We start from the raw sequence: 55748 nt of genomic DNA, 5'->3' as shown, positions 1-55748 counted from the left end.
GGCAAACTGTGTACGTCGCATACAATTGTGTATGACCATAACACACTGTTTATTCAATACACAGAATTAGGATGGTCGACATGAGTGACGTGGAACCTCCTGAGCTGCCCAGGGGCATCGCGCTCGCCTGGGGCGTCGCGGCGAACCCGCAGCGCGGGCCCAAGCGCGAGATGAGCGTGGAGAAGATCGTCGAGGCCGCGATCGAGCTCGCGGATGCCGAGGGGCTCGGTGCCGTGTCGATGGCGGCGGTCGCCGCCCGTCTCGGATTCACGCCGATGTCTCTGTACCGGTACGTCAGTGCCAAGGACGATCTGCTGCTGCTCATGCAGGAAGAGGCGACCGGGTTGCCGCCGGAGGAGCATGCAGAGCAGGAAGGGTGGCGCGCCAAGCTGAGCGCGCTGTTCGAGGCGCAGGCGACGGGCTACCTCGCCCATCCCTGGATCCTGTCGATCCCGATCACGGGCTCACCGATCACGCCGAACAGCTCGGCCTGGCTGGACGCCGGGCTAGCGAGCCTGAACGGCACACCGCTGAGCGACGTCGAACGTCTTGCCGTGGTGCTCGCGGTCACGGGGTCGGCGCGCTGGTACGGCATCATCATCGCCGGGTACGCGGAGCAGGCCCGTTCGACGGGCATGACCCCGGAGGAGATCACCGTCCTCGAGGCCGGTCTGTTCGATCGGGTGATCTCGGCCGAGGAGTATCCGGCGCTGCGCACCGCGATCGACGCGGGCGTCTTTCTCTCGGAGGACGACCCCTTCCACTTCGGCATCGAGCGGGTGTTCGACGGCGTCGAGGCGTACATCGCCGGCCTCGAGCGGGGAGAACCGCACGTCTCCGTCGCCGATTGGGTCGGGACCGAGCCGTCGGGGATCACGGAGGACAAGCGTGTGCGCGAGGCGCGCAAGAGCGTACGCGCCGCCGAGAAGGCGCTGCGCGACGCGCGCAAATTCGAACGCCAAGCGGTGAAGGACGCGCGTGGGCGCCTGGATCGCTGACAGGAACTCCACAGCAGTCACATAGATCACATTCGTCCCATAGGTTTACACGGGCCCCGTCTTCCCCATAGAGTGATGCATCAGCAAGAAAGGGGTACGGGGGATGCCCGACGTTCCAGAAGTACGATTCCTGACGGTCGCAGAGGTCGCAGAGATCATGCGCGTGTCCAAGATGACCGTGTATCGGCTCGTGCACTCCGGCGAGCTGCCGGCGATCCGCTTCGGCCGCAGTTACCGTGTGCCGGAGACCGCAGTAACGGACGCGCTGCAACGTCCGATCAGCGACGTCGGCTGACGACGTCGCTGCGCGCTCGGCTCGTGTGCATCACGCCGCCGCGTGTTTGCTAAACTGATCCGAGGCATTTTCCGTGCCCGTACCCGGGTGTCCGATTTTCGAGACGCCCAGCCCCTGACTTAGTGAGGTTTCCGTGGGTTCAGTCATCAAGAAGCGCCGCAAGCGCATGGCGAAGAAGAAGCACCGCAAGCTGCTTCGCAAGACTCGCCACCAGCGCCGCAACAAGAAGTAAGCGGCCAGAACACCGAGCGCCCCAGGCCGGCTTTCGAGCCAGTCGACGGGGCGCTTCGTGTCTCTGCTGCGCACTCGTTCCAGTTGATTGAGGGAGCCATGAAGTCCATCACCATCGCCGATCTCGATGCTCGTGAGAACACGCCGCTCATCGATGTGCGCGAACGCGACGAGTTCGCCGCCGGGCACGTGCCAGGGGCGGTCAACATCCCGATGTCCGAGATCGGCAATCGTCTGGACGAGCTCCCAGCAGAGGCGTTCGACGTCATCTGCCAGGCCGGTGGACGATCGGCTCGCGTCGTGCAGGCGCTCGAGGAGCGCGGCTACGACGCCACCAACGTCGAAGGCGGCACCGGAGAATGGATCTCCGCGGGCAAGCCGGTCGAGAAGCCTGCCCCGTGACGACGACGATCACCGTCATCGGCAGAGACGGCTGCCATCTGTGCCCGACAGCTCTCGGCATCGTCGAGCAGGTCGTCGCCGATCTTCCCGATGAGATCGGAGACGACATCGAGATCGTCGAACGGTCGATCGAGGACGATCCTGCGCTGCACGAGCTGTGGTGGGAGAAGATCCCTGTCGTGCTGATCGACGATGAGGTGCACGCCTACTGGCGCGTGTCGGCCGACAAGCTGAGGCAGAGACTGGAGGAGTCGAAGTGATCCGTCACGTCGTCACGTGGAAGCTCGCAAGCGAGGATGCCGAGGAGCGTGCAGTGCAGGCCGCAGAAGTCGCGCGGCGGCTGAACAGCCTGGACGGCGTCGTGCCGCAGCTGCGATCGATCTCCGCCGGTGCGAACACGCTGTACGCCGATGTGAACTGGGATGTCACGCTCGTCGCCGACGTCGACTCGGTCGAGGCCCTCGAGCAGTACCAGGTGCACCCGGCGCACGAGGAGGCCGCCGGCTACATCCGCACCGTCGTCGCGTCCCGCGTCGCCGTCGACTTCGAAGTCTGACCTAGCGGTACAGCAGGTCGTCGGCGACCAGCTCGCTCCACTGCGGAACCGCGAACCTCTCCGGATCGTCCCAGTCTCCGGCGACGATCTGCGAGAACGCGCCCTCGACGCCGAACAGTTTCTCGAGCGGCGTCCACTGGGATTCGCCGGGCATCGGCATCAGTGACCGTTCTTCGAGTGCTCCGGGGTGGATCTGCTCGAGCAGCGACAGCAGGCGGACCCCGGTGTGCACAGGGCGCAGTGCTTCGGGATCGGTGACGTGCAGGATGACGCCTTCGCACGCTTCGCCGCTGTGGTCGCGGACGAGCGGCGTGAAGCCGTACGGAACCGCGGCGAGGCCGGGCAGCTCGGCGGCTGCGATGGCGGCGGCGTAGCGCTCGCCGTCGATGAACGGGGCCGCGATGACGCGGAACGGCACCGCGGTGCTGCGGCCCTCTGACACGTTCACGCCTTCGGCCAGACACGTGCCCGGGTACAGCAGCGTCGTCGCTGCCGACGGGAGGTTCGGCGACGGCGGCATCCAGGTGAGCTCCTGTCGGCCGATGGCCGTCTCATCCCGGCGCCACCCCGCTGCCTCGATGACGTGCAGGTCCACATCGATGCCGCGCGTTCGAACCCAGTGCCTCGCCAGCTCTCCGATCGTCAGCCCGTGGCGGATCGGCATCGCCCAGCGTCCGACGAGGGACTGCGCCCGCTCATCGAGCATGGGTCCCTCCGCCCGGTCCAGGCGTCCGCCGAGCGGATTGGGCCTGTCGAGGACGATGACCGTGACGCCCGCGTCGGCGCAGGCCTCGATCAGATGACTCATCGTCCAGATGTACGTGTAGAAGCGCGCCCCGACATCGGGCAGATCGACGAGCACGGCGTCCAGGTCGGCGAGGTCGGCGGCGGTCGGGCGGACGTCGGCCCCGTACAGGCTGCGAACCGGCACTCCCGTCACGGGGTCGGCATCGTCGCCCACGAGCTCGCCCTCGCGTGCCCGACCGCTGAGGCCGTGTTCGGGGCCGAAGAACAGCGAGAACGCCCAGCCCCCGGCAGCCAACGGCTCGCGGCCGCGCTTCAGGTCGGAGGTGAGGGCGAGGTCGTTCGTCAGCATCCCGAGCCGTGCGCTCCGCAACCGGGAGAGCAGAGCGTCGTCGAAGTCATGGCGGATGAGGCGGTCGATTCCGAGGAGCATGGATCAGTCGATTCTGTGTGCGGTGACGGCGTCGTAGGTGCGTTGCAGGTTGTCGGCGATGGTGTCGTAGTCCGCCTGCGCGATGCGGGTGTACAGGAAATCGAGCACGGCGAGCTGTGCGATCCGGCTGGACATGGCGCCCGAGCGGAACGTCGACTCGGAGACGGCCGTCACGAGTACGAGACCGCACACCCGGGCGAGCGGGGAACGCGGATTGTTCGTCAGGGCGATCGTCGTGGCGCCGGCCGCAGCCGCGACCTCGGCGGACTGCACGATCTCGAGTGTCCGGCCCGAATGCGAGATGGCGATCGCGACGTCGTGCTCGGTCAGCAGAGCGGCGCCGGTGAGGGCGAGGTGCTGATCCGTGCGCGCCTGCGCGACGAGTCCTGCGCGGTGCAGCTTCTGCTCCAGGTCGTGCGCGGCCAGGCCGCTGGACGCCGTGCCGTAGATGTCGATGCGTCTGGCCGTCCTGATCGCGCGGACGCAGCGTTCGAGGTCCTCCACGTCGATCTGCCTGGCCGTGCGCTCGATCGCGGATGCCTCGGCGAAAGCGATCTTGCGGATGGTGGTGACGGCGTCATCGTCTCGGCTGACATCGCCCGCGGACACCTGGAAGCGTTCGCGATCCGACTCCGTCCTGTCGAGCTCCGTGGCCAGGGCGAGACGGAAGTCCGGGTACCCGGCGAAGCCGAGGCTCTGAGCGAACCGCGCGATGCTCGCAACGGACGTGCCGCTGGCCGAAGCCAGCTGAGTGATGGACTTCTCGACCACGCGGTGGGGCTCGGCGAGCACATGCGTGGCGATCCGCTGCTCGGTCGGCGTGAGCGCGGACCGCCGCTGATGGATCGCGGTCATGGCACTGGTGGGCACGCGCCCATCATGTCAGAAATTGTTTCCAGTCTGTAACTAATTTTCGGAAAGGCTTGATATCTTGGAAGTCATTGCCCAAGGTGGGGGAATGCACGACAGCGTTGTCGCCGCCGAGCTCCAGGCGGTGCTTCATTACCGAGAGGAACCTCATGCGTAATCGCCCGATTCGCCTCGCGTTCACCGCAGGCCTGGTCGTCACGGGTCTCGCCGTGGCCGGCTGTGCACCGGCATCCGATGCCGGCGAGGATGACATCACGCTGAAGATCTGGTCATGGCAGGCCTCGTCGTCGCCCAAGTGGGAGGCGGTGTTCGACGTCTACGAAGAGGCCCACCCCGGTGTGACCATCGAGTTCGAGGGGTTCCAGCCCACCGAGTACAACCAGATCCTCGCCACAGGGCTCGAGGGCAGCGACGGACCGGATCTCGCCATGCTCCGCGCCTACGGCGGCGTGCAGGCGGCGATCCAGTCGGAGCAGCTGGTGCCGATCGATGACATCGTCGATGGACTCGACCAGTTCGACCCCACCGTGCTCCGCGCGGCCCAGGGACGTGAGGACGGCGCCACGTACGGCGTTCCGTTCGCGTACCAGACGATGCAGATGTTCTACAACAAGACCATGTTCGATGAGATGGGTCTTGCGGAGCCGACCGACTGGGACGAGTTCATCGACCTGCAGGAGACTCTGCTCGACGAGGGCGTGACGCCGATGGCGCTCGGCGCTCGCGAGGACTGGGTGCTTCCGATGTTCCACGACATCGTCGGCTCGGCGCGCTACGGCGGCGCCGACTTCGAGGAGAAGGTGCTCAGCGGAGACGTCGATTTCACCGACGCCGACTACGTCGCCTCGCTGCAGATCGTCAAGGACATGCAGAAGTACCTCGACAAGAACGTGAACGCCATCGCCGTCGCAGACGCCGTGCTGCAGTTCACCTCAGGCCAGGCCGCTCAGTGGCCTGGTGGATCGTTCGACCTGCCGACCTTCCAGGATTCCGCTCCCGACACCGAGTGGGGCGTCTACGAGGTGCCGCCGGCGCCCGGCAGCGTCCTCGACCACGCCGTCACCCCCGGCTACGCCGACGGCAGCTTCGGCATCAATGCATCCAGCGACCAGCAGGATGCCGCGGCCGAGCTGCTGAACTGGATGACCACGGCGGAGTTCGGACAGCTCGTGGCCGACGAGGTCGACCAGTTCTCCGCACTGCCCGGCGTCAAGTACTCCGACCCGCTGATGCAGGAGATGAACGAGCAGTACACCGCCAACCCGGCTCCGTACCTGCTGCTCGTCGACTTCCGCTACGGCGACCCGACGGGTACCGCCGTGCTCGGCCCTGACGTCCAGGCGATGTTCCTCGGCGACAAGACACCCGAGCAGCTCGGCACCGACCTGCAGTCCGGTGTGTCCACCTGGTTCACTCCAGGATCCTGATCGACTCCGCATCCTGACCGTTCCCGGTGGCGCCGCTCGCGGCGCCACCGGGAACCGAAAGACATCCCATGGCTCTGACACTCCCTGTGCGCCGGCGTGAGAAGGCAGGGCGAACCCGCACGGGCATCGCTCTGACGACTCCGACGGCGCTGCTGTTCGTCCTCCCGGCCGCTGCACTGTTCGCGGTGCTCATCCTGTACCCGATGCTTGCCGCGCTGAGCTACTCGTTCTTCGACTGGCAGGGGACGAAGCAGGGCGGGTTCGCCGGCATCGGCAACTACATCACGCTCCTCACGAAGGAGCCGTACGCGTCGGAACTCTGGAACGCGTTCGGACACAACCTGCTGCTGTTCGCCGGCGCCATCGTGTTCCAGAACTCGCTGGGGCTGGGCATCGCGACGCTCCTCCACCGACGCGGCCGCTCGAAGCGGTTCTTCCAGACGATCTTCGCGTTGCCGTACCTGGTCAGCCCGATGGTCATCGGCTACCTGTGGTCGCTGATGCTGTCTCCGCTGTTCGGACCCGTCAACGCGATCCTCCGCGGCGTCGGGCTCGAAGGCTTGGCGCTGCCGTGGCTGGGGGATCCGAACCTCGCCATCTGGGTGATCGTGCTCGTGAGCGCCTGGCAGTGGATCGGCTTCCCGATCCTCCTGTACGGGGCGGCTCTGGGAGGGATCCCGGAGGAGATCGAGGAGGCTGCTTCGTTGGACGGCGCGACGGCCGCTAAGCGATTCCGCTACATCACGCTGCCGATGCTCACACCGACGATCGGCATCATCACCGTGCTGACCTTCATCGGCAGCATGGAGTCCATGGCGATCCCGTTCGCGCTCGCCGGATCCAACGGAGCACCCGCCGGTTCGACCGACGTCATGATGCTGCTGTTCTACCGGACCGCGTTCGAATCGGGGAACCCGAACTCGATCGGCGTCTCCTCCGCTCTCGCGACCGTGCTGTTCATCTTCATCATGGTGATCTCGGTCGTGATCACCTCCTCCATGCGCCGAGCCGAACGGAAGCTGTTCTGATGAGCACCGTCACCGCCACCGCCGTCGACGACGCGACGACCGAAGCCATCGTCTCCGGACGCCCGCCCGCACCGCGTCGACGCCGCCGCGTCCGTTCGGACACGCCGCTCATCGGCCGTGTCTTCGCCAACGTGTTCCTGTGGGCCTACGCGCTCGTCGCGATCGGGCCGCTCCTGCTCATGGTGAACAACTCTCTGCGCAGCCAGCAGCAGATCGCCTCCGAACCGCTGGGACTGCCGTTCCCCGCCACCTTCACGAGCTTCCAGAAGGCCTGGGTCACCGCATCCTTCGACACCTACTTCATCAACTCGATCACCGTCACAGTCGGATCGGTCATCGTCACGACCGTCGTCTCGGTGCTCGCGGCGTACGCATTCGCCCGCGCGAGGGCGAAGTTCTTCCGCGGGATCGAGGCGGTATTCCTGTCCGGGCTCATGCTGCCCGTCCACCTGGCGATCCTGCCGCTGTTCTACTTGCTGGACTCGCTCAAGATGACCAGCAACGTGTTCAGCCTGGTCCTCGTCTACGGCGCTCTCGGCATCCCGTTCACGACCTTCGTGCTGACAGTGTTCTTCCGTGCGCTGCCTATCGAGCTCGAAGAAGCGGCCCGCATCGACGGAGCAGGGCCCCTGCGCACCTTCATCATGATCCTGCTGCCGCTGATCCGCCCGGCGCTGGCGACGGTGATCGTGTTCCGCTTCGTCCCGGTGTGGAACGACTTCTTCTATCCGCTCATCCTGCTTCGCGATCGCGACTCGTACACGCTGCCGGTGGGTCTCACCCGCTTCTTCGGCGAGTACTCGACCGACTGGCCGCAGCTGTTCGCCGGGCTCACGATCGCGACCATCCCGCTGGTGGTGCTGTTCCTGCTCGCGACAAAGCAGATCATCAACGGGCTGACCTCAGGCATGAGCAAGTGACCACGGAGCGTCGGTCATGGTGAACGGCGCGCCGGGGTCGGCATGGGCATCGGTGCGCGTCGTCCGCGCCGGCGCCGAGGAGCAGCGGATGCTCGCCGGTGCGCCGTCTGCGCATGACGCCGGTCCGCTGCGACCGGACCACCTGTTCGACCTGGCGTCGCTGACCAAGGTCTTCACGACCGTGGCCGCGCTGCGGTTCGTGGAACAGGGGCTCATCGATCTCGACGCACCGGTATCCGAGATCGCCGCCGTGGGTTCGGGATCGGATGCCGCTCGCGTCACGCTGCGGCACCTCCTCACGCACTCTTCCGGCCTCCCGCCCGAGTGCTGGCTCTGGCGCGACGGTCTCCTCGGAGACGAGCTCAGGGCGGCAGCGCTGCGCACGGAACTGCGCGCCGTGCCGGGGGAGGAGCACTGCTATTCGGATGTCGGATTCATCGCCGTCGGCGAGATCCTCGAGCGTGCGTCCGGTCGGTCGCTGGAGGAGATCGTCGCCGAGGTCGCCGTCGCGCTCGGCGCCGACTCGCTCACGTGGCGACCGGAGAGGGAAAGGGCGGTCGCCACGGAGGAGCAGCCGCATCGCGGACTGATCCGCGGCGAGGTCCACGACGAGCTCGCGCACGCGCTCGCCCGCCCGTCAGGACACGCAGGGCTGTTCGGCAGCGCGGATGACGTCGCAGCCCTGGCCAGGATGGTCCGCGACGACGGCGATGGTCCGCGCTCGCGCGTGCTGACCTCGGCGAGCGTCAGGCTGATGTCGGCACCGGTCATCCGGGCCGAGGCGGGGTACGGACAGGCGATCGGACTCCGAGTGCGAGACCGTTCGTGGATGGGCGAGGTGGATGCCGTCGGCCACACCGGATTCACCGGGACCTGCTTCGCGGTCGATCGCGACTCGGGCGGTTTCGGCGTGCTTCTGCTCAACCGGGTGCACCCCACCCGGGAGGGAACCGACGTCAGCCTCATTCGCAGAGATTTCCTGCGACCGATCGGCTCCGATGGCGGTGAGAGCATCCGCACCACGGCGGGGAGCGAAACGGAAACGTAACCCGCAAGGTGGGAATTCTGGTCTGCTCCGTGTCAGGATGATCTGCATACCCGTAAGCGGGCCCCACGGCCCCGTCAGTCTGGAGCGGTCATGACCCGTCGCCGTCACCTCGTCCTCGGCCTCGCCCTCGCGGCGACGGCCGCCCTCACCCTGTCGGGCTGCGCCGGCGCGGGCAACGATGCGGGAGGCGACGACGCCCCGGCATCCGGTGGTGACGACTACGGACTCGTCGAGGCGGGCACGCTCACCATCTGCTCCGACATCCCTTACGCGCCGTTCGAGTTCGAGGGCGGCGACAACGGCACCGGATACACCGGCTTCGACATCGATCTGCTCGATGCGATCTCGAAGAAGCTCGACCTGAAGCTGGCTGTGCAGGACGTCGGCTTCGACGCGCTGCAGTCGGGCACCACGCTCGCATCCGGCACGTGCGACCTCGGCGCATCCGCGATGACCATCACCGATGAGCGCAAGGCGAACCTCGACTTCTCCGACCCCTACTACGACTCGCTGCAGTCGCTGCTGGTCCCCGCCGACTCGGACATCAAGACCATCGACGACCTCGATGGCAAGATCGTCGGCGTCCAGCAGGGCACGACCGGTGAGGCGTACGCGACCGAGAACGCGCCGGGCGCGGAGCTTCTGCAGCTCCCCTCCGACGGCGAGCTGTGGCCGGCGATCCAGGCCGGCACCATCGACGCGATCCTGCAGGACCAGCCGGTAAACATCGAGCACGAGAAGGCCGACCCGAACTACAAGATCGTCGAGGAGTACGACACCGGCGAGTCCTACGGCTTCGCCTTCGCCAAGGGCGAGAAGACCGCCCTGCTCGACGCCGTCAACACTGCGCTGCAGGAGCTCCGTGACAGCGGCGACTACGACACGATCTACGACACGTACTTCTCCGCCAACTGAGTTTCGCGCAGGACGGTAGATCGGGAGGACCTTGCCGATGGCGTTGAGGCGCACTCAGAAACAGAAGCTGTACCGCTACACGGTGTACGCGATCCTCATCGCGCTTGCGGTGTGGGCGCTGGCGACAGCCAACTGGGCGCGGCTCGGTCCGCTCTTCTTCAACCCCGAAGTCGCGCTCAAGATGCTTCCGGGCATCATCACCACCGGGCTGGTGAACACGCTGTGGTTCACCGCTATCGCGTTCCTCGGCGGGTTGCTGCTCGGCGTCGTGCTGGCGCTGATGAAGCTCTCCGTGATCGCGCCTTTCCGGTGGATCGCGACGGTGTGGATCGAGCTGTTCCGCGGCCTTCCAGCACTGTTGACGATCTTCGCGATCGCGTACATCCTGCCCATCGCCGTCGGCGTGCGCAATCAGGATCTCGGCGGTCCGGTGGTGCTCGGGCTCGTCGGCCTGATCCTCGTCGCCTCGGCGTACATGGCCGAGACGATTCGCGCCGGGCTCCAGGCCGTGCCGAAGGGGCAGACCGAGGCCGCGCGGTCGCTCGGCATGTCGCCGATGAAGACCACGTTCTGGATCGTCATCCCGCAGGGCTTCCGCATCATCATCCCGCCGCTGACGAACGAGTTCGTGCTGCTGCTCAAGGACACCTCGCTGCTGTTCATCGCCGGAAGCTTCATCTGGTCGAAGGAGCTCACGACCTTCGCCCGTGACGCTACGACGCAGAACGGCAATGGCACCCCGCTGATCATGGCAGCGCTGCTGTACCTGATCGTGACCATCCCCCTCACGCGATTCAGCGCGTGGCTCGAGCGACGAATGGCGAGGCAGCGATGAGCACGGATCTGATCGACGTCCACGCCCCGGCCATCGAGGTCCGCGGGCTGGTCAAGAGCTTCGGCGACAATGAGGTGCTCAAGGGCATCGACCTCACGGTCACCGGCGGCGAGGTCGTCTGCGTGATCGGGCCGTCGGGTTCTGGCAAGTCGACGCTGCTGCGTTCGGTGAACATGCTTGAAGAGCCCACCGGCGGCAGCATCCTCGTCGAGGGCATCGACATCACCGACGAGGACATCGACATCGACCGCGTGCGCACCCGCATCGGCATGGTGTTCCAGAGCTTCAACCTGTTCCCGCACCTCGACGTGATGGGCAACCTCACGCTCGCGCAGCGGCGGGTGAAGAAGCGCTCGAAGGCCGAAGCCGAGCGGGTCGCGCACGAGATGCTCGCGCGCGTGGGGCTCAGCGAGAAGGCCGACGCGTACCCCGGCCACCTCTCCGGTGGTCAGCAGCAGCGTGTCGCGATCGCGCGTGCGCTGTGCATGAACCCCGACATGATGCTGTTCGACGAGCCGACGTCTGCGCTCGACCCCGAGCTCGTCGGCGAAGTGCTGCAGGTCATGCGCTCGCTCGCGGATGACGGGATGACGATGCTCGTCGTCACGCACGAGATGGGCTTCGCCCGCGAGGTCGGATCCCGCCTGATCTTCATGGACGGCGGACACATCGTCGAGCAGGGCGACCCGCGCGAGGTGCTCGCGAACCCGCAGCATCCGCGCACGCAGGACTTCCTCTCGCGCGTGCTCTAGCGCCGTCTCGCGGTCAGGCGCGCGGGCGGACGGCGACGGGGACCGGCTCGATTCCGAGCCAGACCCGGTCGCCGAAGGCTGGATGCTGGTGCGCGTCGTGCTGCACGCGGACCAGTTCGCCGGTGTCGGTCTTGACGAGCGTGCGGCGGATGCTGCCGAGGAACGTGCTCTCCTCGACGACGCCTCCGGTCGCGGCATCCGCCTCGCCGGTGAACCGCAGGTTCTCGGGGCGCAGGTGCACCTCGACCTCACCGATCGCGGGAGTGTTGACGGGGAGTGCGCGTCCCCACACCGTCACCGTGTCGCCGGATGCTGTGCCCGAGACGACGCTCGACAGCCCGACGAACGCGGCGACGTGGGCGGTCGCAGGGCGCAGGTACAGCTCCTCCGGGGAGTCGATCTGGTCGATGCGCCCGGCATCCATCACCGCGATCCGGTCGGAGACGGCCAGGGCCTCCTCCTGGTCGTGCGTGACGAACACGGTCGTGATGCCCAGGCGCAGCTGGATGCGGCGGATCTCGTCGCGCAGTTGGACGCGCACCTTGGCGTCGAGCGCCGAGAGCGGCTCGTCGAGGAGCAGCACCCGCGGCTCGGTGACGAGGGCGCGGGCGAGAGCGACGCGCTGCTGCTGCCCGCCCGAGAGCTGGTGCGGGAACCGGTCGGCGAAGCCGTCGAGGCCGACGAGAGCAAGCGCGTCCAGCGCTCGGCGGCCCGCCGCGGCCTTGCCGACACCCCGGCGACGCAGGCCGAACGCCGTGTTGTCGGCGACGCTGAGGTGCGGGAACAGCGAATACGCCTGGAAGACCATGCCGATGTCGCGCTTGTTGGTGGGGACGCGCGAGACGTTCTGGCCGCCGAGCAGTACGGCGCCGGCATCCGCGTTCTCGAGACCGGCGAGCACGCGCAGCGCGGTGGTCTTGCCGCATCCCGACGGTCCCAGCAACGACACGAACTCGCCGGGTGCGATGTCGAGATCGACGCCGTGCAGCACGCGGTTCGAGCCGTAGCTCTTCTCGATGCCCTCGAACTGCACGCGGGTCCCCTCGCCGGCCTCGGCGAGCAGCTGGTTGTCCTTGGTCGCGGGGAGCGCGGTGGTCATTGCGTGGCCTTTCGGTTGCCGCGTGCGGCGCGGCCGATGATGAGCAGCAGGAGGAAGCAGAACAGCAGCGCGAGCAGCGTGAAGATCGCGGGTGCGTAGGCGTCCTGCTTGCCGACGACGACCATCGCCGTCTGGAACACCTGCCGGTTCAGGAGGGATGCGATCGTGAACTCGCCGAGCACGACGGCGATCGAGATGAGGGATGCCGACAGCAGCCCTTGGCGCAGGTTCGGTGCGAGCACCCTCAGGACGACGGTCGGCCAGCTCGATCCGAGCGAACGCGCGGCCTCGGAGAGCGTGCGCAGGTCGGCGGCGTCGATGGATGCCTGGATCGAGCGGTACGCGAACGGCAGCACGGTGATGCCGTAGGCGAAGGCGAGCGTCCACGTGCCTGTGCCGAACGCGCGACCGATCTGCAGGTAGATCGGCGAGAGCCCGACGACGAGCACGATCGCGGGGATCGAGATCGGCAGGAGAGCTGCGAACTCGAAGACCGGCTTGAGCGTCGGGAACCGCAGGTTCACCAGGATCATCGTCGGCGCGAGCAGAAGCAGGACGATGACGACCGTGACGAGGGCGAGGATCAGCGAGTTGCCGAGGCCCGTCCAGATCGGCTTGATCGCCGCGGATGCCGCCGGGTCGATCAGTGCGGCCCAGCGTTCGAACGACAGACCGCCGTCCTTCCCGCGCAGTGTGTACAGGAACGTCGAGACCAGGGGGATCGCGAAGAAGGCGCCGATCACGATGCCGATGACCCAGCGCGTCACGCGAGAGGGGGCGAGCTTGTTCATGACTGCCACCTTGCAGCCCGCCGCTGGATCAGCGAGTACAGCGCCATCACGACGCCGACGATCCCGATCATGCCGAGCGCAAGGGCGCCGGCGAGATTCTCGCGGCCGAGCACGGTCTCGCTGGTGAGCGCGGCGCGGATCTGCAGCGGAACGATCTGCGAACCCTGACTGGCGAGGGCGGCCGCGGTCGCGTACGACGAGAACGCGTTGGCGAACAGCAGCAGGAGGCTCGCGAGGAACGACGGGGCGAGCACGGGGATGCCGATGCGGGTCCAGAAACCCAGACGCGTGCCGCCGAGAGTCAGATTCGCCTCGGACCACTGCGGCTTCAGCGCCGCGAGCGCCGGCATGAACGTGATCACCATGAGCGGCACCTGGAAGTAGATGTAGGGGAAGATGAGCCCTGGCACCTCGTAGAGCCACATGCCGTTCTCGAAGATGTTGAACCCGAACGAGTCGCGCAGCAGCACCGTGATGACACCCTGGGCGCCGATCGTCGCGATGAACGCGAAGGCGAGCATGACGCCACCGAACTGTGCGAGGACGCCGGCTGTGGCGTCCACGCTCTGGCGCACAGCGCCCTGCGGGTTCATGCCGAGCATGGCGTAGCAGACGAGGGCACCGGCGACCGCGCCGATCACGGCCGTGAGCAGCGAGACCCAAGCGGAGTTCGCGAAGGTGGTCAGCACGACGGGGTCGACGAGGGCTGCGACGTTGGTCCACGTGAAGGCGCCGTCTCCGCCTGCGAATCCGGAGCCGATCGCGAGGATCGTCGGTACGGCCAGGAACAGCAGGACGTACGCGCCGAACGGCACCAGTCCCAGCCATGCCCAGGAAAGGCCGGACCGCCGGACCGGTTGATCCGGCCCGGCGGTGATGGGGGCGGATGCCGCAGCATCCACCCCCTGGATCAGAGTGGTCACTGGACGGCCGCGGCCCACTTCTCGCCGAGCAGGGTGCCGGCTGCCGTGGACTGCGCCTCGGTCGGGACGACCGTCTCGGCTGGGACCTCGGGGAGGGCCGCTGCGAGGTCGGCGTCGATCGTGCCTGCCTCGGTCATGGCCTCCATGCGAGCCGGACGAGCGCCGCCCTTCAGCCACAGGTTCTGCACGTCGTCGCTGTAGAGGAACTCCTGCCACAGGCGGGCCGCCGCCGGGTTGGGGGCATCCTTGTTGATGGCCTGGTTGTAGTACGAGGCGTAGCCCGTGCCGTCCAGGACGACGACCTTCCAGTTCTCGTTGTCAGCGCCGGCAGCGGCGTTCAGGTAGTCCCAGTCGAAGACGACAGGGGTCTCGCCGCTGGTGATGGTGGCGGGCGTGACGTCGACCTTCAGGAAGTTGCCGGCCTTCTGCAGCTCCCCGAAGTACTCGATGCCGGGGGTGAAGTCGTCGAGGTCGCCGCCGGACTGAACCGCCGCGAGGCCCACAGCACCGAAGGCGGAGCCGGCCTGCGTCGGGTCGCCGTTGATCGCGACGGCGCCCTTGAAGTCGGCACCCTTGAGATCGTCGAGCGAGGTGGGCTCGTCGAACTTCGAAGCGTCGTAGCCGATGGACATGTACCCGCCGTAGTCGCCGACGAACAGGCCGGTGGGCTCCTTGAGCGCGTCGGGGATCTCGTCGAAATTCTCGACCGTGTAGGGCGCGAACATGTCGGTGTTCGCCAGCGCGACCGCGAGGCCGAGGTCGAACACGTCGGGCGCGGTGTCCAGGCCCTGGTTCGTCTCGGCGGCCGTGATCTCCTCCTGGCTGGAGACATCAGGGGAGGCCTCGTTGATGGTGATCTCGGGGTAGCGCTCGGCGAACAGGTCGAGGATCTCGCCGTAGTTCGCCCAGTCGCGGGGCAGGGCGATCACGTTCAGCGCGCCCTCGGCCTTGGCTGCGGCCTCGAGGTCTTCGAACGTGCCGAAGTCGGCGAGTGAGGTGGCGGATGCGGCGTCGACGGCGTCGCCGCCGTCCGTGCCGTCTCCTGCGCTGCTGTCTGCCGCGCAGGAGGTCAGTGCCAGGGCGGCGGTGGCTGCCAGGGCGATGCCGGCGACGAGACGCGAGCGGCGGGTAATGGTTGCCATCAGGTGGGTTCCTCTCGGTGTCCGGCGCGGGCGCGCCGGAATTCGGGTTGCGTCAGGACGCTACGGTGCGAGAGTTACCGGATCGTCCGGCGACGGTGAACGAGAGGTGACGCGGGCGCGAACGCGACGCCAGCGGTCAGTCTCGCGGGACGTTGTATTTGAAGCCCACGTGCGAGCCGACGTATCCGAGGCGCTCGTAGAACCGGTGCGCCTCGGTGCGTGCGGCGTCCGAGGTGAGCTGCACGAGTACCGCGCCGAGAGCGGGAGCCGCGGCATCCGCTACCCAGTGCATGACGGCCGAGCCGATGCCGGATGAGCGCAGGTCGCTGCGCACTCGCACCGCCTCGACGAGCAGGCGGCGCGAGCCGCGTCGCGCCATCCCGGGAATCGAGGTGAGCTGCAGTGTGCCCACGACCGCGACGTCGATCTCGACGACGAGCAGATCATTCGACGGATCGGCGAGGATCTCCTCCAGCGCGGTTTCGTAGGCATCGCGGTCGGTGTCGGATGCGACGTCGCCACGTGCCGCGCTGATCGGGTCATCCGCGAGCAACGTGATCAGTGCGTCGATATCACCGCTCGTCGCGCGGCGCAGGGTCGCGGCGCCGGCGCGGCGATCGAACGGATGCGGCAGCGGAAGAGCGTCGAGCATGATTCCAGTCTGTCATCGCCGATCGCACGTGCGAGGGATACTGGAGGGATGGAGATCGGTGAGCTGCTCGGGCTCGAACAGCTCACCTGGGGGATGCTGATCTTCGTCGTCCTCGCGGCGTTCGGCGCCGGCTGGATAGACGCCGTCGTCGGGGGCGGCGGGCTGCTGCAGCTGCCGGCCCTGCTGCTCATCCCCGGCATCGCGCCGGTGCAGGCGCTCGCGACGAACAAGCTCGCCTCGGTGTTCGGCACCGCGACCAGCAGCGTCACGTACTACCGCCGCGCGAAACCCGACATCCGCACGGCCCTGCCGATGGCAGGAATCGCACTTGCCGGGTCCTTCGGCGGAGCAGCGGTGGCTACCGTTCTGCCGCCGGCAGCCTTCAAACCGATCATCGTCGTGGCGCTGCTGGCAGTGGCGATCTTCACGGTGTTCAAGCCCGAGATGGGGGCGGCGACCAAGCTGCGCTTCGCCGGGCACAAGCACCACATCATGGCTGGTGCTGCCGGCCTCGTGATCGGGTTCTACGACGGGATGATCGGGCCGGGCACCGGAACGTTCCTCGTCATCACGCTCGTGGCGCTGATGGGCTATGACTTCCTGCAGGCGAGCGCCAAGGCGAAGATCGTCAACCTCGCCACCAACGCCGGCGCGCTGCTGCTGTTCATCCCGCACGGATCCGTGCTGTGGCTGCTGGGCGGCATCCTCGCCGTCGCGAACGTCGCGGGCAGCTACCTGGGCTCTCGGATGGCGATCGCGCGCGGCGCGACGTTCATCCGCGTCGTGTTCTTGATCGTCGTCGTGGCGCTCATCGCGAAGCTCGGTTTCGACGTATGGAACGAGAACATCGTGCCGGGGCTCGCCCTGCTCGCGGAGCACTGACCCACCTGCTGAGCCCCCGTCTTATCGCCGAGACCCCGTCGTAGATGCGCGAATACGACGGGGTCTCGACAGCAAGACGGGGGCTCGGCGTGAGAGCTCGGGGAACGAGGCTCAGGCCTCGGCATCCTCCGGTACGAAGTCGACGCCGGCCTCGGCGCGCTGCGCATCCGTGATGGGCGCGGGCGCGCTGGTCAGCGGGTCGAAGCCGTTGCCGGTCTTCGGGAACGCGATGACCTCGCGGATCGACTCGGTCTTCGTCAGGTGCTGCAGCACGCGGTCCATGCCGAGCGCGATTCCACCGTGCGGCGGTGCGCCGAACTTGAACGCGTCCAGCAGGAATCCGAACTGCTCGTTCGCGACCTCGTCCGAGATGCCCATGACCTCGAACACGCGCTTCTGCACATCCTCGCGGTGGATGCGGATCGAGCCGCCGCCGAGCTCGGAGCCGTTGCAGACGATGTCGTACGCGTAGGCGAGCGCCGACCCGGGGTCGGTGTCGAAGGTGTCCGCGAACTCCGGCTTCGGGCCGGTGAAGGCGTGGTGCACGGCCGTCCAGGCGCCGGCGCCGACAGCGACGTCACCGGATGCCACGGCATCCGCCGCAGGCTCGAACATCGGAGCATCCACGACCCACGTGAACGCGAACGTGTCGGGGTCGAGCAGACCCTGGCGACGGCCGATCTCGACGCGCGCCGCACCCAGCAGTGCACGCGAGTCCTTGGCGGAGCCGGCCGCGAAGAAAACGCAGTCACCCGGCTCGGCGCCGGTGAGTTCGGCCAGACCCGCCTGCTCCTTCTCGGACAGGTTCTTGGCGACGGGGCCGCCCAGAGTTCCGTCCTCGTTGAACAGGACGTAGGCGAGGCCGCGGGCACCGCGCTGCTTCGCCCAGTCCTGCCAGGCGTCCAGCTGCTTCCGCGGCTGCGAGGCGCCGCCCGGCATCCGTACAGAGCCGACGTACTCGGCCTGGAACACGCGGAACGTCGTCTCGGAGAAGTAGTCGGTGGCTTCGACGAGCTCGAGTCCGAAGCGCAGGTCGGGCTTGTCGGAGCCGTACTTCGCCATCGCGTCGGCGTAGGTGATGCGCGGCAGCGGGGTCTGCACCTCTACGCCGATCGTCTTCCACATCGCGGTGATGACGTCTTCCATCATCTCGATGACGTCTTCCTGGTCGACGAAGCTCATCTCGATGTCGAGCTGCGTGAACTCCGGCTGACGGTCGGCGCGGAAGTCCTCGTCGCGGTACGAGCGAGCCATCTGGTAATACTTCTCGATGCCGCCGACCATGAGCAGCTGCTTGAACAGCTGCGGGCTCTGCGGCAGGGCGTACCAGCTGCCGGGGTGCAGGCGAGCCGGCACGACGAAGTCGCGCGCGCCCTCCGGCGTGGATCGGGTGAGCGTGGGCGTCTCGACCTCGACGAACTCGCGGGCGTCGAGAACCTCGCGGACGGCCCTGTAGACCTTCGAGCGCAGGCGAAGAGCGGATGCCGCTGACGGGCGTCGCAGGTCGAGGTAGCGGTACTTGAACCGAACGTCCTCGCCGATCGTCTCGCTGTCGCCGAGGCCGGTGGAGACCTGGAACGGCAGGGGAGCGGACTCGTTGAGCACCTCGACCTCGGTCGCGATGACCTCGATGTCGCCGGTGGGCAGGTTCGGGTTCGCGTTGCCCTCGGGGCGGCGAGAGACCGAGCCGGTGACCTTCAGCACGAATTCGCTGCGCAGCGGGTGGGCCACCTCTTCGTCGCGGATGACGACCTGGGCGATCCCAGAGGCGTCACGAAGATCGATGAAGGCGACTCCTCCGTGATCACGACGACGATCGACCCAACCCGTGAGGGTGACGGTCTGACCGATGTGGTCGGCTCGCAGCGAGCCGGTCGTGTGAGTGCGAAGCACGGAGATTCCTCCAGTTCAGAAAAGGGAACTCCGCCATTCTACGGGGGCGCGGCCGGGGATCCGCGGGGCGCTGGATGCCGATGGATAGACTCGGCCGCGATGGGCCGTGCCGGACGGCCGCGCGAACAGGGAGTGCGCCGTGGACTGGAATCTGATCAGCGACCAGATCGCCACGACGACGTCCATGTGGCTGTCTCTCGCCCTGTACGTGCTCTACGCCATCACCATGTGGCGGGTCTTCGTGAAGGCCGGGTATGCCGGCATCCTGGCGCTGATCCCGATCGTGAACTGGATCTTCCTCGTGAAGATCGCCGGTATGTCCGCCTGGCTCGGGCTGCTCTACCTCATCCCGATCGTGAACATCGTGTTCGCGATCATCGTCGCCGTGAAGGAGGGCGCGAACTTCGGCAAGGGCGTCGTGTTCTCGTTCTTCCTGCTGTGGATCTTCCCCTTCATCGGGCACCTCATCATCGGCTTCGGGTCGGCGACCTACCGGAAGGTCTGAATGCCTGCCGAACGACTGCACCTCGTCCGCCACGGAGAGGTCCACAACCCTCGCCGCGTTCTCTACGGGCGGCTGCCGCACTATCGACTGAGCGAGGACGGCCGGCGGATGGCGCGTGCCGCAGCCGAGTACGTCCAGGGGCTCGAGCGACCCGTGACGACATTGCGCAGCTCGCCCCTCCAGCGCACGCAGGAGTCCGCCGAGCCGTTCAGCGAGATCTTCGGGCTCGTCCCAGCACTCGACGAACGCGTCATCGAGCCGACGAACGTGTTCGAGGGCACGCGGATGAGCCGGTCGCTGCGCGATCCGCGCAACTGGTGGCACCTGCGCAATCCTTCGGTGCCGACCTGGGGTGAGCCGTACCAGTCCATCGCCGTGAGGATGGAGGAGGCGATGAACAGCGCGTGGAACGAGACGGAGCGCGGGGATGCCGTGATCGTTTCGCACCAGGCGCCGATCTGGATCACGCACCTCCACGTCGCGGGCCTCCGCCTTCGCCACGATCCGCGCACCCGGCGCTGCGCGCTCTCGAGCGTCACGTCCTTCGAGCGGGTCGGCGACGTGTGGCGCGAGGTCGGCTACGCCGAGCCTGCGGCCGCCGGCATCGACCTCGGCGCCGTGTAGCAGCGGTTCACGACGACGCGAACTCCTGCACGATTCGCGCCGCGGCCATCTGCCCTGCCGCCGCGGCCTGGATGACGGAGGCCACAGGCCCCGGCAGCGAGGCGCGGTGGGCCAGGTCGCCGGCCGCGAGGATCCCCGGCTCAGAGGTCTGACCGAAGTCATCGATCTCGATGGCGCCGGAGGGCAGCATCCGCAGTCCGCGATCGGCGGCGAAGGAGGCCCGCTGCCGCACGGTTCCTGCTGCGACGAACAGGCCGGCGACGGCGACGTGCGCAGCGGTCGTCGTGACACGCGCACCGTCAGCCTCTGCGGCGACGGACCGCACGAGGCCAGAGTGGATGTCGGCACCCGCCGCCTCCAGCGCCGCGCGGTCCTCATCCGTCGGCTGCTCGTCGAGCGCGAACACGGTGATGCTCCGGACGATGGGGGAGAGCATCGCGACCAGGTGGACCGTGCGCGCGGCCGCCCCGAGGATTCCGATGTCTCGTCCGGCGAACTCGTGGCCGTCGCAGAACGGGCAGGTGAACGCGCGCAGACCCCACAGACCCGCGAGGCCGGGAACGCCTGGGAGGTCGTCCGCGACGCCGCTCGCGAGCACGATGCGGCGCCCGCGCACCGTCGACCCGCCCTCCAGTTCGAGGGTGAAGTCGTCGACGACGCCCTCGATGCGCTCGACTCTGGCGTCACGGGCCTCGACGGTGGAGTACTCCGCGAGCTGAGCACGGGCCGTCGCCCGGAACTCCGCCGGCGGGGTGCCGTCGGAGGCGATGATGTTGTGCATGTGCTCAACGGTTCCATTGCGGTACTCCCCGGAGTCGAGCAGCAGCGCTGTGCGGTGCATCCGGCCGAGAGTGAGGGCGGCTTGCAGGCCGGCGGGGCCGGCTCCGATCACGATCGCGTCGTACATGGTGGATCCTCCTGATCTTGCGTTCTCGACCAGTGTGTGACTTCATGTCAACATGAAGTCAAGCGCTACGCATCCCTGGTCCGTCGGCGATGTCGCCGAGCGGTTCGATCTGCCCACGAACGTGCTCCGGCATTGGGAGACAGTCGGGCTGCTGCATCCGGAGCGCGACTCCGCTGGACGTCGCCGGTACGGCGAGGATGAGGTCGTCCGCATCGCGATCATCCAGCGGAGCAAGCGCGCAGGCATGACGCTCGAGCAGATCGGCGTGCTCCTCGACGACGGACGCTCGGGCAGGCACGAGGTTCTGCACGCGCACCTGGACGATCTCGACAAGCGGATGCTGGAGATGCAGCGCTCCCGTGAGATGACCGAGCATGCACTGCGCTGTCGTGCCCACGACATCACGATGTGCCCGCGATTCCGTGCCGGCGTAGATGACGTGCTCGCCCGTTTCTGACGGTGCGCGGGCGCCGGGTTCCTTCCAGATCACCCATAGAAACCCCTGCGTAGACTGGGAATGTGCCCGCTTTCTCGCCGAACCGACGCGCCCGTCGGATGCTCGGAACCGCGCTCGCCGCGACGATCGCCTTCTCTCTGACGGCGTGCGGAACCGACCCCGTCGCCGAGCAGTATCTTTCCGGCGACGGAAAGGGCTACATCTCGGCGGACGGCGCGGTCGAGGAGATCCCCGTCGCGGAGCGCGGTGAACCGGTCGTCTTCAGCGGCGTGACCGAGAACGGCGACGACTTCGACAGCGCCGACATCGCCGGCGATGTCACCGTCGTGAACTTCTGGTACGCCGGCTGCGCCCCGTGCCGCGTCGAGGCCGGTGACCTCGAGACGGTCTGGCAGCAGTACGAGGCCGATGACGTCTCGTTCGTCGGCATCAACATCTACGACCAGGCCGACACCGCGAAGTCGTTCGCCAAGACCTACGGCGTGACCTACCCCAGCATCATGGACGTCGACAGCGGCGCCGCGAAGCTCGCCTTCGCCAACGCCACGCCGATCCAGGCCACGCCGACCACGCTCGTGCTCGACAAGCAGGGGCGCGTCGCTGCTCGCATCATCGGGCCGGTCGACGGCGCCAGCATCCTCTCGACGCTCGTCAAGGATGCTCTCGCGGAGACGGCGTGAACACGAACGAGCTGATCGGCTCCGGCGCTCTCTGGCTCGCGATCCCGGTCGCGATGCTCGCCGGTCTCGTCTCGTTCCTCTCGCCGTGCGTGCTGCCGCTCGTTCCCGGATACCTCGGCTTCATCGGCGGGGCCGTGGCGCCGAAGACGACGACGGACGCCGCGGCACCGGCGCGCGGCCGTCTCGTGTTCGGCGTGCTGCTGTTCATCCTCGGCTTCAGCGTCGTGTTCATCGCGTTCACCGCGATCGGCGGAGCAGCCGCGGTGTTCTTCCTGCAGTGGGGCGATCTGATCACCCGCATCCTGGGTGTCGTGATCATCGCGATGGGGCTGGTGTTCCTCGGGCTCTTCGGCTTCGCGCAGCGCGAATGGCGCATGCACGTCACCTCCAAGACCGGTCTCATCGGCGCACCCCTGCTGGGCTTCGCTCTCGGCATCGGGTGGGCGCCGTGCATCGGCCCGACGCTCGCCGCGATCACGGCGGTGTCGTGGACGCTCGGCGATCCGTGGCGCGCAGGATTCCTCGGCCTGGCGTACAGCCTCGGCCTCGGCATCCCGTTCCTCCTGGTCGCTCTCGGCTTCGGCTGGGCGACGAAGGCGATCGGCTTCCTGCGTCGCCACATCCGCATCGTGAACATCATCGGCGGCGCGCTGCTCATCGCACTCGGCATCCTCATGGTCACCGGGTTGTGGACCGACATCATGTCTCGACTGACGGCGGTGATGGGCAGTGTCATCCTCCCACTCTGATCCCCGCCCCGATCCTGATACCTCCCAGAAGGATGCCGTGACGAGTTCCGATCCGCTCCGTCCCTCCGACCACATCGACGGCGACGGTGGCTCGATCGCCCAGCCCCGCCTGGACTTCGTCGGCTGGCTGCGCTGGGGCTGGCGTCAACTGACGTCGATGCGCACCGCGATCATCCTGCTCCTCGTGCTCGCGATCGCGGCGATCCCCGGCTCGATCTTCCCGCAGCGGATGGCCGACCCCAACGGCGTGACGCAGTGGCAGACCGACAATCCCGACCTGTTCCCCGTGCTCGACGCGATGGACCTGTTCGACGTGTACCTGTCGCCGTGGTTCTCGGCGATCTACCTGCTGCTGTTCATCTCGCTGGTCGGCTGCGTCGTTCCGCGCATCAAGCACCACATCAAGGCGCTGCAGTCGCGCCCGCCGCGGACGCCCGCGCGTCTGAAGCGGCTCGAGGACTTCCGGGAAACCGTTCGAGAGACGACCGACGCGGATGCCGACGCCGAGGCATCCCGCTCGATCGACATCGCCCAGAAGCAGCTGAAGGCGCTCGGCTACCGCGTCGAGCGCTACGACACCGCAGCCACGTCCGGCCGAACGTACTCGGTGTCGGCCGAGCGCGGCTACTGGCGCGAGACAGGAAACCTGATCTTCCATCTCGCGCTCGTCGGCGTCCTGATCAGCGTCGGGCTCGGCGGCAGCTTCGCCTACACAGGGCAGCGCGTGGTCGTCGAGGGCCAGACGTTCGTGAACACGCTGCTGGACTACGAGTCGATGAACCGCGGACGCTTCGTCGGCGACGACGCGCTCAGCCCGTATTCGATGACCCTCGACTCGTTCGATGTGACCTACCAGGAGTACGGCTCCGCGGCATCAGGGCAAGCGGGCGACTTCTCGGCGAACGTGACCGTTCGCGAGAACGGCGAGTCCCGCGAGGATGCCGTCCGGGTCAACCACCCGCTGGACATCGCCGGCGACAAGATCTACCTGCTCGGCAACGGCTACGCCCCGACGATCACCGTGCGCAACTCCGACGGCGATGTCGTCTACAGCAACTCGGTGCCGTTCCTGCCGCAGGACAACGCGCTCACCTCCCTCGGCGTCATCAAGGTCACCGACGGAATGCCGGAGCAGCTCGGCATCGCCGCTTTCTTCTATCCGAGCGCGGCGAAGCTCGAGAACGGCGCCTACGCATCCGCCCACGGCGATCTGCTCGCACCGCTGCTGACGCTCCGGGTGTACGAAGGCGACCTCGGCATCGACGAGGGCACGCCGAAGTCGGTGTACGTACTCGACACCGAGGAGCTCACGCCCATCGTCGGCGACGGCAGTGACGCCCCGTCGATCGAGCTCCAGCCCGGGGAGTCCGCCGATCTGCCCGACGGCCGAGGATCGATCACCTTCGAGGACGAGTCCCCGGCCGGAGCCGTGGACTTCACGCAGTCGGTCAAGCGGTTCGCCTCGCTGCAGGTGCACCACGATCAGTCGGCCGTGTGGGTGCTCGTCTTCGCGTTGAGCGCGCTGGGCGGTCTCATGCTCGCCCTGTTCATCCCGCGTCGTCGCATGTGGGTCAAGGCGACCGCCGCGGACGGCGAGGTGCGCCTGGAGTACGCCGGTCTCGCTCGCGGCGAGGATCCGACGCTGAAGGCCGCCGTCAACGATCTGGCCGACGGTCACGCCCGGCTGCTGGATGCCCCTTCCTCCCGAACCACCCGAAAGTAGACTGGGACAATGCCCGACCTCGACTCCCTCTCGATCCTGTTCATCTGGACGGCGATCGCGATCTACGCGGCAGCCTTCGTGGCATACGCGTTCGACCTCGCCCGTCGCTCCGAGGTGAGCGCGGACGCGCGACTGGTCCGCGAGCGCGACGCGATGCTGGTCGGGGCAGGTGCGCCCGCCGCCGGATCCGGCGCCCCATCCGGTGCGGATGCTGCGGACGCCGCATCCGATCCGGCGGCATCCGATCTTCAGAAGCGGCCCCGTTACGTCATGGCGCGCATCGGCACGGCGCTGACCGTGCTGGGCTTCCTGTTCCAGCTCGCCGCGACCATCACGCGCGGCATCGCGGCAGAGCGCGTGCCGTGGGCGAACCTGTACGAGTTCGCGATGACGGGCACGCTCCTGGTCGTCTTCGTCTACCTGCTGGTGAACACCCGGATCGACTTGCGGTTCCTCGGCACGTTCATCACCGGTCTCGTCGTGATCCTCATGGGCGCCGCGGCGATCAGCTTCTACGTCGGCATCGTGCCGCTGATGGACCCGCTCAAGAGCGTCTGGCTCGTCATCCACGTCTTCGTCGCATCGCTCGGCACGGCGTTCTTCGCCCTCGCATGCGCGCTGTCGGTGCTGCAGCTGATGCAGTCCCGTCGCGAGCGCAAGATCGTCGAGGCCGCCGAGAAGCAGGGCCCCCGGTTCCTCGCCACCCTTCCGGACGCCGACCGGCTGGAGGGCATGGCCTTCCGCTTCGCGATCGTCGGCTTCATCTTCTGGACGTTCACGCTCATCGCCGGTGCGATCTGGGCTCAGGACGCCTGGGGCCGCTACTGGGGCTTCGACGTCAAGGAGACCTGGACGTTCATCATCTGGGTGCTCTACGCCGGATACCTCCACGCGCGCGCGACCCGCGGTTGGCGCGGCAACCCGTCGGCGTGGCTGTCGATCGTGGGGTTCACCGCGGTGATCTTCAACTTCACGATCGTGAACGTGTTCTTCAAGGGGCTGCACGCGTACAGCGGCCTGAGCTGAGCCGCTCTACCCGAGGGGAATGACCTCGGCGTGCTCGACGCCGTCTTCGTACCAGACCAGTTCGGCTTCGGCCACGGTGCAGCGCGGCTGGTCAGCGAGGTCACGTCGTGACGCTCGCTCGAGATCGGCCCAAGCCTCCGGAGCGAGGGTCTTGCCGTAGACGACGGACAGATGGAAGATCCAGTCGTCGAGGGAGAGTTCACCGAGACGGCGGAAGTCGGTTCGGTCGAGCGCGGCCGTGAGAGACGCGTAAGCATCGATGAGGGACGCCGTCCGCGCCAATCGCATGATCACGATCTGCCACGGCGCGGGGAAGGTGTCGATCGCGTCGGCGACGATGTCGATCGGATGCTGCGCCGCAGCCCAGTCGCGAACGAGCGCGGCGACCTCGTCGCGTCGCTCCGGCTCGTAGAATCCCCGCAGCGTGACGTGCTCGGTGTGCGGATGCTTCGTCCCCGACGGAAGAAGCTTCAGCAGTTCGCGTTGCGTCGCCCGGTACTCGCCGGCAACCGGACCCGTAGGCCGCAGCACCAGGTACTGCTGGCCGTCGAGTGAGGCCAGCTGATCGGGGTGGGTCATGAACGGTCGTCGCATCCTCCGACGGTAGCGCGCGCGGGGAGGTGTCGCGTTGTGTCGCGTCATGCGCCCCCACGCGGCGCGAAGGGACACCTCCCGACGGCGAGCGGATGCTACGCCGCGGCGAGCACCGCCTTGGCCGAGGTCGTCCGGCGCAGCGCCACCACGATCGTCGTGACGATCAGCGACAGTACGCCCCACACGATGAGACCTGCGACCGCCGAACCGTTCGCTGCGATCAGCCCGGTGAACGCCGGCGCCGTGGGGAGCGCCGCCCCGATCGAGGCCAGCCAGCCCGGCACCGTCGAGATGAGTCCTGTCGCGATCGCGACGACGCCGACGAGCGCGCTCACCCAGCGCCCTGCGCCTCCGAACACCGCGACGAGTGCCTGGTTGACCGCTGCGAACGCGACGCCGGCGACGATCGCGGTTCCCGCGAACGCCCACCAGGTCGATGCGTCGTAGGAGGCCACGATCTGCACGATCAGCGCGACGAGGACACCCTGTCCTGCTCCGATCGCCGCGGCGGGCCAGAAGCCGCCGAGCGTCAGCCAGGCGGACGAGCGGCGCGACGTCAGCGTGCGGGCAGTGTGTGCGCGCATCACGAGGAATGACGCCAGTCCGCCGAACCACAGCACCACAGCCGCGAGCAGCGGGATCGCCGTCGGGCCGAAGATCGTGTTCGCCTGTGCGTTCGAGGTCACCGGGTCGGCGATCACGGATGCCAAGGACGTCGACTCCTGATCGCTGAACGACGGCAGCTGATCGGTGGCCTGGTGCAGGCCGCCGGCGAGCTCCGTGTTCCCATCGGCCAGGTCGCCGAGGCCGGAGGCGAGTTCGCCTGCGCCATCGGCCAATGCCGTGGCGCCCTCGCTCAGCCCGGTCGCCCCAGTGCTGAGCTGCGCTGCTCCGGCCGCCGATTGGTCGACACCGCCGGCGAGCTGGTTCAGGCCGCCCGCGAGATCGCTGGCACCCTGGCCTGCGGTGCGCAGTTGACCGGCCATCGTCTTCGTCGCCTGCGTGTCGAATGCGGAGAGTCCGGTCGCGGTTCCGGCAGCAGCCTGCGAGGCCATGCCGGCCGCGCCCTGCAGCTCGGGCATCCCGTCGGCCATCTCCTGCAATCCGACGCACACGGGGTCGGTGGTCTCTCGACCGACGCAGGCCGCGAGCAGACCGTTCATGCCGGCTGCGAGCTCGTCGACACCCGTCTTGACCCCTGCGGTCGCCTGCTGTGAGCCGTTCGCGGCGGTGAACAGCTGATCGGGCACCAGTCCGGACCGCTCGAGCGCTGCAGCCCCGCTGGTCAGCCCGCCGCCGAGCTCGGCCGCGCCGTTCGCGGCATCCCGCGTCCCCGAGGCGATCGTTCCGAGTCCGGATGCGAGGTCGGAGGCACCGGAGCCCAGCTGAGCTGCGCCGTTCGCGAGCTGCGTCGCGCCGTCCGGGAGCTCGGCGGCCCCGTCGGCCGCCGAGCGGGCGCCGTTCGCGAGCTCGTCCGCGCCGTTCGCCGCCTCACCGATTTGGTCGCCGATGGTCGTGAACCCGACGAGCACGTTCTCCATGGTCGCCTCTGACAGCATCGTGCCCATGGTGTCGGCTGCGACCGAGGCGATCTGCGACGTGATGAGGTCGTCGGCGACGAGACCGTCATCGGGCGTGGTCACCTGGATCGTCGCCTGCTCGGGTGTGCCGCTGCCGCTCGAGATCCGCTGACCGGCGGATGTCGCCGCGGCGGAGAACTGCGACGGGATGGTCACCACGGCCTGATAACTGCCGTCGGCAAGCCCTTCTGCGGCGTCATCCTCGTTGGAGATGACCCAGGTCAGGTTCGAGTCCATGTCATCCGATCCGTCGACCAGGCCGGCGGCGAGCTGACGACCCAGCGGCGTGTACTGGTCGTCGATCGTGACCGGTTCATCGTTGTTCACGATCGCGGCGGTCATGGTGTCGAGTCGCTCGGTCGGGTTCTGCAGTGCCGCGACGAGGATGCCGCCGATGATGGCCGGCAGCAGCAGCACGCCGAGAACGGTCAGCAGGGTGATGGGCTTGCGGGCGCGCGCCCGCTCGATGGAGAGGTTCATGCGTTCACCTCGCGGTTGGAATCGGACGCGGTGGAGGGGTGTGCGGGGGAGAGATCGATGGTGCCGGTGTCGGGCCAGGCGGCCTCGGCGAGGATCGCGCGGGCCACACTCGCATCGGATGCCGTCGCGAACACCGCGAGCGGGCGGGATGCAGCGGCGTGCTGCAGCATGGTCGTCGCCTGATCGCGCTGGCCGCCGGTGAAGCGGTCGATCCCGTCGATCACGATGAGTGCGGATACTCCGCGCAGAGCCTCGTGCAGGTCGAGGAGCGCGGCATCCGCGTCATCCACCAGCACGGTGCCGACGTGGCGACGAACCCAGGCTGCACGTCCCGGCAGCAGGTGGCCGGCGACGCGGAGCTTTCCGGCATCCGGAGTCAGGCGGCCGGCGATCGCCAGCGCGACCGCGCGGCGCACACGGGCGTCCTGACCGGTCGCGATGACCGCCTCGCCTGGTGCGAGACGCAACGACAGACCCTCGACGATCGGCGCATCCGCGCTGAGCACGATCTCATCCGCGGCCACCACCGAGTCATCGCCCGGCCATGCGGCGAGGTGGCGTTCGCGCTCGACGGCCTCACCCTCGATGTCGACACTGGGCAGGATCTTCTCCAGCCACCTCGGGATCTCCCACGCGCGCTCGCCGAGGATCGCCATGAGGGCGGGAATCAGGGTCATGCGGACCAGGAAGGCGTCGATCGCGATGCCGGCGGCGAGCCCCAGGGCGATCGGCTTGAGCGATGAGTCGCCCTCGGGCACGAAGGCCACGAACACGGCGAACATGATGAGGCCGGCGGCCGTGACGACCTTGGCCGAGCCGGTGAATCCCGAGCGCACCGCGCGCAGCGCCGCTGCTCGCCGTTCTGCACGTGTCGTCGACTTCGACTGGGGGTCGTGCACGAAGTCTTCGCGCATTCGCGAGACGAGGAACACCTGATAGTCCATCGCGAGGCCGAAAAGCACGCCCATGAGGATGATCGGCATGAAGCTGATGATCGGGCCGACCTTCGCCACATGCAGGGCGTCGGCGAGCCATCCCCACTCGAACACGGCGGCGACGACGCCGAACGCGGCGATGATCGACAGCAGATAGCCGAGGGCGGCGGTGATCGGCACCCAGATCGAGCGGAACACGATCGTCAGCAGGATCAGCGACAACCCGATCACGAAGACGCCGAACGGCAGCAGCGCGCCGCCGAGCTGGTCGGAGATGTCGATGGCGACGGCGGTGAAGCCGGTGACCTTGATGTCGATGCCGAACTCGTCGAGCCATTCATCGTGGTGCGAACGCAGCTCGCGGACGAGGTCGCTCGTGGCAGGGTCGTCGGGTGCGGTCTCGGGGATCACCTGCACGATGCCCGTGTCTGCTGTCTCGTTAGGGACGGCCAGAGCGACTTCTTTCACCCCGGGGACGTCTGCGACGGCATCCCCGAGGTCTTCCATCAGCGTGAGCGGGTCGGTCGACGTGACGATCGTTCCGGTCAGTACGAGGGGGCCGTTGAATCCGGGGCCGAACTGCTCGGCCGTGAGGTCGTAGCTCTGGCGCGCCTCGTCATCCGGTGCGAGCACGCCGGCATTCGGGAGCGCGAGATCCAGGCTGAGCGCCGGCACGGCGACGACGCCGAGCCCGACGATGACGGCGAGGGACGTGACGATCGGATGCTTCGTCACCCCGCCGACCCAACGGGAGCTGAAGCCGCGGCGGGGCGCCTTGCCCTTGCGGCCCTTCGACAAGCTCAGGGACCGAGCCGGTCGCCCGACGATGCGGCCCTTCAGGAACCCGAGCACCGCGGGGGTCAGCGTCACGGCGATCGCGACGGCGACGGCGACCGCGACGGACGCCGCGATGCCCATGGTCGTCAGGAACGGGATGCCGGCGAAGCCGAGCCCGATGAGCGCGATGAGCACCGTGATACCGGCGAACACCACGGCCGAGCCGGCTGTGCCGACGGCTCGTGCGGCGGATTCCTCCGGATCCACGCCGTCCCGCACCTGATCCTGGTGCCTCGCCATGATGAACAACGCGTAGTCGATGCCGACCGCGAGGCCGAGCATGAGGGCGAGCAGCGGCGTCGTCGATGACACCGTCGCGAACGCGGTGGCCGCGAAGATCCCGGCCATCGAGATGCCGACGCCGAGCACCGCGGTCAGCAGGGGGAGCCCGGCCACCACGAACGACCGGAACGTCACGATCAGCACGAGCAGCGCGATGACCAGGCCGACCGCCTCGGTGAGCGTCACACCGGGGATCGACATCGCGAACAGGTCGCCGCCGAGCTTGAGCTGCGTGCCGTCCGGCAGCTCGTCGCGCAGGTCGTCGACCATTGCGGTGAGCTCGCTCTTGGTCTCGTCGGACACGTCGGTGGCCTGACCGTCGAACTGCATCTGCACGATCGCGGCCGTGGCGTCCTCGTTCACCATCCCCTCGACCATCTCGTCATACGGAGAAGTGGCGGCGAGCACGCCATCGAGGTCGCCGAGATCCGCGACGGCATCCTCGATCGGCTTCCTGTAGTCGGCATCCGTCACCGCGTCGCCATCCGCTGCCACGACGATGAACTGCGCGTTCGTTCCGCTGACCTGGGGGAAGGAGCGCGAGAGCTGCTCGAGCCCCTCCTGCGCCTCCGTGCCGGGGATGCTGAACGAGTTGTCCGTGCCCTGCTGAAGGACGGCCGCGCCGCCACCGGCCGCGGCGAGGATGATCAACCAGGCGACGAGAACCCGCCACGGGTGACGGAACGACCAGCGTCCGAGCGACGACAGGAGTGTGGACACAGGATCCTCCGAGAGACGCGGATGGGAGAATGGATACAGAGATGTATCCGATACACATGTGTATCCTACGGTGAGTCGAAGGGGCGAAACTGTGCGCCGGATGTGAACATTCGACAGGCGCAGTGCAAGAGTGGGAGGAGGAGGATTCGATGTCGATTCCGTTGACGAGACGCCGTGAGAACACGCGTGCGCGATTGCTGGATGCCGCAGCACAGGTATTCGCCGAGGTCGGCCTCGAGGGCGCCAGCGTCGAAGCGATCTGCGAGCGGGCCGGATTCACCCGCGGAGCCTTCTACTCGAACTTCGAGTCGAAGGACGAGCTGTTCCTCGAACTCGCCTCGACGGTCGCCGAGCGACGTCTGGCTTCCGTGCGCGACCGCATCGACGAGTTCGTCGCCTCCGGGGTGCTCGGCGGTGACGCCGACCCGATCGAGCTCGTGCAGAAGGTCATGGACTCGGGTATCGACGACCGCCTGAGCGTGCTGATGATGAGCGAGATCCGCATCCGGGCGCTGCGCGACGAGACCTTCGGGAAGGCGTATCTCGCCCAGGATCAAGCGATGACCGCGAGCATCGAGGGGATCATCCAGGGCATCGTCGACTCGGGGCTGTTCGCGCTGCGCGTCGACGTGCCGAGCGCAGCGCAGATGCTCATGGTCCAGTGGGAGGGCTGCATGTCTCGCGCCGCCGTGTCCGGATGGGACGGTGAGAGGCTGCATCGCGCCGGCGCCGAAGCGCTCGGCCAGCTCGTCGAGCTGATCATCGCACCCGCCGAGCGCTGAGCTGCAGGACTGCTGAGCGGCAGGAGTCAGGATGCCGCAAGCAGGGCGTGGCAGCGGCGGATGCGTTCGAGCCACCAGTCGCGACGGTCGGCCGGTGCTGCCAAGCGGTCGAGTCGCGCGGCATCCGGCGTGACGCGGCCCACGGGGATCGCGCCGTCGATCGGGGAGAGGTCGGCGACGTCTTCGAGAAACAGCGCCCCGGTGCCTAGGCCGCAGTCGTAGTCGAGCTCGGGCAGGGCGGCCGCCAGGGCCGCACCCTGGCTGAGCCCGATGGCGGTGTCGAGCGCGCTGGAGACGACGGCGGGGAGTCCTGCCTCCGCCACGATGTCGAGCGCTCGCCGGATGCCGCCCAGCGGCTGCGCCTTGATCACGACGAGGTCGGCGGCGCCGGCGCGGGCGACGGCGATCGGATCCTCGGCCTTCCGCACGCTCTCGTCCGCGGCGATCGGGATGCCCATGTACTTCACGCGGGCGCGCAGTTCGGCGAGCTCGTCGACGGTCGCGCAGGGCTGCTCGGCGTACTCGAGGTCGAACTCGGCCAGGGCGTGCAGGGCCCGCTCCGCCTCGTCGACACTCCAGGCGGCGTTGGCGTCGACCCGGATGCGTCCCTCCGGTCCCAGCGCCGCGCGCACCGCGCGGACGCGGGCGACGTCATCCGCCAGCGAATGACCCGGGTCTGCGACCTTGACCTTCGCGGTGCGGCATCCGGGGAAGCGGGCGAGGATCTCGGGCACCTGCGCTGCCCCGACGGCGGGGACGGTCGCGTTCACGGGGATGCGGTCGCGCAGCGGAGCGGGTTGCGGGTTCCAGGCGTAGTCGATGGATGCCGCGAGCCAGACGGATGCCTCGGCATCCGCGTATTCGACGAACGGCGAGAACTCCGCCCACCCCTCCGGGCCCTCGAACAGCACCGCCTCACGGACCGTCACGCCGCGGAAGCGCGTCGTCATCGGCAGCGCGACCACCCGCGCCGTGCTCAGTAGGTCGTTCAGGTCCGGCGTCATGCTGCCATTCTGCCCGTGTCGGCACGCGACGCGAACGTCAGAGCTTCTTCTGGAACTCGCCCATGTGCTCGGACGGGGCGAAGCCGAGAGCCCGGTTGATCGACAGCATGTGCTCGTTCACGCCGGCGTTGTACGTGTAGACCGAGCGGACGGCCGCGGCGTGCTGCTGGAGCATCCGCAGATTCGCGATCTTAACGGCGGCCCCGAGGCGGTGCCCGCGGGCCTCGCGCCGCACGAGCGTGCCCCACTGGTACGCGTTGCCGTCGTCACCCGAGACGACGAGCTGCGTGTAGGCGACGACGCGTCCGGTGCCGTCCAGCGCGACCGTGCCGTAGCTGCGGCGGTTCTGCTGGGCCAGCAGTGCCTCGTTCGCGCGGATCTCGTCGACGTCGGCCGAGGTGGGTTCGATGTCGAGGTCGCCGATCGGCGCCTCGGTCTCGACGGCGGCATCCAGTTCGGCCCAGCCGCGTACGACGGCGGTCGGGACGCTGCCGATCCACGAGCGCAGCGTGTAGCCGGTCGAGTGCGCGCGCGCCTGGGTCTCGAGGTCGTCGAGGAGCTCGGCGTCGACGGGCAGGCGAAGACGGCTCTGCACATCTCCGAGCGCCAGGTCGTAGCCATGGCGGCGGGCGAATTCGCGCCCCGGGATGCCGGTGCCGTCGTCCCCTGCCTCGTACGGCCATGATGCGCTGGAGGTCAGGATGCTGCGACCGGCGTCGCGCGCGGCGGACTCGAGTGCGCTGAGCACGGCCGTTCCTGCGCCTCGGCGCCGCAGTTCGGGTGCGACGTGCACGCCGAGGCTCGCGGTGCGGACGTTGTCGCGCAGGGGGAGTGCGAGTCGCGCGCTGGCGACGATCTCGCCGTCGAGACGTGCGAGGTAGGCCCGGCGTTCGATCGTCTGGCTGCGCTGCTGCAGCTCATGCCGTGATTCGTTGCGCGTCCACACGGCGGTTTCAGCGCCGCGGTCCGCGCGCTCAGCCGCGGCGTAGATGTCCCACCAGAGGTCCACCGCCGGGATATCGAAGGGATCGACCTGGGTGAGTTCGAGCATCATGCAACCGTACCCCGAACGCCCACCCATTAATGGCTCATTGACAATAGTGTGTGTCGCACAGTAATGTGATCGACATGGACGAGACGCTCGAGATTCATCTGCAGGAGGTGCGGCGCGGCACGGTCGTGCTCGCCTGTCTGCAGCTGCTGCGCACGCCCGGCTACGGCTATGGGCTGCTGGAAGACCTCGAACGCCACGGGTTCGCCACAGATGCGAACACGCTGTATCCCCTGCTGCGCCGTCTGGAGAAGCAGGAGTACCTCACCAGCGAGTGGAACACCGACGAGGCTCGGCCCCGCAAGTTCTACCGCACCTCAACGGCGGGCATGAGCCTCGCCGACACCCTCACTACAGAGTGGGCCGCGCTCACCGAGGCGATCGCGTCCCTCACCGACACACCCGAGCAGGAGAGCTGACCATGGCTGGCACACTCACCGAGCGCTACATCGGCGCCGTCACGCGGTCGCTGCAACCCGACGCGCAGAACGACGTGCGCGCCGAGCTCGAGGCATCCATCGCCGACGCCGTCGAGGCGCGCGTCGAGCAGGGCGAGAACCAGGCGGATGCCGAGCACGCCGTCCTCACGGATCTCGGCGACCCAGCGGTGCTCGCGGCCGGCTACGCCGACCGTCCGCTGCACCTGATAGGGCCGGCCTACTACCTCACCTGGTGGAGACTGCTGAAGCTGCTGCTGTGGATCGTTCCCGCCACCGCGATGGTCGGCGTCACCATCGCGAACGCGATCGCGGACAAGCCGATCGGCGAGATCATCGGCCAGGCGGTCGTGGTCGGCATCACCACGATCGTGCACGTGGCGTTCTGGACGACGATGGTCTTCTTCATCCTCGAGCGCACCGGCGCCGACACCGGCATGAAGTGGTCGGTCGACTCGCTGCCCGAGGCGCAGGAGGACGGCGTCGGGCGCCGGGACCTCATCGCATCGCTCGTGTTCCTCGGGGTGGCCTCTGCAGCCTTCCTCTGGGATCGCTTCATCGGATTCGCCCTGTTCTCGGGCGATAGCATCGACGTCGGTATCGGACTCGGGTCGCAGACGATCGCTGTGCCGATCCTGGACCCCGACCTGTGGCCATGGTGGACCGGCGGAGCACTCGTGCTCATCGGGCTCGAAGCGCTCCTGGCGATCGCTGTCTACGCCGGTCGCGGATGGCGCCCTGCGCTCGCCGCAGTCAACACGGTGCTGGCGATCGCGTTCGCTGCGGGGGCGGTCTACCTCGTGGGCACAGGGCAGCTGATGAACCCCGACTTCCTGCAGTTCACGCTCTACCGCGACGATGTGCCCTCCGACGTCGGTCGGATCCTGTCGGTCCTGCTGATCGTCGGCATCGTCGGCGTGGCCGTCTGGGACATCATCGACGGCTGGCTGAAGACGCGGCGCGCACGGCTCGGGATGCGGTGATCGAGGTGCACGCGCAGCCCGCGGAATAGGCTGGAGTCATGGTCTCCGATCTCTTCGACCCGGCCGAATGGGTGCTCGCACCAGGCGCCGATGCGTACACCGACATCACCGCGCACGTCACGCACGACGGCGGCATCGCGCGCATCGCGTTCAACCGGCCGGAGGTCCGCAACGCCTTCCGCCCGCATACGGTCGACGAGCTGTATCGGGCGCTCGACATCGCCCGTCAGGACCCGAGGATCGGCGCCGTGCTGCTCACCGGCAACGGGCCGAGTGCGAAGGACGGCGGTTGGGCGTTCTGCTCCGGCGGCGACCAGCGCATCCGCGGACGCGACGGGTACAAGTACTCCGACGACGAGACAACGGTCGGCGACCCGGCCCGTGCCGGCCGCCTGCACATCCTCGAGGTGCAGCGCCTGATCCGGTTCATGCCGAAGGTCGTCATCGCCGTGATCCCCGGCTGGGCTGCGGGCGGAGGACACTCGCTGCACATAGTCTGCGACCTGTCGATCGCGTCGCGCGAGCACGGCAGGTTCAAGCAGACGGATGCCGACGTCGGCAGCTTCGACGCCGGATACGGCTCGGCCTACATGGCGCGCCAGACCGGCCAGAAGATCGCCCGCGAGGTGTTCTTCCTCGCCGAGGAGTATTCCGCACAGCGCGCGTACGAGATGGGCTCTGTGAACAGGGTCGTCCCGCACGAGGATCTGGAGCGCGAGGCGCTTTCGATGGCGCGAACGGTGCTGACGAAGTCGCCGACGGCTATCCGCATGCTGAAGTTCGCCTTCAACGCCGTCGACGACGGGATGGTCGGACAGCAGGTGTTCGCCGGCGAGGCCACCCGCCTCGCCTACGGCACGGATGAGGCCGTCGAGGGCCGCGATTCGTTCCTCGAGAAGCGCGACCCGGACTGGTCGTCGTTCCCCTGGCACTTCTGACGCGGGAAGGACAGCCGAATGACCCGCCTCGTGACCACTTCGGCGGATGACGCCGCGCAGCTGCACAGAGAGCTCGAACGCGCGCTCGGCGGCGGCCCTGCGATCGGACTAGGGATGCTGGGCGAGCAGCCCAGCGAGGTCGCCGACGGCACGGCCGTGGTGATCGGGACATCCGGATCGACCGGCATCCCGAAGCGCGTCATCCTGAGTGCGGAGGCGCTGCGCTCGGGCGCCGAGGCGACGGCCGAACGGATCGGGTCCGGCCGGTGGCTGCTCGCGCTGCCTGCCGGCTATGTCGCCGGTCTCCAGGTGATCGTCCGATCGATCGTCTCGGGCACCAGCCCGGTCGTCCTCGACGGCGGGTTCTCGCCGCGCGCGTTCGCCGAGGCGACGCTGGCGATGCTTCCCGGCGGCTCGCTGTTCACCTCGCTCGTACCCGCGCAGATCTCGACCCTGCTGGACGCCGCGGACGACACCGCCGTGCTCGCCGCACTTCAGGCGTACGAGGCGATCCTCGTCGGGGGCCAGGCGCTGCCGCAGCCGGTGCGCGATCGTGCGACCGAGGTCGGCGCGAAGCTCGTGCGCACCTATGGCTCGACCGAGACCAGCGGTGGATGCGTGTACGACGGCATCGCGTTGAACACCGTCGCGGTTCGCGTCGAGAACGGCGAGCTGCAGATCGCCGGCCCGATGCTCGCAGACGGCTACCTCGGCGACCCGGCGCTCACCGCCCGCACGTTCACGCGTGACGAGCACGGCATCCGCTGGTACCGCACCGGCGACCTCGGGATCGTCGATGACGGCGTGGTTCGCGTCCACGGCCGCGCCGACAACGTGATCGTCTCAGGCGGCATCAACATCTCGCTCGACCGCGTCGAACGGATCGTCCGCGCGATCCCCGGCCTCACCGGCGCCGTGGTCGTCGGGGTCGACGATGCGCAGTGGGGCGAGGCATCCGTCATCGTCGTGCAGCGCGGCGAGGCGCTCCGCCGCAGCGAGTCCGAGCAGCTCGAGCATGCACGCGCGGCCGTCGCCGACGAGATCGGCAAGCCGGCGCGGCCGGCCCGTCTGATCCTCGTGGACGAGCTGGCCACTCTGCCCTCGGGCAAGCCCGACCGTGAGGCGATCCGCCGCATCGCGACCGAGCTGCGCTGAGCACGAGCGGGCCTCGCCCGCCGCATCGCCGCATATCTCGCTTCGCGCAGGTGCGAAACTGGGGCGATGGCCACCTACACCCACGGACATCACGAGTCCGTGCTGCGTTCGCACAGCAACCGTACGATCGCGAACTCGGCGGAGTACCTGCGACCGCACTTGCACACCGACGCCCGCCTGCTCGACGTCGGCGCGGGGCCAGGAACGATCACGATGGACTTCGCGGCCAACGTCGCCCTGGTCACGGCGACCGAGATCGGCGACGCAGAGCTGGCGCTCTCGCGTGCGCTCGCCGCGGATCGCGGCATCCAGAACGTCGATTTCGCGGTCGAGGACGTGCATGCGCTGAGCTTCGCCGACGACTCCTTCGACGTGGTGCACGCGCACCAGGTGCTGCAGCATGTCGCCGACCCCGTCCGGGCGCTGCGCGAGATGCGCAGGGTCGCGAAGCCGGGTGGGGTCGTCGCGGCCCGCGACGCGGACTACGCCGGCTTCCACTGGTTCCCGCTGCTGCCGGAGCTCGATGAATGGCTGCGGTTGTACCGCGAGGCAGCGCGCGCGAACGGCGGAGAGCCGGACGCAGGACGGCGCCTGCTGTCCTGGGCGCGGGCTGCCGGCTTCGAGGAGGTCACGGCGACGGCATCCACGTGGTGCTACGCGACGCCGGAGGAGCGCGCCTGGTGGGGCGGGATGTGGGCCGACCGCATCCTCGACTCCGCGCTGGCGCGCCAGCTCGTCGACGCGAACGTGGCGACGCGCGCCGAACTGCAGGGCATCAGCGACGCCTGGCGTGCGTGGGCGGACGACGGCGACGGCTGGTTCCTCGTGCCGCACGGCGAGATCATCGCGCGGGCCTGAACGCCGTCGATCGAGGGGGATACATCCCCAGACGGATGCCGCGCCGGGGACCCTCACGTAACGTGAGAGGGTGATCCGCCCGCTGTCCCGCACCGCGCTCGTCCTCGACATCGTCGGGGCGTTCGTGCTGTTCGCAGTCGTCATGCCCACCTCGCTGGCGTTCTACGCTCCTGGCAGCCTCAGCCCGCTCGTCGCCGAACCGGTCGGAATCGCGGCGGCGCTCATCGCGGGTGTGCTGCAATGCGGCGCTGTCGCGATCGGTCGGCTCTCGCCCGGGCTCGCGCTCGCCGTCGCGTGGGTCGGTGCGCTCGTGCAGATGTCTGCTGGGCTCGGTCCGCTGCCGATCAACATCGCGATCCTGGGGGTGCTCTACGCCACGGCCGCGTGGGGTGGAACGAGGACATTCTGGGCGGGCCTCGCCTCCGTGCTCGTCGGAGGTTTCGTCGCCGGTGGGTACATGGTGCTGGTCAACGGTCTGCTGGCCGGAGTCAGCACCCTCAGCAGCATCCTCAACATCGTCCTCTTCGGTGTCATCAGCACGCTCGTGCTCGGCGCCCCGTGGCTCGGCGGCTTCGGATGGCGCATGATGCTGCGCTGGCGGTCGACCCGTGACGCCCAGGCGCGCGCGGAGGTCGCTGCGGCGGAGGAGCAGGAGCGCGTGCGCATCGCCCGCGACATGCACGACGTCGTCGCCCACTCGCTCGCGGTCATCATCGCTCAGTCAGACGGAGCACGCTACGCCGCGGCATCCGATCCGCGGATCGCCACCGAGACCCTCGGCACGGTCTCGCAGACGGCGCGCGCTGCGCTGTCGGACGTGCGGATGCTGCTCACCCAACTCCGCCACCGGCAGGGGGCGGGCCCGCAGCCGACCATCGCCGACCTCGAGCAGCTGTTCGAACAGGTGCGGCAGTCGGGTGTCGAGCCCCGGGTGACGGTCGACCCGATGCCGCCCGGCGAGCCACCGGCCGCGGTGCAGCTCGCGGTCTACCGAATCCTGCAGGAGGCGCTGACCAACGCGATCCGGCACGGCGCAGGGGGAGTGGTCGACGTGCGTCTAGCCTGGTTGGCCGACCGTGTGGACATCGAAGTGCGCAACGTCGCGCGTGACGTCGAGGGGACGCCTGCGACCCACGGCGGACACGGCATCGTGGGCATGCGCGAGCGGGCGCAGCTCATCGGCGGGACGCTCGGTGCTCAGCGCGAGGGCGGCGACTTCGTCGTCCGTGGGACACTTCCGATCGGGAACGGCGGGCCGATCCGGAGCGGCGCTCCTGTCGCTCCGGTGACGGTCGAATCGCGAGGAGACGCATGATCAGGGTGCTGCTGGTCGACGATCAGGCGCTGTTCCGCGCCGGCATCCGCATGCTGGTCTCGTCACAGCCCGACATGGAGATCGTCGGCGAGGCCGGCAATGGGCAGGAGGCGCTGGCTGCCGTCGCGACGGGCCGTCCGGATGTCGTGCTCATGGACATCCGGATGCCGGTGATGGACGGGCTCACCGCGACCGCCGAGATCCTCTCGCGGCCGGAGCCGCCGCGCGTCGTCATGCTCACCACCTTCGACCTCGACGAGGCCGCGGCGCGGGCGATCAGGCAGGGGGCGAGCGGATTCCTGCTGAAAGACGCCGACCCGGAGTTCCTGCTCGCTGCGATCCGCACCGTGCACGCGGGGTCGAGCGTGATCGCGGCATCCGCCACCCGCGAGCTGTTCGCACATTTCACGGCCGAGACTCGTCCGGTGCCGGAGTCGTTCGCGGCGCTCACCGATCGCGAGCAGGAGATCTTCGCGCTCGCCGCGCGCGGGCTGTCGAACGCCGAGATCGCCGGACGCGAGTTCCTCAGCGAGGCGACCGTGAAGACGCACATCAGCCGCATCCTGACGAAGCTCTCGCTCCGCGACCGCGTGCAGCTGGTCGTCTTCGCATTCGAGCACGGACTGGCCTGATCCGCCTCGCGGCCCCGCGGATCATCCTTGCGATGTAGGCGGATGCTACGCACGGGCGATGCGGTGCGGCATCCGCTCTTCATAGCGTGAGGAGCATGGAGATCACGACCAGCGACCTCGGGCTCGCAGCCCGCGTCCAGCACCTGACCAAGACCTACGGCGCGGGTGACGGCGCGGTGAACGCACTCAGCGACATCAGCGTCGGCATCCGCCGCGGACAGTTCACGGCGATCATGGGGCCGTCCGGCTCCGGCAAGTCGACGCTCATGCACATCATGGCGGGGCTGGATGCTCCGACCCAGGGGCGCGCGTGGATCGGCGACACCGACATCACGGGTCTCGGCGATCTCGAGCTCACGATCCTGCGGCGCCGCCGCGTCGGCTTCATCTTCCAGGCGTTCAACCTCGTCCCCACGCTCGACGCGCTCGGCAACATCCTGCTGCCGTTCGAACTCGACGGCCGCCGCCCGAGCGCGATCGAGCGCGCACGCATCGACGGCCTCGTCGAGCGCCTGGGCCTCGCGACGCGACTGAGCCACCGGCCGCACGAGCTCTCCGGCGGACAGCAGCAGCGCGTCGCGATCGCCCGAGCTCTCGCCACCGCCCCCGACCTCGTCTTCGCCGACGAGCCGACCGGAAACCTCGATTCGCGCAGCGGACGCGAGGTGCTGCAGCTGCTCGCCACCGCGAGCCGTGAGCACGGGCAGTCGATCGCCATGGTCACGCACGACGCGATCGCGGCGAGCCACGCCGACCGGGTGCTGTTCCTCGGCGACGGCCGCATCGTCGCCGACCACCCCCGCCAGAGTGCGGAGCAGATCGCGGCGTACATGCTCGCCGCCGAGGTGGCGGCATGAGCGCCGTCGCGACGCCTGGCATCGTGTCCGGCATCGTCCCGGAGACGGCGGCCACGGGGCCTCGACTCGGCTGGCTGCGCGACCGCGGCATGGGGGCGAGCATCCTGGTCGCCGCCCTGTCGTCGGCGTTCGGCGTCGTCCTCGTCGAAGCGACCGCGTACATCGGCGCGATGCTGAAGTCAGACCCGTACATCGGCGACAGCGGCACGCTCGCCGTCGTCGTCGCGATCCTCTCGGTGCTGCTGATCGGCGTCGCGCTGTACGTGGCCGCGATCGTCACGGCCAACACGTTCTCCACCATCGTCGCCGGTCGCACGCGGCGCATCGCGCTGATACGACTGATCGGGGCGACGGCGCGCTCGCAGCGCACCGAGGTCGCCGGGCACGGCTTCATCGTGGGGACGCTCGGCGCCGCCATCGGCCTGGTCGCCGGTCTCCTCGTCGCGACGTCCGGCATCCAGATCGCCGGTCAGTTCCTCGGTGAGGTCGCCGACTTCACGCTCGTGCAGCCGGCGATCCTGATCCCGGCGATCGGCGTCGTGCTGACGACGTGGGCCGCGGCATGGGTCGGCTCGCGCCGGGTGCTTTCGGTGACGCCGCTGCAGGCTCTGGGCGGTTCGGTGGAGCGTTCGCATGAGGATGCCGCGGCACGCCCCGCCCGACACGTCGGCGCCCTGATTCTGCTGATCCTGGGTGCTGCGCTGCTCGCGTTCGGCGTGCTCGTGGGGCTCGTCACCCCGCTCGGCGTGATCATCGCGTTCTTCGGCGGACTGCTGTCCTTCACGGGAATCTCGCTCGCCGCCGTGCTCGTCATGCCCCCGCTGCTGCGTCTGGTCGGGCGTCTGTTCGGTCGTTCTGCGACGGCGCGTCTGGCCGCCGAGAACGCGCTGCGCTACCCGGAGCGCTCGAGCCGCATGGCCATCGGCGTCGTGATGGGCGTGACGCTCGTGACGATGTTCGCCGTCGCCCTCGAGTCGGTGAAGGTGCTGCTGACCAAGGCCGCCGGCGGGGAGCTCGACTCCGAGTTCGCGACCATCATGGACAGCTTCGCAGCCGTGATGATGGTGCTCGTCGGAATCTCGGCCGTCATCGCCGCCGTCGGGTTGGTGAACCTGCTGACGATCGGCGTGGTCCAGCGCCGGCGAGAGCTCGGACTGCTGCGCGCAATCGGCCTGTCGAACGGGCAAGTGCGCCGGATGATCCTGCTCGAAGCGCTGCACATCACCGTCACCGCCACGGTCACCGGGCTGCTTCTGGGGGTCGTCTACGGCTGGATCGCCGCGCAGTCACTGCTCGGATCGGTTCGGATGCCGCCGTTCTTCGAAGAGACCGCGGGGCTCGTGGCGCCTGCCGTGCCGTGGATCCCCGTCGTCGTCATCGTGCTCGCGACGGCCGTGCTGACGCTGGTGGCGGCTGCGGCTCCGACGCGACTCGCGACGAAGGTCGCTCCGGTCGAGGCTCTCGCCGTCGACTGAGTGCCACGCTCGGCCGGCGTCGCCCCCTCATTGCGCCGAGCCCCCGCTTTAATACCGAGGCCCCGTCGTACGCACGTGATCATGACGGGGCCTCGACATGAAGACGGGGGCTCGGCGATCGCGGTCATAGGCTGGAGCAATGCCCCAGCCGTTCGATCAGTCGTCGTACCAGGTCCGCTTCGAGTGGGGAGTCGCAGGGCTCGAACGCCTTGCGCCCGCCGACATCGTCGTGGTCGTCGACGTGCTGCGTTTCTCGTCGACCGTGACGGATGCCGTGGCAGCCGGCGGCACGGTCTCACTCGCGGATGCGACGGCCTGGTCGCGCAACGGAGCCGCCGTCGCCGCAGCGGCAGGCGAGGCGACCGTGCTCATCGGCTCCCTCCGCAACGCCTCGGCCACGGCCCGGACGGTGCTGGAGATGCAGAACCGTCGTCAGCAGCGCACGTCGGTCGCGGTGATCGCGGCGGGCGAGCTGACGGATGCCGGTGACCTCCGCTTCGCCGTCGAAGACCTGCTCGGCGCCGGCACGATCATCGCCGCGCTCAGCGATCTCGGGGCCGACCACACCTCGCCGGAAGCCGCCGCTGCCTGCGAATCGGCGCGAGGGCTGCGCCGGGCGCTGCGGCACCTGCTCACGGCATCCGGATCGGCCAAGGAGATCGCCGAGGGCGTGGCGGCGACCGCCGAGATCGAGGCAGCCGGGCTCGTCCCCGCCGACACGAAGGCGGCCGCCGAGGTCGACGCGACCGATGTCGTGCCGGTGCTCGACGGAGGCGTGTTCGTCGCGTTCGTCTGACGGGCGGGCGGGAGGCTTCGACTTGGCTCGTCCGCTCAACGACCCGCGGGGGCAGGTGCTGCGGGTCGTTGAGCGCAGCGGCCGGGGGCCGCGAAGTCGAAACGGCTTGAGCGAGGAGCGGAGCGACGAGTCGAAAGCGCCCCGCGAGGACCACCTACAGTGTCGCCGCGAACGGATCGAAGTCCGCCGGCATCGGCTCGACCACGGGGGCGGAGCTCTCGATGCGCACGAATTCTCCGCTGGCGGCGGAGTCCTCGGCCCCGAGCAGGGCGTCGAGCACGTGGAAGCCGAGCGCGCCGGAAGCGCGGTGCGGGCGGTCCTCCGCGATCGCGCGGACCATGTCGAGCACGCCGAGACCGCGTCCGGTGACGACGCCGGTCTGCTCGAGCTCGATCCACGGCTGATCCGTCGACATGCCGTCGCGCAGCATCCCGAGCGGCTTCACGTACGCCGAGCGTCCCTCGAACATGTTCGGGTCGGGGATCACGAGCGAGCCCTCCGTGCCGTGGATCTCCACGACGCCGTGTCGCTCGAGCGCCGAGTCGAAGCTCAGCGTGCTCTGCGCGTGCTGCCCGGCCTCGAAGGCAGTGAGCACCTGCATGGTCGACGGCGCCTCGACGGGGAACCGCGTGCCGGCATCAGGCCCGGTGTGGACTCGGCGGTCCTCGGCGGCCTTCGAGCCGACCGCCGCAACGCGATCGATCGTGCCGAACAGGCTCACGAGCGCCGAGAAATAGTACGGCCCCATGTCGAGGAGCGGGCCGGCGCCGCGCGCGAACAGGAATGCCGGGCTGGGATGCCAGAGGTCGGGCCCCTGCGTCTGGAACGACGTCTGCGCGAACAGCGGTGTGCCGATCACGCCCTCGGCGATCGCGCGCTTCGCAGTCTGGAAGCCCGGTCCGAGGATCGTGTCTGGCGCCGAGCCGACGCGGACGCCTGCTGCCTCGGCATACTGCAGCAGCTGCCGGGTGCTCTCCCGGTCGAGTCCGAGCGGCTTCTCGGTCCAGACGTGCTTGCCCGCCTGCACGGCGCGCGACGAGATCTCGACGTGCGCGCTCGGGATCGTCAGGTTGACGACGACCTCGACGTCGGGGTTCGAGAGCACGTCGTCGGCGGTGCCCCACGCCGGCACACCGTACTTCTCGGCCTGCGCCCGCGCTCGATCCACCAGCAGGTCGCCGACCGCGACGACACGGATGTCGGGGAACGACGTGAGGTTCTGCAGGTACGTGTCGCTGATGACGCCGGCCCCGATGAGCGCGACGTTCACTGGTCCGGTCATGCGACGAACCCTCCATCGCGCAGGAACGCGTAGCCGGCAGCGACGTCTTCGAAGACGTCGCCCGGTGCGTGGTCGTACTCGATCACGGCGAAGCGGATGCCGGTACCAGCGCGCAGCGACTCGGCGAGCGGCACGTCTCCGGCGCCCGGGTGCCGCTGATCGAGGCTGTCGGAGGCGAAAGAGCCCTCGCCCGGTGCCCACGGGTTGGTGGCGGGGACGACCCCGTCCTTGACGTGCACGGCGACCAGACGGGATCCGATGCGCTTCACGAGCGCGGGAAGATCCTGTCCGCCGGTCAGGGCCCAGAAGAGATCGAGCTCGATCTCGACCCGCTCGTCGGTGAGGGACAGGAACCGCTCGTACGCCGTGACTCCGTCAAAGGAGGCGACGAACTCCTGCGCGTGGTTGTGGTAGCCGACGGTCAGGCCGAAGGTCGATGCGACGTCGGCTGCGCGGTTGAGGCGCTCGGCGATGTCGGCCACGCCGTCCTCGGTGCGCCAGCGTTCGGGTTCGACGAACGGGTCGATGACGGTGGTCATGCCGATGGCGGCCGCGGCCTCGAAGACGACCTCGGGTGCGGGGGTCGGGATCGAGCCGTCCGGCGTCCACAGTTCGTCGGACAGCAGCGGTGCGTGTCCGGTGGGGGAGGCCAGGCCCGTGGCATCCAGAGCCGAGCGGATCTCGGCGGGGCGACGGACGAAGTCGAACGCCTCGACGTTCTTCAATCCGATCGCAGCGAGGCGCTCGAGTGAGCCGTGCATGTCGGCCGAGAACGCGGTCGCGAGGGAGTACAGCTGAACGGATGCTTCCGGAAGAGCGGAGCTGGTGGGATCTGTCATGGCGAACACAATACCTCCATGTGGAGGTTTACTCCAGGGTCAGCGCGATACAGTGTCCACGTGGACCCCGAACAGCACGCGCCGACGCCGTCGATCGGGCGGCGCGGCTCGTATGCCAAGGGCGTGGCCCGACGCACCGAGATTCTCGACAGGGCGATCGAGGTGTTCCGCGAGCGCGGCGCGGACGGTACCTCGCTGCGCAGCATCGCAGCGGCCATCGGCGTATCCCACGCGGCGCTCCTGCACTACTTCGACTCCCGCGAACAGCTGCTGATCGCCGTCTACGCGCACCAGGGGGCGGGCTCGGATGGGGATGCCGCCGTCGACGCCCAGCGCACCGCCGTCGACGTGATGGTGCATGCGGCGAGCGAGAACGTCAGGGTCCCGGGGCTCGTGAAGCTCTACTCGACTCTGGTCGCCGCGTCGCTGGAGAGCAGCAGCGAACTCGGAAAGGCGTACTTCACCGAACGCTTCGAGCGTCTCCGGCTCGACCTGGCCGAGCGACTGCGCGCCGAGCAGCGGCAGGGCACGGTGCGGACGGACGTCGATCCGATGCAGATCGCGGCTCTGATCATCGCGGCATCAGACGGTCTGCAGATCCAGTGGCTGCTGGAGCCGTCGATCGAGCTGGAAGACACACTCCGGGTCCTCGCGACGCTGCTCGAGCCCTGACGTGGGCGAGCCGCACGTCGCGCGGCCAAAATACGCTCACGCTGCAGAAGTATCTGCAGCGTGGACAGGGAACAGCAGCGCGAACCAGGGAACAGCAGCGTGGACAGCAACGCGAACCAGGGAACAGCAACGCGAACCAGGGAACAGCAGCGCGACGGCGACAACCCGGGGGACGAGGCGTTCAGTGTCAGCGCGGGGTGCGCGCGGCCAGGCGCACGGCGGACGAGATCTCGCGGCGGACCCAGGCGAACTCGAATCGCGGGTCGTAGGCCTTCGAGCACTTCGCGCATGACGTCGCCCGGCTCGGTCGGCGATGACGATAGGTCACGTGCCCGGCCGGGCATGTGCCGACCCACGGCGCGAGCTCTTCTGCGGTCTCGCCGTGATGCGTGGTTCCACCGATGTACCCGAGATCGCGGGCGACGCGGCGCCACGCAGGACCGTGTGCTGCCCGGTGCCCGGCGAGCGCATGAGCCACCTCGTGCAGCAGCACCTGATGGATGTCGTCGTCCTCGAACCGCGCCGCGAGATACCGCGACACCGTGATCCGCTTGGTGCGGAAGTCGCACTGCCCAGCGCGGCGCTTGGCGTTGTCGAACCCGAACGACCACGTCTCGTCGAGGTGCAGCCGGATGAGCGCCTCGGCCCACACGCGCACGCGGTTCAGATCGGACATGCTCCCACGCTAGATCAGGCCGGCGACATCCGGCTCAGCCGGCGACGAGCTGACCGCTGCGGCGGCGCTCAGCCGCTTCGATCGACAGCAGCACGCTCTCGAGCTCCGCGTCGGACGCCCCGGCCTCGCGGCGCAGGAACAGCGCCTGCTTGAAGCTCTCGCGCGCCTGATCGAAGTCGCCGGCTTCAAAGGCGTTGCGACCATGGTTCTGGTGCGCGAACGCGGCGATCCCTGCCCACCGCTGACCTTCGGCCTCAGCGGCGCAGGTCTGCAGCTCCTGCTCGGCGGCGGCGTGCGCTCCTCGGTACTGCAGGATGGTCGCGTGCAGCACGCGGGACCGCAGGACGTCCTTGCGCGTACCGGCCATGCGAGCCACGCGCACCGACTCGTCGGACAGCGTCAGAGCCTCGTCCAGCCGGTCCAGAACCTTCAGCAGCCACACCCGCTCGAGCATGGCAGGAAGACTGCGCTGCTCCTCGATCTCGGCGAGCCGTGCGGCGCATTCGGCCGTATCGACCTGCTCGCGAAGAGTCTCTGAGTCGTAACCCTTGATGTAACCCACGTGCTCTCCTCTCGCAGCATCCTCAGTCTGCCTCCGACTCCGGCAGACGGCGGCTCGGCGCGCCCCGGAGGACGATTTCAGCGCAGGAAGATGGACGCGTCGGGCTTGGGGGATGCCACGGCATCCGCATCGGTGACGATGCTGGCGCCCTTCGCGAAGGCCGCGACCTCGGCATCCTGGGCGATCTTCGCCGGATGCGGACCTGCGGCCAGCATCCGCGGCAGCCACTCGGTCGGCAGGGGAGCGGCGGATGCCGCGATCACGAGGTTGCCGAACCGGCGGCCCTTGAGCACCTGCGTGTCCGCCAGCAGCGCGACCTCGGGGAGCACGTGCGCGATGGTCGCGACCTGGCGCCGGGCGAACGCGAGACCTGGTCCGTCGGCGACGTTCACGAGCAGCACGCCGCCGGGGGCGAGCAGCGCAGACAGCTCACGGTAGAACTCCACGCTGGTCAGGTGCGCCGGCGTCTGAGCTCCGGAGTACACGTCCGAGACGACGAGGTCGCAGGACCCGACCAGCGCGCCAGGCAGCTTCGCAACACCGGCCCTGGCATCACCGATCCGGATGCGGATCGACGCCCCGCGGGGCAGCGGCAGGTGCTCGCGGACGAGAGCCGCCAGCGGCGCCTCGAGCTCGATGACCTGCTGCCGGGAACCCGGTCGCGTGGCCTCCACGTAGCGCGGGATCGTCAGCGCTCCGGCGCCCAGATGCACGGCGGTCAGGGGTCCCACAGGAAGCTGGTCGATGACGGCGCCCATGCGCACGATGTACTCGAAATGCAGGTGGGTCGGATCGTCGAGATCGACGTGCGACTGCGGCGTGCCGTCGACGACGAGCTCGAAGCCCGACGTGAAGTCCGAGGGGATGACCGTCGCCACACCGCCGTGCTCGAGGCGTGCCTCTGGATGCTCGGCATCCCGAGCGCGTGTGCGTCCCACGGCTCAGAGCCTACTTCCGGCCGGCGGGCGGAGCGCGTGTTACGGCTCGATGACGATGCGCAGGATGAGTTGCGTCTAGTTTGTTAGTGGTGAATACTTTTTCCAATCGCCCCCTGCAACCCCTGCAGCATGCGGCAGTTTCAATGAGGAGATTCACCTGATGAAGAAGCGCATTCTTTCGATCGTGGCGCTCGGCGTCACGGCTTCGCTCGGCCTGGCCGGCTGCGCTGCCGGAGGCGGCGACAACGGCAACGGCGGCACGGACGGAGAGGGCCAGACCCTCAACGTCTGGATCATGAAGGGCACCAACCCCGACGCGACCGCGTTCTACGACGAGGTATCGAAGGCGTTCGAAGAGGAGACCGGTGCCAAGGTCGAGATCGAAGAGGTCCAGTGGGCTGACGCGCACGACCGCTTCGTGACCGCGATCGCCGGTGGCACCACCCCCGACGTCGCCGAGACCGGCACCACGTGGACGGCCGAGTTCGCCGATGCCGGCGCACTGCTGCCGATCGACGAGTACGTGGACGGCGAAGACGGACTCCGCGACGACCTCGTCGAGGGCCTCGAGGTCGCCGGCACGTACGACGAAGAGCTCTACGGCATGCCCTGGTACGCCGGTGTGCGTGCTCTCGTCTACCGCACCGACATCTTCGAGGAGCTCGGCCTGGAGGCCCCGAAGACCTGGGATGACATCATCACCGCCGGTGAGGCCATCAAGAAGGCGCACCCCGAGATGATGGCCTTCCCCGTGCCCGGCGACGCCGAGTTCCAGGTCTACCCCTGGGTCTGGGGCGCCGGCGGCGAGATCGCCACGAAGGACGGCGACACGTGGACCAGCGAGCTCGACAGCGCCGAGTCGCAGGAGGGCATCCAGTTCTACACGGATCTCGCCACGAAGCACGGCTTCTCCTCCGCAGGTGCCACCACCTGGAAGGAGACCGACCTCAGCGACAACTTCGCGCAGGGCAACGTCGCGATGATGCTGTCGGGCTCGTGGACGCCCGCTTCGCTCGTCGAAGCCGGCCCCGACCTCGAGGGCAAGATCGGCGCCGCGGTCATCCCGGGCAAGGACGGCGGCATCGCTCCGTCCGTGCTCGGCGGCTCGCACCTGTCGATCTTCAACACCACGAAGAACGCCGACCTGGCTTGGGAGTTCACCAAGATGATGACCACCGGCGAGTTCGCCGAGAAGTGGGCATCGCAGACCGGTTACTTCCCGGGTGTCGCCTCGGCGATGGAAGAGGCTCTCGCCTCGACCGACCCGCTGGTCGCCCCGTTCGCGCAGCAGATGGTCGAGGGCGGCGCTTCGGTGCCCGTCACGCCGCAGTTCGGTGCCGTCCAGGCGAAGAAGACCACGAACGCGATGATGCAGTCGATCCTCAGCGGGCAGAAGGACGTCGCCACGGCGACGAAGGATGCCGCGGCCGAGATGACCGAGCTGCTCAACCAGTAAGACCGGTCGTTCAGGCGAGACTGGGATCATCGGCCGTGCCGGTGATCCCAGTCTCCGAGAAGTTAGGCAGTACCACTTGATGTCGACGGTGCACGCACCGCTGCCGACGGGCACGGAACCGGGGAGCGCAACCCCGGCGTCCGTACCGGGCGGCCGCCGATCCAACAGGTTCACCCTGCTCGCCGCTTCCCGGCCCTGGCTGCTGCTCGCGCCGGGCCTCATCATCCTCGCGGGGCTGATGCTGTGGCCGCTGGTGCAGGTGTTCCTCTACTCCCTGCAGGACTACGGCCTGCGCGAGATCAACACCGGTGAGAACAACTGGATCGGCTTCGCCAACTACATCGAGGCGCTCACCGACTCCACGCTCTGGACGATCGTCCTTCCGAACACCGTCGGCTTCGCGGCTGTCGCGGTGCTCGCCACCGTCGCCGTCGGAACGCTGGTCGCCCTGCTGCTGCAGCGCCTGGGCAAGACCTGGCGGCTCATCGTCTCCAGCTGCATCATGATCGCCTGGGCGATGCCCGCGGTCACCGGCACGTACGTCTGGACGTTCATCTTCGATGCCGACCGCGGCATCTTCAACAGCATCCTGCTCGATCTCGGGCTGATCGACGGGCCGGTCAACTGGTTCACCAACCAGTGGTCGTTCTACGCGATCGTCCTGCTGAACGTCGTGCACCACGGCTTCCCGTTCGTCGCGATCACCGTGCTCGCCGGCCTCCTCGGCGTCTCGAAGGAGATGCTCGAGGCCGCGGCCATGGACGGCGCAGGAGCCTGGCGCCGGTTCTGGCAGATCGTCTTCCCGACTCTGCGCCCCGTCTTCTCGGTCGTGATCATCCTGTCGACCATCTGGGACTTCAAGGTGTTCGCTCAGGTGTACCTGATGCCGGGCGGCTCCGGTTCCAACCGCTCCGTGCTCAACCTCGGCGTGTGGTCGTACGTCGAGTCCTTCGGTCAGAACCGGTACGGCTTCGGAGCGGCGCTCGCCGTGCTGCTCACCCTCGTGCTGATCGGCATCACGATCGTGTACATCCGCTCGCTCATGAAGGAGGACGAACTGTGAATCCCAAGAAGTCCGTCCTCTCCCGCTTCGGCATCGGAGTCGGTGTCGTGGTGCTGCTGGCGTTCACCCTGTTCCCCGCGTACTGGATGGTCTCGAGCGCTTTCGACAAGAACGCCTCCAGCGGCGGCCGCTCGTTCATCCCCGCGGAATTCACGCTCGATCACTTCATCTTCGTCTTCAACGAGGGCGGCTTCGGCACCTTCCTCCGCAACTCGGCGATCGTCGCGCTCGTGACCGTGCTGGTCAGCGCCCTGGTGTGCCTGCTCGCGGCCGTCGCCGTCGCACGCTTCAAGTTCAAGTTCCGCACCACGATCCTCATGCTCATCCTCGTGGTGCAGATGGTGCCGCTCGAGGCGCTCGTGATCCCGCTGTTCCTGCAGGTCAAGAGCCTCGGGCTGCTCAACAGCATCATCGGTCTGATGATCGTCTACATCGCGCTCTCGCTCGCGTTCGGCATCTGGATGCTGCGCGGCTTCGTCGCCGCCGTCCCGGTCGAGCTCGAAGAGGCCGCATACCTCGACGGTGCGAGCTGGTGGCGGATGTTCCGTTCCGTGCTGCTGCCGCTGGTCATGCCCGGACTCGTCGCGACGAGCATCTTCAGCTTCATCACCGCATGGAACGAGTTCATCTTCGCCATGACGATGCTCGGCGGCGCGGCGGATCAGTACACGGTCGCGATCGGTCTGAAGTCGTTCTTCGGTCTGCACTCCAACGACTGGGGCAGCATCATGGCGGCATCCACGATCATCACGATCCCGGTCATGATCTTCTTCGTGATCGTCCAGGGTCGCCTGGCGAGCGGCATGACGTCCGGAGCCGTGAAGGGATGACGGACGAGCTCACCCGCCTCGCAAGCAGCGTGCTGTGGCCGGGGTTCTTCGGCACGAGCGTCCCGGCCTGGTTGCGCGCGGCCCTCGAGGACGACCTCGCCGGCGTCGTGTACTTCGGACAGAACATCTCCAGCGACCTCGCGTCGCTGAGTGCCGAGATCCACGCCGCGAACCCGCACGCGCTGATCGGCATCGACGAGGAGGGCGGCAGCGTCACCCGCCTCGAGGTCGCGACCGGGTCGACGCTGCCCGGTGCCGCGCAGCTCGGCGCCCTCGACGACATCTCCGCCAGCGAGGCCACCGGTGCCGAGCTCGCCCGCCGCACCCGCGCGGTCGGCGTCGACGTCGTGCTCGGTCCCGTCGCCGATGTCAACACCGACCCCCGCAATCCCGTGATCGGAGTGCGATCCTTCGGTGCGGATGCCGCGCTCGTCGCACGGCACGTCGCAGCGACGGTACAGGGGCTGCAGAGCGGGGGAGCGGCCGCGTGCGTCAAGCACTTCCCCGGCCACGGCGACACGCACCTCGACTCGCATCATGCGCTGCCCGTCATCGCGCTCGACACCTCCGAGATCGAGAGCGTGCACCTCGAGCCGTTCCGCGCCGCGATCGCCGCGGGCGTCGACACGATCATGACCGCGCACATCGTCGTCCCCGCGTGGGGCGAGCAGCCGGCCACGCTGAACCCCGCCGTCCTCGGCCGCCTCCGGGAGCTCGGGTTCGAGGGCGTCATCATCACCGATGCGCTCGATATGGCCGCGATCCGCGAGTCGGTCGGGATCGGCGGCGGCGCCGTGCAGGCCCTGGCCGCCGGAGCCGATCTGCTGTGCATCGGAAATCCGACCAATCCGGGGGATGCCGCGGCATCCGACCAGGACGAGCAGGACTTCCTCGCCGCCCGCGAGGCGATCGTCGCCGCCCTCCGCAGCGGCGCACTCTCCCGCGAGCGGGTCGAGCAGGCGCGCGACCGCGTGCGGGCTCTGTCCGCGAAGCTCGCGGCGGCGACTCCCGCTGAGGCGCCGGCATTCGACGGCGCCGCGATCGTGCGCCGCGCGCTGCGGGTCACCGGCGAGCTGGATGCCGTGGCATCCGCGCTCTCGGTCGTCGACGCGCGCCGCCGGTCGACCCTCGCTGTGGACAGCGCGGCCTCCTATGTCGCGGAGGCGCTCGCCGGCGACGGGTTCCGTGTTCGACTGGACGTCGCCCGGGCGACGGACGAGGAGCGGGATGCTGCGCTCGCCGGTGCTGCTGCGGCCGGTGGACGCCTCGTGCTGCTCATCGACCGCCCGGATGTCGATGCCGAACAGCGCGAGCTCGTCGAGCGCGCCGCGCGCCGCGACCCCCACGCCGTCGTCGTGAACGCCGGCCTCGCGGCACAGCATCCCCTGTCGCTGCCCGTGGTCGAGGTGGGCGCGGCGAGCCGCATCGGCGCCGAAGCCGCGCGCTCTCTCCTCATCCACGGCGCGTGACGCCCGCGACCGCCTCCGCAACCCCGTCTGTTTCTGCCTTACGTACGGTTTTCATCCCCGGAAGCGTACATAAGGCAGAAATAGACGGGGTCGGGTGGGCGAACGGATGCTCATACCGCAGCATCCGGAATTGGTCAAGGATTCTGCTTGCCATGTCGTGAAATCCGACGTATAGTTGTTCTTTGCGCCTCCTTTCTCCCTGCCCTCATATGGTGGTCGGCAGATGTTGAGAATGCGAGTGCGCACTCCACCTGACGACAAAGGAATCGAGAAGCCCTGCGGGGCTCACGGAGGTTATTCCCTTGGCTGCTGCTCGCAACGCATCCACATCCACCACCAACAAGAACGGACGCGGAGCATCCCGCCTCTCGTTCGCCAAGATCTCCGACACGCTGACGGTCCCTGACCTCCTCGCGTTGCAGACCGAGTCCTTCGATTGGCTCGTCGGCAACGACACGTGGAAGACGCGTGTCGCCGAGGGCAAGAAGGCCGGCCGCAAGGACCTCAACGAGTTCAGCGGTCTGGAGGAGATCTTCGAGGAGATCTCCCCGATCGAAGACCTCAGCGAGACGATGCAGCTGAGCTTCACCAACCCGTACCTCGAGCCCGAGAAGTACTCGATCGACGAGTGCAAGGAGCGCGGCAAGACCTACGCCGCCCCGCTGTACGTCGAGGCCGAGTTCATGAACCACCAGACCGGTGAGATCAAGACGCAGACCGTCTTCATGGGCGACTTCCCGCTGCAGACCAGCAAGGGCACGTTCATCATCAACGGCACCGAGCGCGTCGTCGTCTCGCAGCTCGTCCGCTCGCCGGGTGTCTACTTCGACAAGTCTCCCGACAAGACGTCCGACAAGGACATCGTCTCCGCTCGCGTCATCCCGAGCCGTGGCGCATGGCTCGAGTTCGAGATCGACAAGCGCGACCAGGTCGGCGTCCGCATCGACCGCAAGCGCAAGCAGTCCGTGACCGTGTTCCTCAAGGCGCTGGGCATGACCAGCGAGGAGATCCTCGCCGAGTTCTCCGGCTTCCCCTCCATCGAGGAGACCCTGGCCAAGGACACCATCCTCACCAAGGAAGACGCGCTTCGCGACATCTACCGCAAGCTCCGTCCGGGCGAGCAGGTCGCCGCTGAGGCTGCCCGTGCCCTGCTGGACAACTTCTACTTCAACGCCAAGCGCTACGACCTCGCGAAGGTCGGCCGCTACAAGATCAACCAGAAGCTGGGCCTGAACCAGCCGCTGGACTCGTCGGTTCTCACCGTCGAGGACATCGTGGCGACCATCAAGTACCTGGTGCGTCTGCACCGCGGCGACGAGACCTTCGAGGGTCTGCGCAGCGGCAAGAAGGCCGAGATCCGCATCGCGACCGACGACATCGACAACTTCGGCAACCGCCGTATCCGCGCTGTCGGCGAGCTCATCCAGAACCAGGTCCGCACCGGTCTGTCCCGCATGGAGCGCGTCGTCCGCGAGCGCATGACCACGCAGGACATCGAGGCGATCACGCCGCAGACCCTGATCAACGTGCGCCCCGTCGTCGCCGCGATCAAGGAGTTCTTCGGAACCTCTCAGCTGTCGCAGTTCATGGACCAGAACAACCCGCTCGCGGGTCTGACCCACAAGCGCCGACTGTCGGCTCTGGGCCCCGGTGGTCTGTCCCGCGACCGCGCCGGCGTCGAGGTCCGTGACGTCCACCCGTCGCACTACGGCCGCATGTGCCCCATCGAGACCCCTGAAGGCCCGAACATCGGTCTGATCGGCTCGCTGGCGACCTTCGCCCGCATCAACTCCTTCGGTTTCATCGAGACCCCGTACCGTCGTGTCGTCGACGGCGTGGTCACCGACGACATCGACTACCTGACGGCAGCCGAGGAGAACGACTTCAACATCGCGCAGGCCAACGCCCCGCTCAATGCGAAGAAGGGCTTCGTCGAGAGCCACGTGCTCGCACGCCCGAAGGGCGGCAGCGGCGAGGTCGACATGTTCGAGCCCGGCGAGATCGGCTACATGGACGTGTCGCCGCGCCAGATGGTCTCGGTCGCGACCTCGCTCGTGCCGTTCCTCGAGCACGATGACGCGCAGCGCGCGCTCATGGGCGCCAACATGCAGCGTCAGGCTGTGCCGCTGCTCCGCAGCGACTCCCCGCTGGTCGGAACCGGTATGGAGGGCTACGCGGCCATCGACGCCGGCGACGTCCTCACCGCCGACAAGGCCGGTGTGGTCACCGAGGTCTCGGCAGACCGCGTCGTCGTGCAGCTCGATGAGGGCGGCACGCAGGAGTACCACCTGCGCAAGTTCGACCGCTCGAACCAGGGCACGTCGTACAACCAGAAGGTCGTCGTCTCGGCCGGTGAGCGCGTCGAGGTGAACGAGGTCATCGCCGATGGCCCCGCCACCGAGAACGGTGAGCTGGCTCTGGGCAAGAACCTGCTCGTCGCGTTCATGACGTGGGAGGGCTACAACTTCGAGGATGCGATCATCCTCAGCCAGGACCTGGTGAAGGACGACACCCTCTCCTCGATCCACATCGAGGAGTACGAGGTCGACGCTCGCGACACCAAGCTCGGCAAGGAGGAGATCACCCGTGACCTCCCCAACGTCAGCCCTGAGCTGCTGAAGGACCTCGACGAGCGCGGCATCATCCGCATCGGCGCCGAGGTCCGCCCCGGCGACATCCTCGTCGGCAAGGTCACGCCGAAGGGCGAGACCGAGCTGTCGGCCGAGGAGCGTCTGCTCCGCGC

At 68.2% G+C, this 55748-nt stretch carries 57 protein-coding genes (1 of these 57 only partly in view); 38 read left to right on the top strand and 19 right to left on the bottom strand.

From position 1 onward, the window contains the following. The first annotated feature begins 80 nt into the window (after positions 1-80). From LQZ87_RS00530 to LQZ87_RS00505, 6 genes are all read left to right on the top strand, one after another. The gene (locus LQZ87_RS00530; RefSeq protein WP_230101494.1) at positions 81-998 is read left to right on the top strand and encodes a TetR/AcrR family transcriptional regulator; all 918 of its coding nucleotides are present in this window, start codon (positions 81-83) and stop codon (positions 996-998) included. Positions 999-1101: 103 nt separating this feature from the next. Then, on the top strand, positions 1102-1293 hold the full coding sequence (locus tag LQZ87_RS00525) for a helix-turn-helix domain-containing protein (protein ID WP_230101493.1): 192 nt from the start codon (positions 1102-1104) through the stop codon (positions 1291-1293). Between the two features lie 133 nt (positions 1294-1426). After that, a complete protein-coding gene (locus tag LQZ87_RS00520; RefSeq protein WP_003792170.1) occupies positions 1427-1525 on the top strand; it encodes an AURKAIP1/COX24 domain-containing protein in 99 nt (32 codons plus the stop codon). Between the two features lie 98 nt (positions 1526-1623). Then, entirely contained in the window at positions 1624-1926 is a 303-nt protein-coding gene (locus LQZ87_RS00515; RefSeq protein ID WP_230101492.1) for a rhodanese-like domain-containing protein, read from the top strand. Then, positions 1923-2186, top strand: coding sequence for a glutaredoxin family protein (locus tag LQZ87_RS00510; protein WP_230101491.1), 264 nt, complete (start codon positions 1923-1925; stop codon positions 2184-2186). Before LQZ87_RS00515 ends, LQZ87_RS00510 begins: the two co-directional genes overlap by 4 nt. After that, positions 2183-2482, top strand: coding sequence for a Dabb family protein (locus tag LQZ87_RS00505; RefSeq protein WP_230101490.1), 300 nt, complete (start codon positions 2183-2185; stop codon positions 2480-2482). The genes LQZ87_RS00510 and LQZ87_RS00505 overlap by 4 nt, the downstream gene beginning before the upstream one ends. A 1-nt stretch (position 2483) precedes the next feature. Here the strand turns inward: LQZ87_RS00505 and LQZ87_RS00500 are convergent, their stop codons facing one another. Then, complete coding sequence (locus tag LQZ87_RS00500) at positions 2484-3659, bottom strand: DUF1343 domain-containing protein (protein WP_230101489.1); 1176 nt, start codon at positions 3657-3659, stop codon at positions 2484-2486. 3 nt (positions 3660-3662) lie between these two features. Further along, positions 3663-4529 carry a MurR/RpiR family transcriptional regulator gene (locus LQZ87_RS00495; protein WP_230101488.1) on the bottom strand — a complete coding sequence of 289 codons (867 nt, stop codon included), beginning with the start codon at positions 4527-4529 and terminating at the stop codon, positions 3663-3665. 149 nt (positions 4530-4678) lie between these two features. On the opposite strand from LQZ87_RS00495, the gene LQZ87_RS00490 reads away from it, so the two are divergent. From LQZ87_RS00490 to LQZ87_RS00460, 7 genes are all read left to right on the top strand, one after another. Beyond that, positions 4679-5956, top strand: a complete 1278-nt coding sequence (locus LQZ87_RS00490) for an extracellular solute-binding protein (protein WP_230101487.1) — start codon at positions 4679-4681, stop codon at positions 5954-5956. A gap of 68 nt (positions 5957-6024) precedes the next feature. Further along, positions 6025-6984: a sugar ABC transporter permease gene (locus LQZ87_RS00485; protein WP_230101486.1), complete on the top strand. Its 960-nt coding sequence runs from the start codon at positions 6025-6027 to the stop codon at positions 6982-6984. Then, positions 6984-7904 carry a carbohydrate ABC transporter permease gene (locus tag LQZ87_RS00480; RefSeq protein WP_230101485.1) on the top strand — a complete coding sequence of 307 codons (921 nt, stop codon included), beginning with the start codon at positions 6984-6986 and terminating at the stop codon, positions 7902-7904. Before LQZ87_RS00485 ends, LQZ87_RS00480 begins: the two co-directional genes overlap by 1 nt. Before the next feature lie 16 nt (positions 7905-7920). Beyond that, entirely contained in the window at positions 7921-8952 is a 1032-nt protein-coding gene (locus LQZ87_RS00475; RefSeq protein WP_230101484.1) for a serine hydrolase domain-containing protein, read from the top strand. A gap of 90 nt (positions 8953-9042) precedes the next feature. Continuing rightward, entirely contained in the window at positions 9043-9867 is an 825-nt protein-coding gene (locus LQZ87_RS00470) for a transporter substrate-binding domain-containing protein (RefSeq protein ID WP_230101483.1), read from the top strand. A gap of 37 nt (positions 9868-9904) precedes the next feature. Then, entirely contained in the window at positions 9905-10702 is a 798-nt protein-coding gene (locus tag LQZ87_RS00465; protein ID WP_230101482.1) for an amino acid ABC transporter permease, read from the top strand. Next, positions 10699-11454, top strand: coding sequence for an amino acid ABC transporter ATP-binding protein (locus LQZ87_RS00460; RefSeq protein ID WP_230101481.1), 756 nt, complete (start codon positions 10699-10701; stop codon positions 11452-11454). Before LQZ87_RS00465 ends, LQZ87_RS00460 begins: the two co-directional genes overlap by 4 nt. Before the next feature lie 13 nt (positions 11455-11467). On the opposite strand, the gene LQZ87_RS00455 is transcribed toward LQZ87_RS00460, so the two are convergent. The 5 genes from LQZ87_RS00455 to LQZ87_RS00435 all read right to left on the bottom strand — a co-directional run bounded on the left by LQZ87_RS00455 (position 11468) and on the right by LQZ87_RS00435 (position 16061). Further along, positions 11468-12553, bottom strand: a complete 1086-nt coding sequence (locus LQZ87_RS00455) for an ABC transporter ATP-binding protein (RefSeq protein WP_230101480.1) — start codon at positions 12551-12553, stop codon at positions 11468-11470. Then, positions 12550-13344, bottom strand: a complete 795-nt coding sequence (locus tag LQZ87_RS00450; RefSeq protein ID WP_230101479.1) for an ABC transporter permease subunit — start codon at positions 13342-13344, stop codon at positions 12550-12552. The genes LQZ87_RS00455 and LQZ87_RS00450 overlap by 4 nt, the downstream gene beginning before the upstream one ends. Beyond that, positions 13341-14222 (bottom strand): ABC transporter permease, encoded by an 882-nt coding sequence (locus LQZ87_RS00445; RefSeq protein ID WP_230101913.1) that lies wholly within the window; start codon positions 14220-14222, stop codon positions 13341-13343. Before LQZ87_RS00445 ends, LQZ87_RS00450 begins: the two co-directional genes overlap by 4 nt. 41 nt (positions 14223-14263) lie before the next feature. Beyond that, positions 14264-15409 (bottom strand): ABC transporter substrate-binding protein, encoded by a 1146-nt coding sequence (locus LQZ87_RS00440; RefSeq protein ID WP_230101478.1) that lies wholly within the window; start codon positions 15407-15409, stop codon positions 14264-14266. A gap of 136 nt (positions 15410-15545) precedes the next feature. Continuing rightward, positions 15546-16061 (bottom strand): GNAT family N-acetyltransferase, encoded by a 516-nt coding sequence (locus LQZ87_RS00435; protein ID WP_230101477.1) that lies wholly within the window; start codon positions 16059-16061, stop codon positions 15546-15548. Between the two features lie 48 nt (positions 16062-16109). Here LQZ87_RS00435 and LQZ87_RS00430 point away from each other — a divergent pair, with 48 nt between their 5' ends. After that, the gene (locus tag LQZ87_RS00430) at positions 16110-16943 is read left to right on the top strand and encodes a TSUP family transporter (RefSeq protein ID WP_230101476.1); all 834 of its coding nucleotides are present in this window, start codon (positions 16110-16112) and stop codon (positions 16941-16943) included. A 111-nt stretch (positions 16944-17054) separates the two neighbouring features. Here the strand turns inward: LQZ87_RS00430 and aspS are convergent, their stop codons facing one another. Beyond that, on the bottom strand, positions 17055-18836 hold the full coding sequence (aspS, locus tag LQZ87_RS00425; protein ID WP_230101475.1) for an aspartate--tRNA ligase: 1782 nt from the start codon (positions 18834-18836) through the stop codon (positions 17055-17057). 139 nt (positions 18837-18975) lie between these two features. On the opposite strand from aspS, the gene LQZ87_RS00420 reads away from it, so the two are divergent. Beyond that, positions 18976-19341 carry a DUF5684 domain-containing protein gene (locus LQZ87_RS00420; protein WP_230101474.1) on the top strand — a complete coding sequence of 122 codons (366 nt, stop codon included), beginning with the start codon at positions 18976-18978 and terminating at the stop codon, positions 19339-19341. Then, positions 19342-19965, top strand: a complete 624-nt coding sequence (locus tag LQZ87_RS00415; RefSeq protein ID WP_230101473.1) for a histidine phosphatase family protein — start codon at positions 19342-19344, stop codon at positions 19963-19965. It abuts the gene before it with no gap. A gap of 7 nt (positions 19966-19972) precedes the next feature. On the opposite strand, the gene LQZ87_RS00410 is transcribed toward LQZ87_RS00415, so the two are convergent. Beyond that, complete coding sequence (locus LQZ87_RS00410; RefSeq protein ID WP_230101472.1) at positions 19973-20872, bottom strand: NAD(P)/FAD-dependent oxidoreductase; 900 nt, start codon at positions 20870-20872, stop codon at positions 19973-19975. 52 nt (positions 20873-20924) lie between these two features. On the opposite strand from LQZ87_RS00410, the gene LQZ87_RS00405 reads away from it, so the two are divergent. The 5 genes from LQZ87_RS00405 to ccsB all read left to right on the top strand — a co-directional run bounded on the left by LQZ87_RS00405 (position 20925) and on the right by ccsB (position 25507). Further along, positions 20925-21329 (top strand): MerR family transcriptional regulator, encoded by a 405-nt coding sequence (locus LQZ87_RS00405; RefSeq protein ID WP_230101471.1) that lies wholly within the window; start codon positions 20925-20927, stop codon positions 21327-21329. Positions 21330-21427: 98 nt separating this feature from the next. After that, entirely contained in the window at positions 21428-22009 is a 582-nt protein-coding gene (locus LQZ87_RS00400) for a TlpA disulfide reductase family protein (RefSeq protein ID WP_230101912.1), read from the top strand. Next, entirely contained in the window at positions 22006-22758 is a 753-nt protein-coding gene (locus LQZ87_RS00395) for a cytochrome c biogenesis protein CcdA (protein ID WP_230101470.1), read from the top strand. The genes LQZ87_RS00400 and LQZ87_RS00395 overlap by 4 nt, the downstream gene beginning before the upstream one ends. 37 nt (positions 22759-22795) lie before the next feature. Continuing rightward, positions 22796-24481, top strand: coding sequence for a cytochrome c biogenesis protein ResB (locus LQZ87_RS00390; protein WP_230101469.1), 1686 nt, complete (start codon positions 22796-22798; stop codon positions 24479-24481). 9 nt (positions 24482-24490) lie between these two features. Further along, positions 24491-25507, top strand: a complete 1017-nt coding sequence (gene ccsB, locus LQZ87_RS00385; RefSeq protein WP_230101468.1) for a c-type cytochrome biogenesis protein CcsB — start codon at positions 24491-24493, stop codon at positions 25505-25507. Between the two features lie 6 nt (positions 25508-25513). Here the strand turns inward: ccsB and LQZ87_RS00380 are convergent, their stop codons facing one another. The 3 genes from LQZ87_RS00380 to LQZ87_RS00370 form a co-directional block, all read right to left on the bottom strand. Continuing rightward, complete coding sequence (locus tag LQZ87_RS00380; RefSeq protein ID WP_230101467.1) at positions 25514-26101, bottom strand: 2'-5' RNA ligase family protein; 588 nt, start codon at positions 26099-26101, stop codon at positions 25514-25516. Positions 26102-26196: 95 nt separating this feature from the next. Beyond that, a complete protein-coding gene (locus LQZ87_RS00375; protein ID WP_230101466.1) occupies positions 26197-28161 on the bottom strand; it encodes a YhgE/Pip family protein in 1965 nt (654 codons plus the stop codon). Then, positions 28158-30935 carry an MMPL family transporter gene (locus tag LQZ87_RS00370; protein ID WP_230101465.1) on the bottom strand — a complete coding sequence of 926 codons (2778 nt, stop codon included), beginning with the start codon at positions 30933-30935 and terminating at the stop codon, positions 28158-28160. The genes LQZ87_RS00375 and LQZ87_RS00370 overlap by 4 nt, the downstream gene beginning before the upstream one ends. Positions 30936-31084: 149 nt before the next feature. Here LQZ87_RS00370 and LQZ87_RS00365 point away from each other — a divergent pair, with 149 nt between their 5' ends. After that, entirely contained in the window at positions 31085-31717 is a 633-nt protein-coding gene (locus LQZ87_RS00365) for a TetR/AcrR family transcriptional regulator (protein WP_230101464.1), read from the top strand. Positions 31718-31743: 26 nt separating this feature from the next. Here LQZ87_RS00365 and LQZ87_RS00360 read toward each other — a convergent pair whose 3' ends face one another. Continuing rightward, a complete protein-coding gene (locus tag LQZ87_RS00360; protein ID WP_230101463.1) occupies positions 31744-32721 on the bottom strand; it encodes an o-succinylbenzoate synthase in 978 nt (325 codons plus the stop codon). Between the two features lie 37 nt (positions 32722-32758). Then, on the bottom strand, positions 32759-33772 hold the full coding sequence (locus tag LQZ87_RS00355) for a GNAT family N-acetyltransferase (protein ID WP_230101462.1): 1014 nt from the start codon (positions 33770-33772) through the stop codon (positions 32759-32761). A 77-nt stretch (positions 33773-33849) separates the two neighbouring features. Between LQZ87_RS00355 and LQZ87_RS00350 the strand changes: the two genes are divergently transcribed. The 10 genes from LQZ87_RS00350 to LQZ87_RS00305 all read left to right on the top strand — a co-directional run bounded on the left by LQZ87_RS00350 (position 33850) and on the right by LQZ87_RS00305 (position 43218). Beyond that, a complete protein-coding gene (locus LQZ87_RS00350; RefSeq protein ID WP_230101461.1) occupies positions 33850-34191 on the top strand; it encodes a helix-turn-helix transcriptional regulator in 342 nt (113 codons plus the stop codon). 2 nt (positions 34192-34193) lie between these two features. Then, entirely contained in the window at positions 34194-35192 is a 999-nt protein-coding gene (locus tag LQZ87_RS00345; RefSeq protein ID WP_230101460.1) for a permease prefix domain 1-containing protein, read from the top strand. Between the two features lie 38 nt (positions 35193-35230). Continuing rightward, complete coding sequence (locus tag LQZ87_RS00340; protein ID WP_230101459.1) at positions 35231-36130, top strand: 1,4-dihydroxy-2-naphthoyl-CoA synthase; 900 nt, start codon at positions 35231-35233, stop codon at positions 36128-36130. A gap of 18 nt (positions 36131-36148) precedes the next feature. Further along, positions 36149-37285, top strand: coding sequence for an AMP-binding protein (locus tag LQZ87_RS00335; protein WP_230101458.1), 1137 nt, complete (start codon positions 36149-36151; stop codon positions 37283-37285). Between the two features lie 66 nt (positions 37286-37351). Continuing rightward, a complete protein-coding gene (locus LQZ87_RS00330) occupies positions 37352-38143 on the top strand; it encodes a class I SAM-dependent methyltransferase (protein ID WP_230101457.1) in 792 nt (263 codons plus the stop codon). A gap of 70 nt (positions 38144-38213) precedes the next feature. Beyond that, complete coding sequence (locus LQZ87_RS00325; RefSeq protein WP_230101456.1) at positions 38214-39458, top strand: histidine kinase; 1245 nt, start codon at positions 38214-38216, stop codon at positions 39456-39458. After that, the gene (locus LQZ87_RS00320) at positions 39455-40090 is read left to right on the top strand and encodes a response regulator transcription factor (RefSeq protein WP_230101455.1); all 636 of its coding nucleotides are present in this window, start codon (positions 39455-39457) and stop codon (positions 40088-40090) included. Before LQZ87_RS00325 ends, LQZ87_RS00320 begins: the two co-directional genes overlap by 4 nt. Before the next feature lie 95 nt (positions 40091-40185). Beyond that, positions 40186-40947: an ABC transporter ATP-binding protein gene (locus tag LQZ87_RS00315; protein ID WP_230101454.1), complete on the top strand. Its 762-nt coding sequence runs from the start codon at positions 40186-40188 to the stop codon at positions 40945-40947. After that, positions 40944-42422 carry an FtsX-like permease family protein gene (locus tag LQZ87_RS00310; RefSeq protein ID WP_230101453.1) on the top strand — a complete coding sequence of 493 codons (1479 nt, stop codon included), beginning with the start codon at positions 40944-40946 and terminating at the stop codon, positions 42420-42422. The genes LQZ87_RS00315 and LQZ87_RS00310 overlap by 4 nt, the downstream gene beginning before the upstream one ends. Positions 42423-42561: 139 nt before the next feature. Further along, on the top strand, positions 42562-43218 hold the full coding sequence (locus tag LQZ87_RS00305) for a 2-phosphosulfolactate phosphatase (protein ID WP_230101452.1): 657 nt from the start codon (positions 42562-42564) through the stop codon (positions 43216-43218). A 154-nt stretch (positions 43219-43372) separates the two neighbouring features. Here LQZ87_RS00305 and LQZ87_RS00300 read toward each other — a convergent pair whose 3' ends face one another. Together LQZ87_RS00300 and LQZ87_RS00295 are read right to left on the bottom strand one after the other, a co-directional pair. Continuing rightward, entirely contained in the window at positions 43373-44500 is a 1128-nt protein-coding gene (locus LQZ87_RS00300) for a Gfo/Idh/MocA family oxidoreductase (RefSeq protein WP_230101451.1), read from the bottom strand. Beyond that, positions 44497-45339: a sugar phosphate isomerase/epimerase gene (locus LQZ87_RS00295; RefSeq protein ID WP_230101450.1), complete on the bottom strand. Its 843-nt coding sequence runs from the start codon at positions 45337-45339 to the stop codon at positions 44497-44499. Before LQZ87_RS00295 ends, LQZ87_RS00300 begins: the two co-directional genes overlap by 4 nt. A gap of 60 nt (positions 45340-45399) precedes the next feature. On the opposite strand from LQZ87_RS00295, the gene LQZ87_RS00290 reads away from it, so the two are divergent. Next, complete coding sequence (locus LQZ87_RS00290) at positions 45400-46011, top strand: TetR/AcrR family transcriptional regulator (protein WP_230101449.1); 612 nt, start codon at positions 45400-45402, stop codon at positions 46009-46011. A gap of 187 nt (positions 46012-46198) precedes the next feature. On the opposite strand, the gene LQZ87_RS00285 is transcribed toward LQZ87_RS00290, so the two are convergent. The 3 genes from LQZ87_RS00285 to LQZ87_RS00275 form a co-directional block, all read right to left on the bottom strand. Beyond that, a complete protein-coding gene (locus LQZ87_RS00285) occupies positions 46199-46687 on the bottom strand; it encodes a SprT-like domain-containing protein (protein ID WP_230101448.1) in 489 nt (162 codons plus the stop codon). A 34-nt stretch (positions 46688-46721) separates the two neighbouring features. Continuing rightward, a complete protein-coding gene (locus LQZ87_RS00280; RefSeq protein ID WP_230101447.1) occupies positions 46722-47249 on the bottom strand; it encodes a hypothetical protein in 528 nt (175 codons plus the stop codon). Between the two features lie 77 nt (positions 47250-47326). Then, on the bottom strand, positions 47327-48187 hold the full coding sequence (locus LQZ87_RS00275; protein WP_230101446.1) for a fused MFS/spermidine synthase: 861 nt from the start codon (positions 48185-48187) through the stop codon (positions 47327-47329). 160 nt (positions 48188-48347) lie between these two features. On the opposite strand from LQZ87_RS00275, the gene LQZ87_RS00270 reads away from it, so the two are divergent. From LQZ87_RS00270 to LQZ87_RS00250, 5 genes are all read left to right on the top strand, one after another. Continuing rightward, on the top strand, positions 48348-49643 hold the full coding sequence (locus LQZ87_RS00270; protein WP_230101445.1) for a sugar ABC transporter substrate-binding protein: 1296 nt from the start codon (positions 48348-48350) through the stop codon (positions 49641-49643). A gap of 79 nt (positions 49644-49722) precedes the next feature. Next, positions 49723-50706, top strand: coding sequence for a sugar ABC transporter permease (locus LQZ87_RS00265; RefSeq protein ID WP_230101444.1), 984 nt, complete (start codon positions 49723-49725; stop codon positions 50704-50706). Beyond that, positions 50703-51536 (top strand): carbohydrate ABC transporter permease, encoded by an 834-nt coding sequence (locus LQZ87_RS00260; protein ID WP_230101443.1) that lies wholly within the window; start codon positions 50703-50705, stop codon positions 51534-51536. Before LQZ87_RS00265 ends, LQZ87_RS00260 begins: the two co-directional genes overlap by 4 nt. After that, positions 51533-53005, top strand: coding sequence for a glycoside hydrolase family 3 N-terminal domain-containing protein (locus LQZ87_RS00255; RefSeq protein ID WP_230101442.1), 1473 nt, complete (start codon positions 51533-51535; stop codon positions 53003-53005). The genes LQZ87_RS00260 and LQZ87_RS00255 overlap by 4 nt, the downstream gene beginning before the upstream one ends. Before the next feature lie 302 nt (positions 53006-53307). Continuing rightward, a protein-coding gene (locus tag LQZ87_RS00250; protein WP_230101441.1) for a DNA-directed RNA polymerase subunit beta crosses the window boundary here: on the top strand, positions 53308-55748 show its 5' portion. The gene runs 1060 nt beyond the window's last position; 2441 of the gene's 3501 nt are visible here — the first part of the coding sequence; the start codon lies at positions 53308-53310; its stop codon lies off the right edge, out of view.

Origin of the sequence: Microbacterium sp. Bi121 (assembly GCF_918698005.1) — a bacterium.
Taxonomy (GTDB): Bacteria; Actinomycetota; Actinomycetes; order Actinomycetales; family Microbacteriaceae; genus Microbacterium.
The sequence above is the reverse complement of the archived record's forward strand: the minus strand, read 5'-3'. Positions and strand labels throughout refer to the sequence as shown.

What these genes read in the sequence shown, in the direction of transcription:
- LQZ87_RS00530 (WP_230101494.1), top strand. Translation starts at nt 81, where the DNA reads ATGAGTGACGTGGAACCTCCTGAGCTGCCCAGGGGCATCGCGCTCGCC.
- LQZ87_RS00525 (WP_230101493.1), top strand. Translation starts at nt 1,102, where the DNA reads ATGCCCGACGTTCCAGAAGTACGATTCCTGACGGTCGCAGAGGTCGCA.
- LQZ87_RS00515 (WP_230101492.1), top strand. Translation starts at nt 1,624, where the DNA reads ATGAAGTCCATCACCATCGCCGATCTCGATGCTCGTGAGAACACGCCG.
- LQZ87_RS00500 (WP_230101489.1), bottom strand. Translation starts at nt 3,659, where the DNA reads ATGCTCCTCGGAATCGACCGCCTCATCCGCCATGACTTCGACGACGCT.
- LQZ87_RS00490 (WP_230101487.1), top strand. Translation starts at nt 4,679, where the DNA reads ATGCGTAATCGCCCGATTCGCCTCGCGTTCACCGCAGGCCTGGTCGTC.
- LQZ87_RS00485 (WP_230101486.1), top strand. Translation starts at nt 6,025, where the DNA reads ATGGCTCTGACACTCCCTGTGCGCCGGCGTGAGAAGGCAGGGCGAACC.
- LQZ87_RS00480 (WP_230101485.1), top strand. Translation starts at nt 6,984, where the DNA reads ATGAGCACCGTCACCGCCACCGCCGTCGACGACGCGACGACCGAAGCC.
- LQZ87_RS00475 (WP_230101484.1), top strand. Translation starts at nt 7,921, where the DNA reads ATGGTGAACGGCGCGCCGGGGTCGGCATGGGCATCGGTGCGCGTCGTC.
- LQZ87_RS00470 (WP_230101483.1), top strand. Translation starts at nt 9,043, where the DNA reads ATGACCCGTCGCCGTCACCTCGTCCTCGGCCTCGCCCTCGCGGCGACG.
- LQZ87_RS00465 (WP_230101482.1), top strand. Translation starts at nt 9,905, where the DNA reads ATGGCGTTGAGGCGCACTCAGAAACAGAAGCTGTACCGCTACACGGTG.
- LQZ87_RS00460 (WP_230101481.1), top strand. Translation starts at nt 10,699, where the DNA reads ATGAGCACGGATCTGATCGACGTCCACGCCCCGGCCATCGAGGTCCGC.
- LQZ87_RS00455 (WP_230101480.1), bottom strand. Translation starts at nt 12,553, where the DNA reads ATGACCACCGCGCTCCCCGCGACCAAGGACAACCAGCTGCTCGCCGAG.
- LQZ87_RS00450 (WP_230101479.1), bottom strand. Translation starts at nt 13,344, where the DNA reads ATGAACAAGCTCGCCCCCTCTCGCGTGACGCGCTGGGTCATCGGCATC.
- LQZ87_RS00440 (WP_230101478.1), bottom strand. Translation starts at nt 15,409, where the DNA reads ATGGCAACCATTACCCGCCGCTCGCGTCTCGTCGCCGGCATCGCCCTG.
- LQZ87_RS00435 (WP_230101477.1), bottom strand. Translation starts at nt 16,061, where the DNA reads ATGCTCGACGCTCTTCCGCTGCCGCATCCGTTCGATCGCCGCGCCGGC.
- LQZ87_RS00430 (WP_230101476.1), top strand. Translation starts at nt 16,110, where the DNA reads ATGGAGATCGGTGAGCTGCTCGGGCTCGAACAGCTCACCTGGGGGATG.
- LQZ87_RS00415 (WP_230101473.1), top strand. Translation starts at nt 19,342, where the DNA reads ATGCCTGCCGAACGACTGCACCTCGTCCGCCACGGAGAGGTCCACAAC.
- LQZ87_RS00410 (WP_230101472.1), bottom strand. Translation starts at nt 20,872, where the DNA reads ATGTACGACGCGATCGTGATCGGAGCCGGCCCCGCCGGCCTGCAAGCC.
- LQZ87_RS00405 (WP_230101471.1), top strand. Translation starts at nt 20,925, where the DNA reads ATGAAGTCAAGCGCTACGCATCCCTGGTCCGTCGGCGATGTCGCCGAG.
- LQZ87_RS00400 (WP_230101912.1), top strand. Translation starts at nt 21,428, where the DNA reads ATGCTCGGAACCGCGCTCGCCGCGACGATCGCCTTCTCTCTGACGGCG.
- ccsB (WP_230101468.1), top strand. Translation starts at nt 24,491, where the DNA reads ATGCCCGACCTCGACTCCCTCTCGATCCTGTTCATCTGGACGGCGATC.
- LQZ87_RS00380 (WP_230101467.1), bottom strand. Translation starts at nt 26,101, where the DNA reads ATGCGACGACCGTTCATGACCCACCCCGATCAGCTGGCCTCACTCGAC.
- LQZ87_RS00375 (WP_230101466.1), bottom strand. Translation starts at nt 28,161, where the DNA reads ATGAACCTCTCCATCGAGCGGGCGCGCGCCCGCAAGCCCATCACCCTG.
- LQZ87_RS00365 (WP_230101464.1), top strand. Translation starts at nt 31,085, where the DNA reads ATGTCGATTCCGTTGACGAGACGCCGTGAGAACACGCGTGCGCGATTG.
- LQZ87_RS00360 (WP_230101463.1), bottom strand. Translation starts at nt 32,721, where the DNA reads ATGACGCCGGACCTGAACGACCTACTGAGCACGGCGCGGGTGGTCGCG.
- LQZ87_RS00355 (WP_230101462.1), bottom strand. Translation starts at nt 33,772, where the DNA reads ATGCTCGAACTCACCCAGGTCGATCCCTTCGATATCCCGGCGGTGGAC.
- LQZ87_RS00350 (WP_230101461.1), top strand. Translation starts at nt 33,850, where the DNA reads ATGGACGAGACGCTCGAGATTCATCTGCAGGAGGTGCGGCGCGGCACG.
- LQZ87_RS00345 (WP_230101460.1), top strand. Translation starts at nt 34,194, where the DNA reads ATGGCTGGCACACTCACCGAGCGCTACATCGGCGCCGTCACGCGGTCG.
- LQZ87_RS00340 (WP_230101459.1), top strand. Translation starts at nt 35,231, where the DNA reads ATGGTCTCCGATCTCTTCGACCCGGCCGAATGGGTGCTCGCACCAGGC.
- LQZ87_RS00335 (WP_230101458.1), top strand. Translation starts at nt 36,149, where the DNA reads ATGACCCGCCTCGTGACCACTTCGGCGGATGACGCCGCGCAGCTGCAC.
- LQZ87_RS00330 (WP_230101457.1), top strand. Translation starts at nt 37,352, where the DNA reads ATGGCCACCTACACCCACGGACATCACGAGTCCGTGCTGCGTTCGCAC.
- LQZ87_RS00320 (WP_230101455.1), top strand. Translation starts at nt 39,455, where the DNA reads ATGATCAGGGTGCTGCTGGTCGACGATCAGGCGCTGTTCCGCGCCGGC.
- LQZ87_RS00315 (WP_230101454.1), top strand. Translation starts at nt 40,186, where the DNA reads ATGGAGATCACGACCAGCGACCTCGGGCTCGCAGCCCGCGTCCAGCAC.
- LQZ87_RS00310 (WP_230101453.1), top strand. Translation starts at nt 40,944, where the DNA reads ATGAGCGCCGTCGCGACGCCTGGCATCGTGTCCGGCATCGTCCCGGAG.
- LQZ87_RS00305 (WP_230101452.1), top strand. Translation starts at nt 42,562, where the DNA reads ATGCCCCAGCCGTTCGATCAGTCGTCGTACCAGGTCCGCTTCGAGTGG.
- LQZ87_RS00300 (WP_230101451.1), bottom strand. Translation starts at nt 44,500, where the DNA reads ATGACCGGACCAGTGAACGTCGCGCTCATCGGGGCCGGCGTCATCAGC.
- LQZ87_RS00295 (WP_230101450.1), bottom strand. Translation starts at nt 45,339, where the DNA reads ATGACAGATCCCACCAGCTCCGCTCTTCCGGAAGCATCCGTTCAGCTG.
- LQZ87_RS00285 (WP_230101448.1), bottom strand. Translation starts at nt 46,687, where the DNA reads ATGTCCGATCTGAACCGCGTGCGCGTGTGGGCCGAGGCGCTCATCCGG.
- LQZ87_RS00270 (WP_230101445.1), top strand. Translation starts at nt 48,348, where the DNA reads ATGAAGAAGCGCATTCTTTCGATCGTGGCGCTCGGCGTCACGGCTTCG.
- LQZ87_RS00265 (WP_230101444.1), top strand. Translation starts at nt 49,723, where the DNA reads ATGTCGACGGTGCACGCACCGCTGCCGACGGGCACGGAACCGGGGAGC.
- LQZ87_RS00255 (WP_230101442.1), top strand. Translation starts at nt 51,533, where the DNA reads ATGACGGACGAGCTCACCCGCCTCGCAAGCAGCGTGCTGTGGCCGGGG.